General features: G+C 70.7%; 60 protein-coding genes and 2 tRNA genes (1 of these 62 running past the window's edge). 43 read left to right on the forward strand and 19 right to left on the reverse strand.

Features of this window, described 5'->3' with window-relative positions; translation table 11 throughout:
* On the reverse strand, positions 1 to 1,202 hold a 1,202-nt coding region (locus tag ISG29_RS00005), incomplete at its 3' end, for an IS1380 family transposase (RefSeq protein ID WP_194501333.1).
* Positions 1,203 to 1,721: 519 nt separating this feature from the next.
* Positions 1,722 to 1,970 carry an integrase core domain-containing protein gene (locus ISG29_RS00010; protein ID WP_194501334.1) on the reverse strand — a complete coding sequence of 83 codons (249 nt, stop codon included), beginning with the start codon at positions 1,968 to 1,970 and terminating at the stop codon, positions 1,722 to 1,724.
* An 876-nt stretch (positions 1,971 to 2,846) separates the two neighbouring features.
* Here ISG29_RS00010 and ISG29_RS00015 point away from each other — a divergent pair.
* The 5 genes from ISG29_RS00015 to ISG29_RS00035 all read left to right on the forward strand — a co-directional run bounded on the left by ISG29_RS00015 (position 2,847) and on the right by ISG29_RS00035 (position 7,658).
* Positions 2,847 to 3,485 carry a hypothetical protein gene (locus ISG29_RS00015; RefSeq protein WP_194501335.1) on the forward strand — a complete coding sequence of 213 codons (639 nt, stop codon included), beginning with the start codon at positions 2,847 to 2,849 and terminating at the stop codon, positions 3,483 to 3,485.
* 26 nt (positions 3,486 to 3,511) lie between these two features.
* Positions 3,512 to 4,138: a hypothetical protein gene (locus tag ISG29_RS00020; RefSeq protein WP_194501336.1), complete on the forward strand. Its 627-nt coding sequence runs from the start codon at positions 3,512 to 3,514 to the stop codon at positions 4,136 to 4,138.
* A gap of 67 nt (positions 4,139 to 4,205) precedes the next feature.
* Positions 4,206 to 5,762 carry a sulfatase-like hydrolase/transferase gene (locus ISG29_RS00025; protein WP_194501337.1) on the forward strand — a complete coding sequence of 519 codons (1,557 nt, stop codon included), beginning with the start codon at positions 4,206 to 4,208 and terminating at the stop codon, positions 5,760 to 5,762.
* A 19-nt stretch (positions 5,763 to 5,781) separates the two neighbouring features.
* Positions 5,782 to 7,224 carry a M15 family metallopeptidase gene (locus ISG29_RS00030; protein ID WP_194501338.1) on the forward strand — a complete coding sequence of 481 codons (1,443 nt, stop codon included), beginning with the start codon at positions 5,782 to 5,784 and terminating at the stop codon, positions 7,222 to 7,224.
* Positions 7,224 to 7,658: an HIT family protein gene (locus ISG29_RS00035; protein WP_194501339.1), complete on the forward strand. Its 435-nt coding sequence runs from the start codon at positions 7,224 to 7,226 to the stop codon at positions 7,656 to 7,658. Before ISG29_RS00030 ends, ISG29_RS00035 begins: the two co-directional genes overlap by 1 nt.
* 69 nt (positions 7,659 to 7,727) lie before the next feature.
* Here ISG29_RS00035 and ISG29_RS00040 read toward each other — a convergent pair whose 3' ends face one another.
* Positions 7,728 to 9,221: an MFS transporter gene (locus ISG29_RS00040; protein WP_194501340.1), complete on the reverse strand. Its 1,494-nt coding sequence runs from the start codon at positions 9,219 to 9,221 to the stop codon at positions 7,728 to 7,730.
* A 63-nt stretch (positions 9,222 to 9,284) separates the two neighbouring features.
* Here ISG29_RS00040 and ISG29_RS00045 point away from each other — a divergent pair, with 63 nt between their 5' ends.
* From ISG29_RS00045 to ISG29_RS00060, 4 genes are read left to right on the forward strand one after another with little or no spacing between them, the layout of a single operon-like run.
* Positions 9,285 to 10,292 (forward strand): helix-turn-helix transcriptional regulator, encoded by a 1,008-nt coding sequence (locus ISG29_RS00045; RefSeq protein WP_194501341.1) that lies wholly within the window; start codon positions 9,285 to 9,287, stop codon positions 10,290 to 10,292.
* Between the two features lie 51 nt (positions 10,293 to 10,343).
* Positions 10,344 to 11,108 (forward strand): SDR family NAD(P)-dependent oxidoreductase, encoded by a 765-nt coding sequence (locus tag ISG29_RS00050; RefSeq protein ID WP_194501342.1) that lies wholly within the window; start codon positions 10,344 to 10,346, stop codon positions 11,106 to 11,108.
* 46 nt (positions 11,109 to 11,154) lie between these two features.
* The gene (locus ISG29_RS00055) at positions 11,155 to 12,192 is read left to right on the forward strand and encodes a DUF3048 domain-containing protein (RefSeq protein WP_194501343.1); all 1,038 of its coding nucleotides are present in this window, start codon (positions 11,155 to 11,157) and stop codon (positions 12,190 to 12,192) included.
* A 55-nt stretch (positions 12,193 to 12,247) separates the two neighbouring features.
* Positions 12,248 to 14,269 carry a M64 family metallopeptidase gene (locus ISG29_RS00060; protein WP_194501344.1) on the forward strand — a complete coding sequence of 674 codons (2,022 nt, stop codon included), beginning with the start codon at positions 12,248 to 12,250 and terminating at the stop codon, positions 14,267 to 14,269.
* Positions 14,270 to 14,281: 12 nt separating this feature from the next.
* On the opposite strand, the gene ISG29_RS00065 is transcribed toward ISG29_RS00060, so the two are convergent.
* Positions 14,282 to 15,001: a TetR/AcrR family transcriptional regulator gene (locus tag ISG29_RS00065; protein WP_194501345.1), complete on the reverse strand. Its 720-nt coding sequence runs from the start codon at positions 14,999 to 15,001 to the stop codon at positions 14,282 to 14,284.
* Positions 15,002 to 15,166: 165 nt separating this feature from the next.
* On the opposite strand from ISG29_RS00065, the gene ISG29_RS00070 reads away from it, so the two are divergent.
* The 7 genes from ISG29_RS00070 (at position 15,167) to ISG29_RS00100 (ending at position 21,977) form a co-directional block, all read left to right on the forward strand.
* A complete protein-coding gene (locus tag ISG29_RS00070; protein ID WP_194501346.1) occupies positions 15,167 to 15,691 on the forward strand; it encodes a hypothetical protein in 525 nt (174 codons plus the stop codon).
* A gap of 124 nt (positions 15,692 to 15,815) precedes the next feature.
* Entirely contained in the window at positions 15,816 to 16,379 is a 564-nt protein-coding gene (locus ISG29_RS00075; protein ID WP_194501347.1) for a YqgE/AlgH family protein, read from the forward strand.
* Between the two features lie 47 nt (positions 16,380 to 16,426).
* Positions 16,427 to 16,708 (forward strand): DUF3039 domain-containing protein, encoded by a 282-nt coding sequence (locus tag ISG29_RS00080; RefSeq protein ID WP_328827281.1) that lies wholly within the window; start codon positions 16,427 to 16,429, stop codon positions 16,706 to 16,708.
* A complete protein-coding gene (locus ISG29_RS00085) occupies positions 16,705 to 18,513 on the forward strand; it encodes a DEAD/DEAH box helicase (RefSeq protein WP_194501349.1) in 1,809 nt (602 codons plus the stop codon). Before ISG29_RS00080 ends, ISG29_RS00085 begins: the two co-directional genes overlap by 4 nt.
* A gap of 131 nt (positions 18,514 to 18,644) precedes the next feature.
* A complete protein-coding gene (locus tag ISG29_RS00090) occupies positions 18,645 to 20,483 on the forward strand; it encodes a CocE/NonD family hydrolase (RefSeq protein WP_194501350.1) in 1,839 nt (612 codons plus the stop codon).
* Positions 20,484 to 20,500: 17 nt separating this feature from the next.
* A complete protein-coding gene (locus ISG29_RS00095) occupies positions 20,501 to 21,067 on the forward strand; it encodes a hypothetical protein (protein ID WP_194501351.1) in 567 nt (188 codons plus the stop codon).
* A 256-nt stretch (positions 21,068 to 21,323) separates the two neighbouring features.
* Positions 21,324 to 21,977 (forward strand): RDD family protein, encoded by a 654-nt coding sequence (locus tag ISG29_RS00100; protein WP_194501352.1) that lies wholly within the window; start codon positions 21,324 to 21,326, stop codon positions 21,975 to 21,977.
* 18 nt (positions 21,978 to 21,995) lie between these two features.
* Here the strand turns inward: ISG29_RS00100 and ISG29_RS21200 are convergent, their stop codons facing one another.
* Genes ISG29_RS21200 through ISG29_RS00110 form a run of 3 tightly spaced genes read right to left on the reverse strand, consistent with a single transcriptional unit; the run spans position 21,996 to position 23,876 of the window.
* Positions 21,996 to 22,124 carry a hypothetical protein gene (locus tag ISG29_RS21200; protein WP_268927523.1) on the reverse strand — a complete coding sequence of 43 codons (129 nt, stop codon included), beginning with the start codon at positions 22,122 to 22,124 and terminating at the stop codon, positions 21,996 to 21,998.
* A 31-nt stretch (positions 22,125 to 22,155) separates the two neighbouring features.
* Positions 22,156 to 23,424 carry an MFS transporter gene (locus ISG29_RS00105; protein WP_194501353.1) on the reverse strand — a complete coding sequence of 423 codons (1,269 nt, stop codon included), beginning with the start codon at positions 23,422 to 23,424 and terminating at the stop codon, positions 22,156 to 22,158.
* Complete coding sequence (locus tag ISG29_RS00110; RefSeq protein ID WP_194501354.1) at positions 23,421 to 23,876, reverse strand: MarR family winged helix-turn-helix transcriptional regulator; 456 nt, start codon at positions 23,874 to 23,876, stop codon at positions 23,421 to 23,423. Before ISG29_RS00110 ends, ISG29_RS00105 begins: the two co-directional genes overlap by 4 nt.
* A 70-nt stretch (positions 23,877 to 23,946) precedes the next feature.
* Here ISG29_RS00110 and ISG29_RS00115 point away from each other — a divergent pair, with 70 nt between their 5' ends.
* From ISG29_RS00115 to ISG29_RS00125, 3 genes are all read left to right on the forward strand, one after another.
* Positions 23,947 to 24,486: a DUF1697 domain-containing protein gene (locus ISG29_RS00115; RefSeq protein WP_194501355.1), complete on the forward strand. Its 540-nt coding sequence runs from the start codon at positions 23,947 to 23,949 to the stop codon at positions 24,484 to 24,486.
* A gap of 119 nt (positions 24,487 to 24,605) precedes the next feature.
* Positions 24,606 to 26,489, forward strand: a complete 1,884-nt coding sequence (locus ISG29_RS00120; protein WP_194501356.1) for a bifunctional metallophosphatase/5'-nucleotidase — start codon at positions 24,606 to 24,608, stop codon at positions 26,487 to 26,489.
* A gap of 201 nt (positions 26,490 to 26,690) precedes the next feature.
* The gene (locus tag ISG29_RS00125; protein WP_194501357.1) at positions 26,691 to 27,713 is read left to right on the forward strand and encodes a type IV toxin-antitoxin system AbiEi family antitoxin domain-containing protein; all 1,023 of its coding nucleotides are present in this window, start codon (positions 26,691 to 26,693) and stop codon (positions 27,711 to 27,713) included.
* 183 nt (positions 27,714 to 27,896) lie between these two features.
* Here the strand turns inward: ISG29_RS00125 and ISG29_RS00130 are convergent, their stop codons facing one another.
* Genes ISG29_RS00130 through ISG29_RS00140 form a run of 3 tightly spaced genes read right to left on the reverse strand, consistent with a single transcriptional unit; the run spans position 27,897 to position 30,578 of the window.
* Entirely contained in the window at positions 27,897 to 28,706 is an 810-nt protein-coding gene (locus tag ISG29_RS00130; RefSeq protein ID WP_194501358.1) for an enoyl-CoA hydratase-related protein, read from the reverse strand.
* Entirely contained in the window at positions 28,699 to 29,259 is a 561-nt protein-coding gene (locus ISG29_RS00135) for an isochorismatase family protein (protein WP_194501359.1), read from the reverse strand. Before ISG29_RS00135 ends, ISG29_RS00130 begins: the two co-directional genes overlap by 8 nt.
* Before the next feature lie 20 nt (positions 29,260 to 29,279).
* Positions 29,280 to 30,578, reverse strand: a complete 1,299-nt coding sequence (locus ISG29_RS00140) for a nicotinate phosphoribosyltransferase (RefSeq protein ID WP_407940122.1) — start codon at positions 30,576 to 30,578, stop codon at positions 29,280 to 29,282.
* 61 nt (positions 30,579 to 30,639) lie between these two features.
* Here ISG29_RS00140 and clpS point away from each other — a divergent pair, with 61 nt between their 5' ends.
* From clpS to ISG29_RS21440, 8 genes are all read left to right on the forward strand, one after another.
* Positions 30,640 to 30,918, forward strand: a complete 279-nt coding sequence (clpS, locus tag ISG29_RS00145) for an ATP-dependent Clp protease adapter ClpS (RefSeq protein WP_194502178.1) — start codon at positions 30,640 to 30,642, stop codon at positions 30,916 to 30,918.
* A 9-nt stretch (positions 30,919 to 30,927) separates the two neighbouring features.
* Positions 30,928 to 31,512: a DUF2017 domain-containing protein gene (locus ISG29_RS00150; RefSeq protein ID WP_194501360.1), complete on the forward strand. Its 585-nt coding sequence runs from the start codon at positions 30,928 to 30,930 to the stop codon at positions 31,510 to 31,512.
* Positions 31,509 to 31,838 (forward strand): hypothetical protein, encoded by a 330-nt coding sequence (locus ISG29_RS00155; protein ID WP_194501361.1) that lies wholly within the window; start codon positions 31,509 to 31,511, stop codon positions 31,836 to 31,838. Before ISG29_RS00150 ends, ISG29_RS00155 begins: the two co-directional genes overlap by 4 nt.
* Positions 31,839 to 31,985: 147 nt before the next feature.
* Positions 31,986 to 32,447, forward strand: coding sequence for a M67 family metallopeptidase (locus tag ISG29_RS00160; protein ID WP_328827296.1), 462 nt, complete (start codon positions 31,986 to 31,988; stop codon positions 32,445 to 32,447).
* Between the two features lie 47 nt (positions 32,448 to 32,494).
* Positions 32,495 to 32,785: a MoaD/ThiS family protein gene (locus tag ISG29_RS00165; RefSeq protein ID WP_194501363.1), complete on the forward strand. Its 291-nt coding sequence runs from the start codon at positions 32,495 to 32,497 to the stop codon at positions 32,783 to 32,785.
* Between the two features lie 4 nt (positions 32,786 to 32,789).
* Positions 32,790 to 33,344, forward strand: a complete 555-nt coding sequence (locus ISG29_RS00170; protein ID WP_194501364.1) for an NYN domain-containing protein — start codon at positions 32,790 to 32,792, stop codon at positions 33,342 to 33,344.
* A 10-nt stretch (positions 33,345 to 33,354) separates the two neighbouring features.
* Positions 33,355 to 34,302 carry a PLP-dependent cysteine synthase family protein gene (locus ISG29_RS00175; RefSeq protein WP_194501365.1) on the forward strand — a complete coding sequence of 316 codons (948 nt, stop codon included), beginning with the start codon at positions 33,355 to 33,357 and terminating at the stop codon, positions 34,300 to 34,302.
* A 14-nt stretch (positions 34,303 to 34,316) separates the two neighbouring features.
* Positions 34,317 to 35,483 (forward strand): DUF3152 domain-containing protein, encoded by a 1,167-nt coding sequence (locus tag ISG29_RS21440; protein WP_194501366.1) that lies wholly within the window; start codon positions 34,317 to 34,319, stop codon positions 35,481 to 35,483.
* Positions 35,484 to 35,530: 47 nt separating this feature from the next.
* Here ISG29_RS21440 and ISG29_RS00185 read toward each other — a convergent pair whose 3' ends face one another.
* On the reverse strand, positions 35,531 to 36,640 hold the full coding sequence (locus ISG29_RS00185; protein WP_194501367.1) for an alkaline phosphatase family protein: 1,110 nt from the start codon (positions 36,638 to 36,640) through the stop codon (positions 35,531 to 35,533).
* 48 nt (positions 36,641 to 36,688) lie between these two features.
* Between ISG29_RS00185 and murI the strand changes: the two genes are divergently transcribed.
* Together murI and ISG29_RS00195 are read left to right on the forward strand one after the other, a co-directional pair.
* Positions 36,689 to 37,516: a glutamate racemase gene (murI, locus tag ISG29_RS00190; RefSeq protein WP_194501368.1), complete on the forward strand. Its 828-nt coding sequence runs from the start codon at positions 36,689 to 36,691 to the stop codon at positions 37,514 to 37,516.
* 2 nt (positions 37,517 to 37,518) lie between these two features.
* Complete coding sequence (locus tag ISG29_RS00195; RefSeq protein ID WP_194501369.1) at positions 37,519 to 38,316, forward strand: MBL fold metallo-hydrolase; 798 nt, start codon at positions 37,519 to 37,521, stop codon at positions 38,314 to 38,316.
* A gap of 97 nt (positions 38,317 to 38,413) precedes the next feature.
* On the opposite strand, the gene ISG29_RS00200 is transcribed toward ISG29_RS00195, so the two are convergent.
* Entirely contained in the window at positions 38,414 to 39,073 is a 660-nt protein-coding gene (locus ISG29_RS00200; protein ID WP_194501370.1) for a response regulator, read from the reverse strand.
* Positions 39,070 to 40,227, reverse strand: a complete 1,158-nt coding sequence (locus tag ISG29_RS00205; RefSeq protein WP_328827301.1) for a sensor histidine kinase — start codon at positions 40,225 to 40,227, stop codon at positions 39,070 to 39,072. Before ISG29_RS00205 ends, ISG29_RS00200 begins: the two co-directional genes overlap by 4 nt.
* A 143-nt stretch (positions 40,228 to 40,370) precedes the next feature.
* On the opposite strand from ISG29_RS00205, the gene ISG29_RS00210 reads away from it, so the two are divergent.
* The 5 genes from ISG29_RS00210 (at position 40,371) to ISG29_RS00230 (ending at position 44,377) form a co-directional block, all read left to right on the forward strand.
* Complete coding sequence (locus ISG29_RS00210) at positions 40,371 to 41,306, forward strand: ABC transporter ATP-binding protein (protein ID WP_194501371.1); 936 nt, start codon at positions 40,371 to 40,373, stop codon at positions 41,304 to 41,306.
* Entirely contained in the window at positions 41,306 to 42,103 is a 798-nt protein-coding gene (locus ISG29_RS00215) for an ABC-2 transporter permease (protein ID WP_194501372.1), read from the forward strand. The genes ISG29_RS00210 and ISG29_RS00215 overlap by 1 nt, the downstream gene beginning before the upstream one ends.
* 88 nt (positions 42,104 to 42,191) lie before the next feature.
* On the forward strand, positions 42,192 to 43,022 hold the full coding sequence (locus ISG29_RS00220; RefSeq protein ID WP_194501373.1) for an SGNH/GDSL hydrolase family protein: 831 nt from the start codon (positions 42,192 to 42,194) through the stop codon (positions 43,020 to 43,022).
* The gene (gene rph / locus ISG29_RS00225; RefSeq protein ID WP_194501374.1) at positions 43,019 to 43,756 is read left to right on the forward strand and encodes a ribonuclease PH; all 738 of its coding nucleotides are present in this window, start codon (positions 43,019 to 43,021) and stop codon (positions 43,754 to 43,756) included. Before ISG29_RS00220 ends, rph begins: the two co-directional genes overlap by 4 nt.
* Positions 43,757 to 43,759: 3 nt before the next feature.
* On the forward strand, positions 43,760 to 44,377 hold the full coding sequence (locus tag ISG29_RS00230) for a non-canonical purine NTP pyrophosphatase (RefSeq protein WP_328827307.1): 618 nt from the start codon (positions 43,760 to 43,762) through the stop codon (positions 44,375 to 44,377).
* Between the two features lie 32 nt (positions 44,378 to 44,409).
* Here the strand turns inward: ISG29_RS00230 and ISG29_RS00235 are convergent.
* Positions 44,410 to 44,491: transfer RNA gene (locus ISG29_RS00235), tRNA-Leu, on the reverse strand.
* A gap of 127 nt (positions 44,492 to 44,618) precedes the next feature.
* On the opposite strand from ISG29_RS00235, the gene ISG29_RS00240 reads away from it, so the two are divergent.
* Positions 44,619 to 45,158, forward strand: coding sequence for a GNAT family N-acetyltransferase (locus ISG29_RS00240; protein WP_194501375.1), 540 nt, complete (start codon positions 44,619 to 44,621; stop codon positions 45,156 to 45,158).
* Positions 45,159 to 45,257: 99 nt separating this feature from the next.
* Here the strand turns inward: ISG29_RS00240 and bcp are convergent, their stop codons facing one another.
* On the reverse strand, positions 45,258 to 45,734 hold the full coding sequence (gene bcp, locus ISG29_RS00245; RefSeq protein WP_194501376.1) for a thioredoxin-dependent thiol peroxidase: 477 nt from the start codon (positions 45,732 to 45,734) through the stop codon (positions 45,258 to 45,260).
* Positions 45,735 to 45,839: 105 nt separating this feature from the next.
* Between bcp and ISG29_RS00250 the strand changes: the two genes are divergently transcribed.
* Genes ISG29_RS00250 through ISG29_RS00275 form a run of 6 tightly spaced genes read left to right on the forward strand, consistent with a single transcriptional unit; the run spans position 45,840 to position 49,042 of the window.
* Positions 45,840 to 46,541: an energy-coupling factor ABC transporter permease gene (locus ISG29_RS00250; RefSeq protein ID WP_194501377.1), complete on the forward strand. Its 702-nt coding sequence runs from the start codon at positions 45,840 to 45,842 to the stop codon at positions 46,539 to 46,541.
* A complete protein-coding gene (locus ISG29_RS00255; protein WP_328827312.1) occupies positions 46,538 to 46,903 on the forward strand; it encodes a PDGLE domain-containing protein in 366 nt (121 codons plus the stop codon). The genes ISG29_RS00250 and ISG29_RS00255 overlap by 4 nt, the downstream gene beginning before the upstream one ends.
* 2 nt (positions 46,904 to 46,905) lie before the next feature.
* Entirely contained in the window at positions 46,906 to 47,628 is a 723-nt protein-coding gene (cbiQ, locus tag ISG29_RS00260; RefSeq protein ID WP_194501378.1) for a cobalt ECF transporter T component CbiQ, read from the forward strand.
* The gene (locus ISG29_RS00265; RefSeq protein WP_194501379.1) at positions 47,625 to 48,422 is read left to right on the forward strand and encodes an energy-coupling factor ABC transporter ATP-binding protein; all 798 of its coding nucleotides are present in this window, start codon (positions 47,625 to 47,627) and stop codon (positions 48,420 to 48,422) included. The genes cbiQ and ISG29_RS00265 overlap by 4 nt, the downstream gene beginning before the upstream one ends.
* Positions 48,423 to 48,434: 12 nt before the next feature.
* Positions 48,435 to 48,683 carry a DUF3618 domain-containing protein gene (locus ISG29_RS00270; RefSeq protein WP_194501380.1) on the forward strand — a complete coding sequence of 83 codons (249 nt, stop codon included), beginning with the start codon at positions 48,435 to 48,437 and terminating at the stop codon, positions 48,681 to 48,683.
* A gap of 35 nt (positions 48,684 to 48,718) precedes the next feature.
* Entirely contained in the window at positions 48,719 to 49,042 is a 324-nt protein-coding gene (locus ISG29_RS00275; protein ID WP_456237952.1) for a GroES family chaperonin, read from the forward strand.
* A gap of 16 nt (positions 49,043 to 49,058) precedes the next feature.
* Here ISG29_RS00275 and ISG29_RS00280 read toward each other — a convergent pair whose 3' ends face one another.
* Positions 49,059 to 50,030, reverse strand: a complete 972-nt coding sequence (locus tag ISG29_RS00280; protein ID WP_194501381.1) for a hypothetical protein — start codon at positions 50,028 to 50,030, stop codon at positions 49,059 to 49,061.
* 193 nt (positions 50,031 to 50,223) lie between these two features.
* Between ISG29_RS00280 and ISG29_RS00285 the strand changes: the two genes are divergently transcribed.
* Positions 50,224 to 50,958, forward strand: coding sequence for a septum formation family protein (locus ISG29_RS00285; protein ID WP_194501382.1), 735 nt, complete (start codon positions 50,224 to 50,226; stop codon positions 50,956 to 50,958).
* A 30-nt stretch (positions 50,959 to 50,988) separates the two neighbouring features.
* On the opposite strand, the gene ISG29_RS00290 is transcribed toward ISG29_RS00285, so the two are convergent.
* The 3 genes from ISG29_RS00290 to ISG29_RS00300 form a co-directional block, all read right to left on the reverse strand.
* Positions 50,989 to 52,155: a permease gene (locus ISG29_RS00290; RefSeq protein ID WP_194501383.1), complete on the reverse strand. Its 1,167-nt coding sequence runs from the start codon at positions 52,153 to 52,155 to the stop codon at positions 50,989 to 50,991.
* Positions 52,156 to 52,233: 78 nt separating this feature from the next.
* Complete coding sequence (locus tag ISG29_RS00295) at positions 52,234 to 52,605, reverse strand: group I truncated hemoglobin (RefSeq protein WP_194501384.1); 372 nt, start codon at positions 52,603 to 52,605, stop codon at positions 52,234 to 52,236.
* 237 nt (positions 52,606 to 52,842) lie between these two features.
* Positions 52,843 to 52,915: transfer RNA gene (locus ISG29_RS00300), tRNA-Lys, on the reverse strand.
* Between the two features lie 131 nt (positions 52,916 to 53,046).
* Here ISG29_RS00300 and ISG29_RS00305 point away from each other — a divergent pair.
* Positions 53,047 to 55,097, forward strand: the 5' portion of a protein-coding gene (locus ISG29_RS00305) for a sensor histidine kinase (protein ID WP_194501385.1). It continues 70 nt past the right edge of the window; only the first 2,051 of its 2,121 coding nucleotides appear in the window; the start codon lies at positions 53,047 to 53,049; its stop codon lies beyond the right edge, outside the window.

A 55,097-nucleotide genomic window follows, 5' to 3' on the forward strand; every position in this document is an offset into this window, starting at 1 on the left:
CGCGTCCACGCGGTCAGGTCGGCAGCGATCATGGTCAGCGCGAGCCAGGTCTGGTTGATGTCGAACTCCCGGGAGGGGAACCGGCCCAGGCCGGATTCTTTGGCGTGCCGGATGCGGTCCTCGACGCGGGCGTGGGCCCGGTGCCGGGCTTTAAGGAAGGCCAGCTGGCCGACGGTGGTGTTGGTGACGAAGGCCTGATAGCGCCAGCCGTCGCGCTCCTCGAACAGCGACAGCTGCGCGCCGGGGTGCGGCCGCTCGCGGCGGACGATGACGCGCATCCCGTCCGGCCACTGCGCGAGCACCGCCGGGTTGATGAGGCCGGTCAGCTCGGCCACGTCGCCGCCTTCTCGGATGCCGCCGTCGGCGTCGATCGCGGGTGTCCAGATCTTCTTGGGGACCAGGTCGATGGCGTCGCGGAGCTTCTCGGTGAGGGGGAAGCCCACGGAGTAGTCGACGCTGCGGCCGCGGACCTTGCCTTGTTCGGTGAGCCAGTCGAGCAGCCCGTGGAACGCGCCAGCGCCATCGCTACGGATCAACAGCTTCTTGCGGTGAGCCGCGGGGATTTGGACGATCGCCTCGGTGAGGACGTCGATGTGGTCGGCGGTGGTGTTCGATCCGGCGTTCCCGGCACGGAGCTTGCCGGCGAGGAACTCGCCGGTGTTGTCACACCACGCGCCCAGCGGGTGGTAGCCGAAGGTCCGCTTGAACGTTGCCGCAGCGTTCTCCTTCTCGCTGTGGGTGACCACGATCGTGGCGTCGATGTCGATCGTGATCGTGTCTTCGAGGTCGGTGCCGGCGACCCGACTGGTCGGAACCCCGTCGGGCAGCAGGGACTCGACGTGGCGACGGGTTCGTGCCCGCGCGCGGGCGATCTGCTTCAACCGGGCCGGAGACACCTGCTTCAGGGTCCGCCACACCGTCGGTGCCGAGGCGACCGGACCGAGCACGCCAGCCTGGTGGCGCAGCACGTCAATGTCGGCGATCGCCTCACCACCGTCGGCGAGCATCACCGCGACGTCTCCCAGCACACGGCCGCGGTCGTGGCCCGGGTTGAAGTTGCGGCGAGCCATCGCCGCCGAAAGGTTTCCGGTGGGGCCCGTCCGGTCGGCCAGGAGCCTCGTCGCGACGCTGCCCGCGTGGGCCACCACGCCGACACCATCACCGGTCACGGACAGACCCGCCGACCACGAAGTACGCTTCACCTACCGAGTGCCTCTCTGCTGGGACTACTTGAACCGTCGCAAGTCCAAGTTTCCCCTGCAGTGCAGGCACTTCGGTGCTTCTACGCGCCGATCACGCTGCGGAGTCGTGAACGATCCGGGTTAAGGAGAAGTTTGAGTGACTGCACAAATTAAGTTTGATAGGCCCCCTTACCATTTTGGTGGCGCAGATTTTTTCCGGCGCTACGATTGTTACGTGGACGGTTTTAATGTAGGGAAACTGGCAAAGGATTCGAGCTTGACGTGTCAAGTCGAGCCAGGAAATCATGTCGTTGAAGCTAGGATAGACTGGCAAGGAAGTGACCAGCAAAGCATCTTCTTAGAAGCCAACGAGGTTGCCGTAGTGACGGTAATCACCGAGGCGAAGCTAGCGACGTTTGCTTCGAAGATGGTGAAACGCCGCGGCTGGCTTTCGCTTCGAGTTAAGTTGGAGTAAGATTTTCATGAGAAGCTGTTGCAAGGATCGCTGTGAAGTGAACCGTCACGGGTTCTCTGCCGCTCCTATACGGGGTGCGGCCCTCGGTTGAGGGCAGCGTAATAGTCGTGCTCGTGTTCGGCTGGCGGGATCTGGCCGGTACTGGAGTGCAGGCGGCGGTGGTTCCACCAGTCGACCCAGCCGGCGGCGGCGTACTCGCCGTCGACGAGGGTCTTGAACGGACCTGTATGGAAGACGTCGGTGGTGATGGCCTCGGTCTTATACAGACCGATGATCGATTGGGCCCTACCCCCGTGTCCAAGATCCGGGTTCAAGGCCCGACGCCGAGCGTTGACTTACCAAGCTGGAGACGATGAGCGACATTGTTCAATCAGCGCGGTCTCGGGCCCCAAGAGTTCTTGGAATCCGGGTCCGAGTCCGGTTCGGTACCGGCGAATTGGTCGAGTCGGCCCGCCTGGCAAGGAGAGTCCCGGGGAGGGGTGGGGTTTGAGGGCTGGCGGCGCGGCGTGAGGTAGAGGGCCATCGGCGGGATCTTCGGTGTGTACGGCCAAGCACTCACTGAAGAAAGAGGTCCACCGATGGCCATGCCCCAGTCTGCCCTGCTTCACCTACCGAGTGCCTTCCGCTGGGCGACCTGGAACCTCAGACAAGTCCAAGTCTTCCCTGCTCAGATGGCACTTCCGTGTTTCTACGCGTCGATCACGCCGCCGTGTCGTGAACGATCCGGGCTAACGCTGACCGGCGAGTCCTACCGCACCCGGACCCGCCGCCACCTACTCGCCAACACACCTCCGGCCAGCAACCGCTGACCGGACCAACCGAAGAGGGGTCAAAATTCAGACGACGCCAGGGGGTCAGTTTTCGCGCGGAGTTGACAAACGCTCGCGGTGATCGCGTAAAGAGGCAATAAACCGCCCCCTCGGCCCTGTCCACCGGCGTTGATTTGTGATCGGTGGTTTCGCTGAATCGCGGTGACCTCCCGTAGTGGGGGGCGGGGCGCGCTGGAGGGCCGGCCGGGTCGGCCGTCCTCCAGGCAGCCCCTGCCGATGTGGTCGGACCACTGTTCACGGATCACGGTCGCCACACAGGGTCAGAACCTGCCGTAGCCCGTCCGCCCCAGGGGCGGGGCGAGATCGTCAGTGTAGGTCCAGAGTCACAACCTTTCTGCCCGTCGGCGCATCCCACCGAACATGAACACGACGACAGCGGCTTCGATCCGGCGCCGCTGGTGGCGCGGCCTCGCCGTCACCGGCGTCCTCGCCCTAGCGCTCGGCACCGCGGCTGGGTGCGGCACGGAGGACTCCGACGTGGCCGCCGACCCGTCGGCCAGCCCGATGGCCACCTCGACCCAAAACCCGAGCCCGAGCCAGAGCCCGAGCCAGGCGCCCAGCGAGTTCGCGCCCGAGGAGGCGTCGGTGAGCGCGAGCGCCTCGGCCAAGCCCACCTACATCCGCTACGCCGGCGGTGAGTACGCAGGCCCGTTCGTCGCCGACAGCAGCCAGATCGACAAGCTCGAGGGAGCGCCGGAGTCCTTCAAGACCTTCATCGGCACGGTGGCCGACGAGCTCGAGGCGACGAACGACTGCAAGCCGAAGAGCGGGGTGAACGTGTTCGACGTGCGCTCCGACGGCTACGCCTCGGGCGGCGTCCACCAGTGCGGCGGCTACGTCGCACTGTGGGCGGAGGTCGACGGCACGTGGAAGGAGATCGGCGGCACCCAGGCGGCCTGGAGGTGCAGCCTACTGAAGCGCTACGGCGTGCCGCACGTGGTAGTCAACAAGTGCGCCGTGCCCGGGCAGGACGAGCTCGTCGTCAACCACCAGAAGTGACCACCCTTGCCACCAAGGAGATGACCATGAGCAGCACCCGACCGGCCCCACGCACTCTGTGGCACGGCGCCGCGGCAGCCGGCGTCCTCACCGTCACGCTCGGTGCCCTCGCCGGCTGTGGCGATCCAGGCCCCGAGATCATCTCCGGGAGCCCGCAGGGAGCATCCGCGAGCGAGTCGCTCGCCCCGTCCGGCGACTCCCCGGCGTCGTCACCCGCGTCGTCACCCGCGACGTCAACGTCACCCTCGGAGACCGCGAAGCCGGAGTACATCCGCTACGCGGGCGGGGAGGATCCCGGGCCGTTCATCGCGAACAGCACCCAGGTCGCCAAGCTCAAGGGCGCGCCCGACGACTTCAAGAACTTCATCGGCCGGGTCGCCGACGACCTCCAGGAGCAGAGCAGTTGTCAGGCCGATGTCGGGGTGACCGTGTTCGACGTGCGCAGCGACGGCTTCGCCTCCGGCGCCATCAGCGACTGCGGCGGCTACCAGGCGCTGTGGGCCAAGGTCGGTCAGGAGTGGAAGGAGATCGCCGGCACCCAAGACATCTGGACCTGCTCCCTGCTCAAGGAGTACGCGGTGCCCAGCGACGTCGCCGGCAACCAGTGCTACGTGCCCGGCCAGAGTGATCTCCAGAAGTACCGACAGAAGTGACCGCACCCGTCGCTGCCGGACAGTAGAGTCCGCCGGACCGTCATCGACCCAACGCTTGGGGACGCGCATGACTCTCACCCACACCGGACGACGCGGCGTGGCCGCCCTGACCGTCTCGGCGATGGCCGTGCTCGGCGCCGTCGGCTCGGCTGGACCCTCCTCCGAGGCGGCCCCGGTCGGCTCGGCGGGCACGGACTCACCCGCACCATTGGTGATGCCGGGGAACGCAGTGCAGGAGAGCTACACGCCGCCGTCCAAGCGGCCGAACATCCTGCTCATCACCACCGACGACATGGCGCCCGGTGATCTCGCCTTCATGCCCCACGTGCGCCGGTTGATCGGGAAGGCCGGCACCACCTTCACCAACGCAGTGGCGCCGACGCCGATCTGCGTACCCGCCCGCGCCAGCCTGCTGACCGGTCAATACGCCCACAACCACGGTGCGGTGACCATCGGCGGCCAGGGCGGGGGCTTCGACGCCTTCGGCGACAAGGCCACGCTGCCGGTGTGGCTGAAGAAGGCCGGCTACGACACCCTTTTCGTCGGCAAGTACCTCAACTCCTACGGCCAGGGTCGGCGCTCGAAGACCTACGTGCCGCCGGGGTGGAGCGACTGGCGCGGCAGCCTCGACCCCACCACCTACGACTTCTCCCACGCCCGGCTCAACATCAACCGCCACGTGCGCGATATCAAGACATACAACACCACCGTCTTCGCCGACCAGACGGCCGCCATGCTCAACGCGCCACGGCGCCGGCAACACCCCTGGTACCTCTGGGTCAACTACGTCGCACCGCACTTCGGCGGCCCGCGCGAGGCCGACGACCCGCTGCGCACCCACCCGCACTACACGCCCGTGGTGAAGACGACCTCGCCCGCGCCGAAGTACCGCAACGCCTTCGCCGGCACACCGCTGCCGAACACGCCCGACATGTTCGAGAGCCACACGAAGGACAAGGCGAAGGGCTCACCGGCGCGCAACCGGTGGGACAAGACCGGCAGGCTGCTGCTGCGGGAGGCCCACCAGCAGCGCCTCGAGGCGCTCCAGTCGGTCGACGACGCGGTGGCTCGCCACCTGCGCATCCTGCGCCGCACCACGATGCTCGAGAACACCATCGTGGCGTTCGGGTCCGACAACGGCTACGCCGTCGGTCAGCACAACGTCGACGGCAAGCTGTGGCACTACGGCACCATCGCCCACGTGCCGCTGGTGATGCGCGGCCCGGGCATCCCGCGCGACGCGCGGCGCAACGTGCTGGTCGGCCTGCCCGATCTGCCGGTCTCGTTCGCCGCGGCGGCTCGCGCCAAGCCGATGCGCCGCGTCGACGGGATCAACGTTCTTGCCCACCTGGGCAAGAACCCCGGGCGCCGCGTGCTGCCGGTCGAGGCCTGGCCCGTCGAGGGCCACGGGCACCGCCTCTACCGCGGTGTGCGCGTCGGTCCGTGGAGCTACGCGCGGCTGCGTGGTGGCGGCGAGGAGCTCTACAACCTCGCCGACGACCCGTTCGAGCTCAGCAGCCGGCTCGGCACCCGCTACGAGGACCAGCTGACCGAGCTGCGGAAGCTGACTCGCGACCTGACCGACTGCGCCGGCTCGGAGTGCCTGCCGCAGTTCTACAAGTAGGAGACGGACACTTCATCCCATGCTCTCTCGGATCCCCCTGGCCCGGCTGACCTCCCTCCTTGCCCACGCGCTCGTGCTGGTGGTGCTCGCCGCCCTGCTGGGAGCGGCCCCGACCGAAGCCGCCGACGCCGAGTCGGGGGCGTCCCTCACGCTCGACGTGCCGCCCGGGTACGCCGACACCGACGCCCCGCTCACCCTCACCCTCCTCGACGCGGACGGCGCACCCCTGGCCGGCGAGCAGGTGCAGGTCGAGCGGCGCAAGGCGGGGAAGTGGCGCCAGGTCGCCACGCTGACCACAGACGACCAGGGCGCGGCCAGCACCACGCTGACCCGCTCGAAGCAGCCGAAGGACAACCGGGTGCGGGCCACCTGGGCGGGGGATCCGAACGCCACCCCGCCCGTCGACGGCGCCTCCGCCGGACCGCTCACGATGCAGCTGCGGCCTCGGTCCTCACGTCCGCGGCTGCTTGGCCCCAGCAGCGTCGTCGACGAGCAGAGCATCGACTTGACCATCCGGTGGCGCACCGGCAACGGCGACCCCGTCTCGGGGCGCGTGAAGCTCCAGCGGCGCGACCCGGGGCAGCAGTGGCGCACCGTGCGGCGTCCGCGCACCGGCGACGACGGCACCCACACGTTCACCACGACCCCGCGGGTCGACACGAGGTGGCGGGTGCTCACGCAGCGGCGCCCGTGGATCCAGCGCGGGGTCAGCCCGGTGAAGGCCGTCGACAACGTCCCGCCCGGCGACCCCGTCGTGCTGCCGAAGGCGGCACCCGCGCCCCGGCGGTCGCTGCCGCGGGCGCCCCGCGCGGTGGGGGCCGGCGCGAACGCCGTCGTCACCGGCATCCCGAGCGGTGTGTGGCGCTCGATGGTGGGTCGCTCCTGGCACCGCGGCTGTCCGGTGGGTCGCTCCCAGCTGCGGCTGTTGCGGGTCAACTACTGGGGCTACGACGGCTACCGCTACCGCGGTGAGCTGGTGGCGCGGGCCGACGTGATGGGCCAGATGCGCGGCGTGTTCGAGACGTTGTACGCCCGCGATCTCCCGGTGCGATCGATGGTGCGCGTCGACCGGTTCGGCTGGTCACCCAAGCTCCAGGGGGCCAACGACTACGCCTCGATGGCCGCCGGCAACACCTCGGCGTTCAACTGTCGCCAGGTGGTCGGTCGCCCCGGCGTGAACTCGCCGCACACCTACGGTCGCGCGCTCGACCTCAACACCTGGGAGAACCCCTACTACTCCGCCGGCCGCTGGTGGCCCGACACCTGGTGGGTCAACCGGTCGCACCCGCGCGTCGCCTGGCGATCGACCTCGCACGCCGTGGTGAGGATCCTCAAGGCACACGGGTTCCGCTGGACCTACGGCACCCAGGACTCACAGCACTTCGACGCCGTGCCCCGCAACGCCCGCGTGGCACCACGCATGCTGCTGCCGAAGGGCTGCCGCACCCAGGTCTGCGACTGATGGCCGATCCGGTCTCGACCTCACCCGCGGCGTGCGTGTTCTGCCGCATCGTCGCGGGTGAGGACGAAGCAGCCGTCGTGCTCGAGACCGACGACCTGATCGCATTCCTCGACCAACGGCCGGTGTTCCGCGGGCACGTGCTGCTGGTGCCGCGCGAGCACGTCGTCACACTGCCCGACCTCCCGGCGGCCCTGCGCGACCCGTTCCTCGCCGCGGCCCAGCGCATCGCGACCGCGGTGGTCGAGGGGCTGGGTGCCCAGGGCAGCTTCGTGGCGATGAACAACACCGTCAGCCAGTCGGTGCCCCACCTGCACCTGCACGTCGTGCCGCGCACCAAGGGCGACGGACTGCGCGGCTTCTTCTGGCCCCGGCAGAAGTACGGCGACGGCGAGCGAGCCGAGTACGCCGCCCGGCTGCACGCCGCCCTGGCCTGACCACCGGGCGGTCGTCCTCGTCGGGAGCCGCAGCTCCCTGACGAACCTGCCCGGGTCCGACGAGTGGGCTCAGTGGGCGGCAGTGGGGTTGGCGTGGCGGGGGAGCCGCCACGCGAGACCCCATGCCAGGGCGAGCAGTGCGACCACGAGCAGCAGGGTGTGCTCGGTGGCCTCGAGATGCCGACCGGAGCCGATCGCGGCGGCCGGGCCACCGTCGTCCAGGGCCAGGACGTGGAAGAACATCGTGGCGAGCGCGGCCACGCCGAGCGAGGCGCCGAGTTGCTCGACCGAGGTGAGCAGCCCGGTGGCCGACCCGACCTCGTGATCCTCGACATCGCCGAGCGCGATGCTGAACAGCGGCACGAACACCATGCCCATGCCGACTCCGAACACGGCCAGACCCGGCGCCAGGTCGAGTGCGCCGACATCGTCGCCTGCCGAGAGGTTGCGCAACAGCAGCCAGATGACGCCGCAGCCGGCCGCCATGACCGCCACCCCGAGGTGCAGCACCCGGCGTCCCATCCGCACGCCCACGGCCGAGCCGAAGCCGGCGCCGACGAAGCTGCCCACCGCGAGCGAGGCGAGGTAGAGGCTGGCGGTCATCGCGGTCTTGCCCAAACCCACCTGGAGGAAGACGCCCATCACGAGCTGCATGCCGACCACGCAACCGAAGAACACCATGAAGAACAGCACGCCCGCGACGAACGAGGACTTGCGCAGCACGCTGGCCTCGAACAGCGGGGTGAGCCCGCGGCCGGCGCGGCGGCGCTGGTGCGCCCCGAGCAGCACGACCACGGGCGCGGCTGCGACGAGCATCGCGAAGATCCACAGCGGCCAGCCCTGCTCGCGGCCCTCGACGAGCGGGAAGACGAGCAGCAGGCCGAGCGTCGCGAACAGGGCCGTACCGACGAGGTCGAGCCGGTGCCCGGCGTGCGAGGGGGTCGTGCGGGGGAGCACGCGCAACCCGGAGACGAGCAGCAGCAGGCCGATCGGCAGGTTGATGAGGAAGGCCGAGCGCCAGCCGAGCCCCGCCGGGTCGAGCTTGATCAGCGCGCCGGCCAGCACCGGGCCGAGCACGGTCGAGAGGCCGATGGCCGGGCCCATGATGCCCATCGCCTTGCCGACGCCCTCGGGGCCGAAGATCTCGCGCAGCAGCCCGATGCCCTGGGGCACCATCGCCGCGGCGAGCAGCCCCTGCGCGGCGCGCGCTCCGATGAGGACGCCGCCACTCGGTGCGAGCGCGCACACCACCGAGGCCGCGACGAAGCCGGTGAGCCCGATGAGCAGCATCCGCCGGCGTCCGACCACGTCGCCGAGCCGCGCGCCGGCCATCAGGCCGGCCGCCAGAGCCAGGGTGTAGGCCGCGGAGATCCACTCCAGGGCGGCGGTGGACATCGCGAGATCGGCGCGCACGACGGGCGCGGCGACCGTCACGATCGTGGTGTCGAGGATGTTGAGCACCACGGCACCGAGCACGACCAGGAAGGCCGGCCACGGCGAGTGGGTGGGCGCGGGAGCCGGCGCTTCGGCGTGGGCGTGGGCGGGGTTCTCTGTCAGAGTCATGAGCGGCACGCTAGGAGCGCATCAGGCACGTTCCGTTCCTGATCAAGCACTAATCTGCATGGCATGTCCGAGACCTCCACCGGCCCCTCCGGGCGGCTGCTCCAGCTGCTCTCCCTGCTTCAGACACCTCGCGAGTGGCCCGGCCCGGTGCTCGCGCGGCGCCTGGAGGTCAGCGAGCGCACCGTGCGCAACGACGTCGAGCGGCTGCGCCGGCTCGGCTACCCGGTCGAGGCCACGCGCGGGTCGACCGGCGGCTACCGCCTCGCCGCCGGCGCCGCGATGCCGCCACTGCTGCTCGACGACGACGAGGCGGTGGCCATCACCCTCGCGCTGCGCACCGCTATCGGCGGCTCGGTCTCCGGGTTGGAGCAGAGCTCGCTCCAGGCGCTCACCAAGCTCCAGCAGGTGCTGCCCCGACACCTCAGGGGCCAGGTCGACGCGCTGACGGCGGCGCACCAGCGGGTCGGCCGGCCCCATCGCGGCAGTGACGAGGGTGGGGGCGTCGAGGCCGGCGTCCTGACCCTGCTCGCGGAGGCGGTGCGCGACCGGGTGATCGTGCGGTTCGGCTACGCCGACCACTCCGGCGCCCAGAGCGAGCGGCGGGTCGAGCCGTACCGCCTGGTGAGTATGGGTCGCCGCTGGTACCTCGTGGCGTGGGACGTGCATCGCGACGGCTGGCGCACCTTCCGGGTCGATCGGTTGCGCGAGACCCGCTCGGTCGGTCACGGATACCGCCCGCGGCCGCTGCCCGCCGACGATGTGGCGGCCTGGGTCGCCGAGCGCACCCGCGCCGTGCGGCACCGGCTCGTCGGCACGGTACGGGTGCACCTGCCGGCCGAGACCGTGCAGCAGTGGCTCGGCTGGTGGGTCGTCGTCTCGATCGAGGTCGAGACCGACGACTGCTGCCTCGTGCGCATCGGTGGCCAGAGCTGGGAAGGCGGTGCGCGCTGGCTCGCGACGCTCGACGGCACGTTCGAGGTGCTCGACCCGCCCGAGCTCCTCGAGGCCGTCCGCGAGGTCGCCGACCGGCTCGCCCGGAGCCTGCCGAGCGGTGCCAGGAGCACCGTCTAGTCTGTCCGATGGCCCTCGGGCCTACTGAGAACTTCGAGACGGGAGTAGCAGATGGGTCGCTTCGACGGACGGGTCGTCGTCATCACCGGAGCCGCGCGCGGCATCGGGTACGGGACCGCCAGCCGGTTCGCCGAGGAGGGTGCCTCCGTGGCGATCCTCGACCTCGACGAGTCCGCAGCGTCGGAGGCGGCCGGCCGACTGCCCCTGGTCGACGGCGCGAAGGCCATCGGTGTCGCCTGCAACGTCTCCGACTCCGCCTCGGTCGACGCCGCCGTCGGGCGTGTGGTCGACGAGCTCGGCGGCCTCCACGTGCTGGTCAACAACGCCGGCATCACCCGCGACAACCTGCTGTTCAAGATGACCGAGGAGGATTGGGATCTCGTCATGGCGGTGCACCTCAAGGGCGCCTTCCTCATGAGCAAGGCCGCCCAGAAGGTCTTCACCGAGCAGAAGTACGGCAAGATCGTGAACACCTCCAGCGTCTCGGCGCTGGGCAACCGGGGCCAGGCCAACTACGCCGCCGCCAAGATGGGCATCCAGGCCTTCACGCGCACGCTGGCCATCGAGCTCGGCCCCTACGGCGTCAACGTCAACGCCGTCGCGCCCGGGTTCATCGTGACCGAGATGACCGACGCCACCGCCGTGCGGCTGAAGATGGAGCCCGAGCAGCTGCGGCAGATGAACGCCGAGGCCAACCCGGTGCGCCGCGTCGGCGAGCCCGCCGACATCGCGGCCGCCGTCACCTTCCTCGCCAGCGACGAGGCGGGCTACGTCACCGGCCAGACGCTCTACGTCGACGGCGGCTCCACGCTCTGACCCCCGCGGGCCCTCGCGCCCGTCGTCCGCTCGAAGGGAATCCTCCGTGCCCTTGCCGCACCGTGCCCGCGCAGCCGGCGCCCTCGTCCTCGTGGGCGCGCTGACCCTCGCCGGATGCTCCCGCGGCGACGAGTCGCCCGCCGCCTCAGGGGCGGCGTCCCCGGCGCCGTCCCAGTCGGTCACCTCGGCGCCGAAGGTCAAGCAGCAGACCTGGCCGCTGACCGGCCTGCGTGTCGCCAAGCAGCAGAGCGCGGCGCAGCACCACCCGGTGATGGTGCTCAAGATGGACAACACCTCCAGCAGTGCACCGCAGAAGGGTCTCGGCTCGGCCGACATGGTCGTCGAGGAGCTCGTGGAGGGCGGGCTCACGCGGCTCGCGGCGTTCTACTACTCGAAGATCCCGGGTGTGGTCGGCCCGGTGCGCTCGATGCGGGCCAGCGACATCGGCATCGTCTCGCCCGTGCACGGCGCGATGGTCACCAGCGGGGCGGCGCCGGTCACGATCCGTCGCATCAGCGGCGCCGGGATCCGGTTCTTCAACGAGGGCTCGAAGGGCTTCTTCCGCGACACCAGCCGTTCGGCGCCGTACAACCTCTTCACCAACCTCTCGCAGACGGCGACGCTGGTGGCGACGAAGAAGGCCGTCCGGCCGCCGAACTACCTGCCGTGGGGCCGCGCCTCGAAGCTGCCGAAGGGAGCGCCCGCGCGGTCGATGCAGGCGACCTTCTCCTATGGGCACACCACGAGCTGGGCCTACGAGGACGGCCACTACCGCAACACCAACACCAATGCGGCTCAGGGCGACCAGTTCCTCGCCGACACCGTGTTGGTGCTGCGGGTGCAGGTGGGAGACGCCGGCTACCTCGACCCCGCCGGCAACCCGGTGCCCGAGACCCACCTCGTCGGCAAGGGCTCGGCCATGCTGCTACACCGTGGCCGGGTCGTGCAGGCGCAGTGGGCGAAGAAGAGCCTCGGCTCACGACTGACGCTGAGCGTGCGCGGCAAGCCGCTGCGGGTGCCGCCCGGTCACACCTGGCTCGAGCTGGTGCCAGCCGCCACGGGAACCGTCACGATCGGACGCTGACCCACGGCCGTCCGGCCCCTCGCGGCCGTCGGTGGGGAGCACTACGCTGCCGCGCATGACACGGTCGGCTCGGGTACTGCTGGTCCTCCCGCTCGCGTGCGCGCTGGCTGCGCTCGGCCTCGGCGGTCCGCGCGCCGAGGCGGGGCCGGTCGTCGCCGGCACCGAGTCGCCCGGTGCCTCCTCGCCCGGTACCGGCCGGCAGATGTTGACGCTCCAGCTCGCCGACGACGGACTCCACGTCCTCGCGTCGTCCCCCGCCGCACGTTACGCCACCACGCCGCGCGGGACGGCTCCGGGCGTGAGCACCGCCGCGGTGGTGGTGGCCGATGACGCCGGGCGCACGGTGCGGCGCACCGCCGCGGTGCCGCTCGTGGTGCGGGCCGAACTCCCGGTGCGCCCGGGCGGGCGGCTCACCGGGCGCACGATGCGGGCCGGTTCCCCGGTGTTCCGCGTGATCGTGCCCGCCGACCTCGAGCCGAGCCGGATCGTGGTCCGCAGTGACGGACGCCGATACGTTGCGGTCGGTGCCGACGCACGACCTTCGCGTCGGGTCGATGCCCGGCGCGGGGTGACCCGCGTCGACCTGCCCGGCTTCCCGCTCGGGCCGATGGCCAACCGGCTCAACGTGGTGATCCTGGGCGACGGCTACACCCAGGGCCAGCACGACGCCTTCGTGCGTGATGCCGCCGACGTGGCCGACTCCCTGTTCGCGACCAAGCCCTATTCCTCCTACCGCGACTCCGTCAACGTGCTGGCTGGATTCGCGGTGTCCGACGAAGCAGGCGCCGATCACCCCGCGTACTCCTCCGGCTGCTCGGACACCTCGCCTTCGCCGACCTGCTGTCCCGACTCCGCCGCGGGCTCGACCGCATCGTTCGTCTCGACCCGCTACGACTCGACCTACTGCTCGTACGGCATCGAGCGGCTGCTCGTGCCGACCGACTCCGAACGACTCGTGAACGACGCCGACCTCGTGCTGCCCGACTGGGACCAGATCCTGGTCGTGGTCAACGACCCCGAGTACGGCGGTTCGGGCGGCGCCTTCGCCACCACGTCTCGCCACGCCTCGGGCGTGGCGGTGATGAAGCACGAACTGGGGCACTCCCTGCTGGGCCTCGACGACGAGTACACGACGTACACGCCGGGCTACCCGCCGTGTTCCGATGAGGTGGGGAGCGCGCGGGAATCCTGTCTGCCCAACATCACCGACGTGACCGACCGGTCCTCCCTGAAGTGGCGGCGCTGGGTCGACGACGCCACGCCCGTCCCGACGTCCTCGCCGCGAGCGGCCTCGGTGGTCGGGCTCTTCCGGGGCGGGCACTACTCGCCCGACACCTGGTATCGCCCCTGCGACGATTGCCTGATGCGGTCGCTGGGGCGGCCGATGGGTGCCGTGGAGTCCGAGCAACTGCCGCTGCGGCTCTTCTCGAGCGAGTCCGAGGGCGGCTTCGGGCTGAGCCTGGTCGATCTCGGCAGCGCCTCGCCCCTCCCGAGCGCCACGGTGGGCAGCGAGGTGGGCAGCCCGACGTCGTTCGCAGCGAAGGTGGTCAGTGAGCAGCCCGGCCCGGCGACGCACCTGACCTGGTCGGTCGACGGGACGCCCGTGGTCGATCGGGTCGTCGACACCGGCACCAAGCGCTTCACCTGGAGCCCGGAGGCAACCGGCACCCACACGGTGAGCCTGACCGCGGTGGCGCAGCCCGGCACGCTGCATGCCGACGACGTCGAGGCAACCGAGAGCGGTCTGACGTGGACAGTCGACGTCTCTGCGGGCGCAGGCGGTACCGGCGAGGCCCTCGGACCGCCGAAGGGGCGAGGCAAGCGGTACGCACGACCCGCCGACGCGCGGGACTGCTCCCGGGGTTCGCTGGCCGTGCGGCTCGGGCGCCCGGCGGGTGCTGCTCGGGCGCGCACGATGATCATGAAGGTCGACGGCACCCGCACGAAGAAGATCACGCGACGCTTCGAGCGGACGGTGCGGTTGCCCCTCCCCGACGCCGCGACGCGCGTCGACGTCGTCGTCCGGCGAGTCTCGGCGAGCGCTTTGACCGTCTCGCGCCGCTACGACGTGTGCTGATTCCTAGCCGCTTCAGCCCCGATCGAGCCCTTGGGCGAGGCGAAGGTCGACGTCGGCGAGCCCGACGTCGGCGTCGGCAAGGGTCTGTAGCCCGGCGATGATGAAGCGCAGGGCGGTCTCGACGCGATCGGCGGCGGCCAGGGGGTCGTCGGCGCCGGCCACCGTGTCGCCCGCCGCGGAGAGGGCGCCGAAGAAGATGCGCGCGAAGGTCTGGAGCATGTCCTCCTCCAGTTCCCACGTGCCGGCGTCGAGGGTGCTGCGCACGATCTCCATGACCAGCGCGAAGGTGGAGCGCTCTTCCTGCTCGCGGTAGCGCTCGTAGCCCAGCACCGCGGGGCCGTCTTGAACCACGATGCGCCGGTAGCGGGGATCCTGCACGACGAGCAGGAAGGCCTGGAGGCCGGCGATGGCCTTCTCCCACGGCTCCTTGGTGGTGCGTAGGGCGGCCTTGATGGCCCGCGTGGCGTCGTCCTCGACGGTCTCGAAGACCGCCTCGAAGAGCGCCTGCTTGCCGGAGAAGTGGTGGTAGAGCGCGCCCTTGGTGACCTCAGCGCCCGCCACGATGCTGTCGAGCGAGGTGGCGGAGTAGCCCTGCTCGGTGAACAGTTGCTCGGCCACGGCGACGAGACCGCGCTTGGTCGAGGCGGAGAAGTCGGGACGGCGCGGCGAGGGCACGCCGGGTACCTTGGGAACCAGCTTCGACACGCTGGCGGACACGCTCGACTTCGCCATGTCACCAGTCTAGTGATCTGCGTCGTAGACCTAGATCACCCACCGTGTCAGGGATCACCGCAACGTTCACCCCGATGAAGTTGTACCGGTCATATCCATCTGCATACCGTAAGTACGTACCGATGGTATGTCCCACTTTCTGGTCCGCAGAAGGAGATCCCCCTCATGCCTGACACCCGCCGATTCGCCCGTGGAGAGATCCTCCGCCAGGCGATGATCGTGGCCGACATCCGCCTCGACGGACGTCTTCCCTGGGACCTCGATGGCGCACGCGAGTGCTTCGCCGACGACCTCGACTTCGTCGGCGCACTCTCGATGCGCTGGCACACGCGTCTGGCCGGTCGTATCGAGCGAGAGATCGGGGAGCACCCGATGCGCCTCGAGCACGGCGTGACCGTCGCCTGGACCGGCATCGCGGAGGAGATGCCCGGTACCCGCCTCGTGCTGGACCGCGCTTTCGCCGAGCCGGTCGACGAGCGCATGGCCACGGCCCTGGCCAAGGCGACGGCCAAGGAGCGGATGCTCCTGGCCGGCATGGCCGGGCAGTCGACCGCTGGCGACCTGCGCGGCGTGAACGTCGGAGCGCGCATCGAGCAGCAGGCCCGCGCTGCCTGGGTCGTCGCCGCCCCGACCAAGCAGCCGTCGTCTCGTTCGCTGTTCTCCCGGCTCCGGGCGGCCCTGGCCGCCTGACCGCGCCCGCGCCCGCGCCACAGTCCCACCGCGGCCCCGTACCCGACGCCTCTCCCTCCCTCCCTGACGTCGGGGCGGGGTCGTGGTGCGTGGAGCACTGTCGACCGGCGGGCAAGATGGGCGTATGAACGCCCTGGCCCCCGGCATGCTGCTGGTGGCGACGGCTGCCCTGACCGACCCGAACTTCGCCGACACCGTGGTGCTGCTGCTCGATGTCGGCGACGACGGCGCCGTGGGTGTCGTGCTGAACCGACCCACGGGGGTGGCGGTCGACGACGTGCTCGACGGCTGGGGGTCGGTGGTCGCCGAGCCCGTCGTGCTCTTCCACGGTGGCCCCGTCGGCCTCGAGGGCGCTCTGGCCGTCGCCCAGGTGCCCTTGACCGGCGACGCCGCGGCCGGCGCCGGGCTGCGGCCGATCTCGCCGGGGCTCGCGCTGGTCGACCTCGACCAGTCGTGCGAGGCGCTCGCCGGGCGCGTCACCGCCCTGCGCATCTTCGCCGGGTACGCCGGCTGGTCGGCCGGCCAACTCGAGGACGAGGTCGAGCAGGGCGCCTGGTACGTCGTCTCGTCGCGGGCGGGCGACCTGGCGCGTGAGGACACCAGCGGTCTGGCGCGTGACGTGCTGCGTCGTCAGCCCGGCGAGCTCGCCTGGGTCGCGACGCGTCCGGTGGACCCGGGGCTGAACTGACTCGGCCGACCCCGGTCCGGCCGGCTCCGGCGACTACAGTGGGAACGGTGAGCGGCTTCGGATTCAGCACGGGCACGGCCCTCGACGAACGCGTCGAGGAAGATCGCCGCGTCGACGAGCTAGAGGAGGGCGACCACGAGCGCTTCTCCCACTACGTCGATAAGGACAAGCTCACCGAGGCCATGGTCATGGGCACCCCCGTCGTCGCCCTGTGCGGCAAGGTGTGGGTGCCCAGCCGGGCTCCTGAGAAGTACCCGGTCTGCCCGGAGTGCAAGGAGGTCTGGGAGCAGATGAACCCCGGCTCCTCCGACTCGGGTTCCGACGAGTGACGGGCGCCTCGCAGCCCGAGGCCAACCCCACGCTGGCGACCGGGCTGACGCCTGCTTGGCCCGACCGGGCCGCGTGGGGTACCGCACCGTCCCTGCGTGCCTGGCAGCAGGCCGCGATGGAGCGGTACTTCTCCGACCTGCCGCGCGACTTCCTCGCCGTGGCCACTCCGGGCGCCGGCAAGACGACGTTCGCGCTCTCGGTGGCCGCCGAGCTGCTCGGACGCCGCCTGGTCGACCGCATCATCGTGGTCGCACCCACCGAGCACCTCAAGCTCCAGTGGGCCGAGGCGGCGGCCCGCGCCGGCATCCCGATCGACCCCACGTTCTCGGCCGGTAAGGGCAAGACCAGCCAGGACTTCGTCGGCGTCGCGGTCACCTACGCCGGCGTGGCAGTGAACCCGCTGGCGATGCGCATCCGCACCGAGCGGTTCAAGACGCTGGTGATCCTCGACGAGGTGCACCACGCCGGCGACGCGCTGTCGTGGGGCGAGGGCGTGCGTGAGGCGTTCGACCCCGCCGCCCGGCGACTGTGCCTGACCGGCACCCCGTTCCGCTCCGATGTGAACCCGATCCCGTTCGTCACCTACGAGCCCGGCCCCGACGGCGTCCCGCGTTCGGCCGCCGACTACACCTACGGCTACGCGCACGCGCTCGCCGACCACGTGGTGCGTCCCGTGCTGTTCCTCGCCTACTCCGGCGACATGACCTGGCGCACGCGCGCCGGTGACGAGGTGGTCGCGCGGCTCGGCGAGCCGCTGACCAAGGACATCACCAACCAGGCCCTGCGTACCGCCCTCGACCCAAACGGCGCGTGGATCCCCTCGGTGCTCGCGGCCGCCGACAAGCGACTCTCCGAGGTGCGCCGGCACGTGCCGGACGCCGGGGCGATGGTCATCGCCACCGATCAGGACGACGCCCGCGCCTACGCGAAGATCCTGCGCCAGATCACCGGCGAGGCGGCATGCGTCGTGCTGTCCGACGACAAGGGCGCCTCGAAGAAGATCACGGCGTTCACCGAGTCGGACTCTCGCTGGATGGTCGCCGTGCGCATGGTCTCCGAGGGCGTCGACGTGCCCAGACTGGCCGTCGGCGTATGGGCCACCACCACCTCGACGCCGCTGTTCTTCGCCCAGGCGGTGGGCCGGTTCGTGCGTGCCCGCACCCGTGGCGAGGTCGCCTCGGTGTTCGTGCCCTCGGTGCCCACCCTGCTCGGCTTCGCCTCGGAGATGGAGGTCGAACGCGACCACGTGCTGGGGCGCAAGGTGTCTGATGAGGACGACATCTTCGCCGCGGAGAACGAGCTGATGGCCCAGGCGAACGCCGACGGATCCGCCTCCGACGAGCTCGAAGGGAGCTTCGAGGCGCTCGGCTCCGAGGCCCGCTTCGACCACGTGCTCTACGACGGCTCCCAGTTCGGCCACGAGGGCGAGGTGCACGTCGGCTCCGAGGAGGAGATGGACTTCCTCGGCATCCCCGGACTGCTCGAGCCCGAGCAGATGCGCGACCTGCTGCGCCAGCGCCAACACGATCGCGCCCGCAAGCGGGGCGCGACGCCGCGGGCGGCGTCCGAGCCGGAGGCGCCGAGCGTGCGCGAGGTGGCCACCCATGAGCAGCTCGCCGTGCTGCGCCGCGAGCTCAACGGACTCGTCGGCGCCTGGTATCACCGCACCGGTCAACCCCACGGCGTCACCCATGCGGCTCTGCGCAAGGAGTGCGGTGGCCCCGCCGCAGCCATCGCCAACGCCGAGCAACTGCGCGCCCGCATCGACGCCGTGCGCGGCTGGGCCGCCCGCAAGTCCGGCTGACCCGCCACGAGTTTTCACGTGACCTGCCACCAGTTTTCGGGTGACCCGTCGCTAGTTTTCACGTGACCTGCCACGAGTTTTCCATGGTGATTGAGGTCACACGGGTGCCCCAGGAGATCTAGCCTGCGACGGTGAGGTCTCTTCGTCGTGTGCTTGCTTCTGCGCTGTTCCTGCCCGCTGCCCTCGCGCCGATGGCGTCGGGCCCGGCCCAGGCCACGGGCTCCGACCACGTGCGCGTCGCACACGGCACCCAGAAGTGGCGCACGATCGAGGCGATGGTGCCGGTGAAGACCGGCCCCGACCGTGACGTCGCGATCGACCTCGACACCACGCTGTACAAGCCGCGTGGCGCGACGGCGAAGCACCCGCAGCCGGCCATCCTCATGACGCACGGGTTCGGGCTCGACAAGGATGCGAACGAGGTCGTGAGCACGGCGCGGTTCCTGGCCGCGCACGGGTACGTCGTGCTCACCTACACGGCGTCCGGCTTCGGCGCCAGCGGCGGGTGCGTCACGCTCCAGTCGCTCGACTACGACGTGCGCAGTGCCCAACAGCTCATGACCCAGGTGCTCCAGACCAAGGCGTATGTGAAGCAGGACCGGCGCGGCGCGGTCGTCGGCACCATCGGCGGCTCGTACGGCGGCGGCATCCAGCTGCCGCTCGCCTCGGTCGACCGGCGGGTGCGCGCGGCAGTGGTCGGCCGCACGTGGAACGACCTGCGCTACTCCCTCGACCCCAACAACCTCTGGACGCCGGGCGACCGTCTCGCAGGCTTCGATCACTCTCGCCCCGACCAGGGCGTCTTCAAGGCGGAGTGGACCTCGCTGTTCTACGCCCTCGGCAACGCCCAGCCGGCGATGGGCAACGGCGGCTGCGCGCAGGCGAAGACCGCGTCCGGCGACCCGACCGAGATCGCCGGCGAGGCCAGCTGCCCCAACTTCTACCTCGCGCTGTGCTCGGTCTACGAGCAGCTCACCGCCACTGGCGACGCGGACGACGCCGCCAAGGCGCTCATCGCGCGCTCGTCGTCCGCGGCGGTGCTCGGGCGCGTGCACGCGGCGACCCTGCTGGTGCAGGGCCAAAGCGACACGCTGTTCAACCTCAACGACGCGACGTCGACGTACCTCGCGCTGCGCACGCTGCACAAGCCGGTCGGCATGATCTGGAACTCCGGGGGTCACGGCGGGTACTCCTCCCAACCGGGGGAGTGCGAGGCCTACGACGGCATCGCGCGGTCGGTGCGCCGGATGGACCACTGCTACCTGCCGTTGCGCGCGCTCGGGTGGTTCGACCACTACCTGCGCCATCGCCCCGGTGGCCGCGGGCCGTCGTTCGCCTACTACCGCGACTGGGTGCGCTACTCCGGGCACGGTCCGGACGACGAGCAGTACGGCACGGCCCGACGGGTGCGGCTCGGCGGGCTCACGCTGACGCTCGGCGGCCAGGGCCGGCTGGCGACACGCCCCGCACGTGCCCAGGTGGCCGACCTGACGATGACGAACCCGCCGGGCGGCTCGCCCGCGGCGTACTCGGAGACCAGCGAGTTCTCCGGACCGGACTCCTCGCCCAACCTGGCCGGTCCGCCCACCGAGGTCGAGGGCCAGCACCTCGACTTCACCAGCAAGAAGATGAAGCGTCCGCTCGTGGTGGCCGGCGTGCCATGGGCGCGGCTGCCGCTGGTCAACACCAACGGCCAAGACATGGTGTTCTTCGCCAAGGTCTACGACGTGGCGCCCGACGGCAGCACCACGCTGGTGCACCGGCTGATCTCGCCGGTGCGGGTGCCGGCGTCCGAGGTCGGTGCACCGGTGCGCATGCGGCTGGCCGGATTCGTGCACCGCTTCGACCGCGGCCACCGGCTGCGGCTGGTGCTCGCCACCACCGACCAGACGTCGTACAACGCCAAGGTGGCCGACGTGCTCACGCTCACCACGGGGCCGGGAGCCACGCTCACGCTGCCGGTGCGCTGAACGCGCATGATGCTGCGATGAGCCGCTACGTCGACCAGATGCCCGCAGAGGAGCCGGTGGGTCGGTGCGTGGTGCTGCCCGGCACCGGCTACGTGCCCGACGCGCCGCTGCTGTTCCTGGTCGGGCAGCTAGCGCTGGCGCACGGATGGGCGGTACGGCAGGTGTGGTGGACTCCGCCCGACATCGAGGACGGCGCCGAGGCGGCGTGGGTGGCCGGCGAGCTCGACGCCGCGCTGGCGGAGCCGTTCGACGGCGTTGGCGATCGCACGCTGGTGGTGGGCAAGTCGCTGGGCACGGCGGGCGCGGCGCGCGCTGCGGAGTTGAAGCTGCCCGCGATCTGGCTGACGCCGTTGCTCACCTACTCCGATCTCGCAGCTCCGTTGCTGAGGTACCCGACCGCCCAGCTCGTCGTCATCGGGGAGGGCGACCGGTACCTCGACCGCGACGTGCTCGGCGTCCTGCCCGGACGACACGCGCTGGTGCCCGGCGATCACGCCATGCTGGTGCCAGGGGAGCCGTTCGCCACGTGGCAGGCGCATCGCGAGGTCATGGCGGCTGTGGACGGGTGGCTGGCGCAGTTGTGAAAACTCGTGGCAGGTCAGCTGAAAACTGGCGACGGATCAGCTGAAAACTCGTGGCAGGTCAGCTGAAAACTGGCGACGGGTCACGTGGGGGTGGGCCGCGGAAGCTGATACCGACCTGGTGACCGACCTGGTGCGATCGCCACACGGCCGCGCCGACGAACACCACCGCCCACAGCCGGATGACGCTGGGCCAGGTCGGCGCGGCGTCGTCCGCCGAGGCGCGGCGTGAGGACGCCGGGCTGGCAGACTGCCGCAGGTGAGCAATACTCCTGCCGGCTGGTACCCCGACCCCACTCCGCCCGCTGGGCACGCACCGGCGCTGCGCTGGTGGGACGGCGAGCGCTGGACAGCGCACACCGCGCCGTCGGCGCCCCCCTCGGCGGGCGCCGCCGCATCGGTGCCGAGCACTCCGGACGGCGTCGCGGTCGCTGGTTGGGGCCGGCGCGTGGGGGCGTATCTGATCGACATGGTGATCCAGCAGGTGCTGGCCGTCGCGATCGGCTTCCCGTTCGTGCGGGCGATGACGTCGGCGTACGTCGACTACATCGATGAGGCGTTCCGCGTCGCTGACACCGGCAGGCAGCCCGACACGCTCGGCTTCTACCGCGACATCCTGCCGTCCATCCTGGGGTTCTATGCCGTGGTGCTGGTCGTGAGCTTCGCCTACACCGTGGCCTTCCTGGCCTGGAAGCAGGCGACGCCCGGCAAGCTCGCCGTCGGTCTGCGGGTGCGGCAGCGTGACGCGGACGGCGGCCTTCCCCTGGGCTGCATCCTCAAGCGCTGGCTCGTCACGGTGGCGTGTCAGATCGCCGGCCCTCTCTTCTACCTCGATGTGCTCTGGCCGCTGTGGGACGACAAGCGGCAGGCGCTGCACGAGAAGTGGGCCGGCACCAACGTCGTGCGTCGTTGACCTCCGGCTGACCGGCGCCTATCGCCGCCTCAACACCTCCACGCCGTCGATCGACGCGACCTGGTCGTAGGGCTGGGCCAGCACCACGTTCGCCGCGGAGCCGACCGCCAACACGACGGCCACCGCGAGTCCAGGGTTCTGCCTCACGGCCTCCCGGGTGCCAGGCTCGGAGTCCTGGTCAGGCCTGGTCGCCCGCCAGCACCGCCTCGGCCTCGAGCTCGGAGCCGGCGGCCGAGTGCGGCGTCCGGCCCTCGATCGTGCCCCGAGCAGCGATCAGCACGCCCGTACCGATCGCGGCCATGATCGCACCGAACCAGAACGGGGCGTGGGCGCCGCTGTGCTCGCCCAGCTTGAGCGCGACGAACGGGCCGACGGCGCCGCCGGTGAACCGCAGGAACGAGTAGGCGGACGACGCGATCGGGCGCTCCACGGGAGCCGCACCCATGACCGCCTCGGTCACGAGGGTGTTGTTGATGCCGATGAACGCACCCGAGAGCACGATACCGACGATCACGACCAACGCGTGCTGGGTCCAGATGGCCATCACCGCGTGGTCGAGTGCGAACAGCGCCAGCATCGTGATGACGGCCGGCACGGTGCCCATCGCCCGCTGGAGCAGCGGGGCCACGAACACCGAGGTGACCGCCACGAGCAGCCCCCAGCCGAAGAAGATCCAGCCGATGGCGCGGATGCCGTAGGTCGGCAGCGCGAACGGGCCGGCCGCCAGGATGGTGAAGAACGCGACGTTGTAGAAGATCGCGGTGATGCCGATGAGCAGCAGCGAGCGGTGCCTGAGCGCCTTGATCGGGTCGGCCAGCGACGTGTGCTGCCCGCTCGGGGGAGTGCTGGGCAGGAGGAACGTGGTGGCGATCAGCGCGATGAGCATGAGCACCGAGACGCCGAAGAAGGGTGCGCGCCAGGAGTGCTCACCGAGCAGTCCGCCGAGCAGGGGGCCGCTGGCGATGCCGATGCCCAGTGCGGCCTCGAAGAGGATGATCGCCTGCGCGGTCGAGCCCTTGGCCGACATCACGATCGTCGACAGTGCGGTGGCCACGAACAGCGCGTTGCCCAGACCCCAGCCGCCGCGGAAGGCGACCACCTCGGCGACGTTGCCCGAGGCGCCGGCCAGCCCGGCGAAGACGATGATCAGCGCCAGGCCCAGCAGCAGGGTGCGCTTGGCGCCGATGCGGCTGGAGATCATGCCGGTCACGAGCATCGCGACGCCCATCACGGCCATGTAGCCGGAGAACATCAGCGACACCTGGCTCGGGCTGGCCTGGAGCTTGGCGGCGATGTCCTTGAGGATCGGGTCGACCAGGCCGATGCCCATGAACGCGATGACGCAGGCGAACGCGACCGCCCACACGGCGCGGGGCTGGCGGAGGAAGGATCCCGACGCCTGGTCGGCTTCGGTGGGTGCGGTGGAGGCTGCGGGTGCGGTGGTCAACTCATCACCTTCTGGTCGGTCGGGGCATCGTGCGTGGAGGAGGTCAGGCTGGTGAGCACCTGGACGGCGACCTCGAGGTCGGCGAGGGAGTGCGGTGAGTTCTCGAGCGTCTCGGCGATCTCGGTGCCGTAGCGCCGGCGTACCTCGCGCAGGGTGGCCCGCCCGAGATCGGTGAGGCTGACCAGGGCGCTGCGGGCGTCGTCCGGGTGGGTCGTCTTGGTGGCCCAGCCACGCTCGACCAGCCCGGCGACGGCGGTCGACATGGTCGGCTGCGTGCAGCCGTCGAGGAGGGCCAGAGCGCTGACGCCCATCGAGCCGTGCTGCTCGAGGGCGGCCATGACCCGGTGCCCCGGGGGCAGGTCGCCGCGGGCGCGCACGCTGCGCACCAGTCGGCCGGCACGCACCACGAGCTCGGTCGCCAGCTCCTCATGTCGCGCGGTGTGGTTGCTCACGACATCTATATTAGATAGGGAGGCTATGTATCGCAACCTGGGGCGGTTGTGATCTGCGACGCTGTCGCCCATGGGGATCTACGTCGCGTTCCTGCGGGCGATCAACCTCGGCGCCACGCGCAAGTTCCCGCAGGCCGACATCGTGACCGCCACCGAGGTCGCCGGCTTCGTCGACGTCGACACGCACATCAACACCGGCAACGTGCGGCTGGCGACCCGCATGCGGTCGGTCGGGCGCATCGAGGCGGCGCTCGAGCGGGCCTACCTCGCCGACCGCGGCTTCGAGGTGCCGACGCTCGTCTACTCCCTGCCCGCGCTCACCGAGGTGATCGAGTCCGTCGACGCGATCGACCACGACGGCCGCCACTACGTGGCGCTGCTACGCGACGCGCCGACCGCCGCCGGGCTCGCCGCACTGCGCGAGCGGCTCTCGGACGGCGAGAGCATCGAGGTCTGCGGGCGCGCCGTCAGTTGGCTCGTCGGCGCCGACGGCGTGCACGGAACCAAGCTCACCAACAACCTCATCGAGAAGTGCCTGGGCACGGTCGCCACCACCCGCAGTCCGACCGTGCTGCGCGCCGTCCGCGACAAGTGGGGCACGGGGGCGTGACGAACAGGTGACGAGACGCGTGTTCGCCTCGACGGCTGTCGGTGCAGCGAGGTAGACAAGGGCTGCCGACCTCGGCTCTCCTCTGTTCCTCCTCGTCCGTCTCTCTCGGAAAGTCCTTCATGCACACCTCTGTGTCCACGCCTGCCACCTCACGCCGCGCCGTCCTCGGCGGAGCCGCCGCCCTCGCCGCGGCCGGTTACGTCGCCACCCCCGCTTCGGCGTCCGCGCGCGGGGGCGCGCACCATCCGCGGGGCCGCATCACCGTGCTCGGCACGACCGACCTGCACGGGCACGTCTACAACTGGGACTACTTCAAGGACGCCGAGTACGACGACCGCAACAGCAACGACGTCGGGCTCGCCAAGGTCAAGACGCTCATCGACGCCGTGCGCGCCGAGCGCACCGGGGCCCGCCAGGCCATGCTGACCCTCGATGCCGGCGACACCATCCAGGGCACACCGCTGGCCTACTACTACGCGCGCATCGACCCCATCGACGACGACACCGAGCACCCCATGGCCACCGCCATGAACCTCGTCGGCTACGACGCCGCGGCGCTGGGCAACCACGAGTTCAACTACGGCATCCCGCTGCTGCGCACCTTCGAGGGGCAGCTGAACTTCCCGCTGCTCGGGGCCAATGCGGTCGACCCCGCCACCAAGAGGCCGGTCTTCAAGCCCTACGTCATCAAGAAGCTGGCGATCGGCAAGAACCGCCACGTCAAGGTGGGCATCCTCGGCCTCACCAACCCCGGCATCGCGATCTGGGACAAGGCCAACGTCGAGGGCAAGGTGGAGTTCCCGGGCCTGGTCGAGCAGGCCAAGATCTTCGTGCCGGAGCTGAAGAAGAAGGGCTGCGACATCGTCATCGTCGCGGCGCACTCCGGCGCCGACACCTCGTCGTCGTACGGCGACGCGCTGCCCTACCCCGAGAACGCCTCGACGCTGCTGGCCGAGCAGGTGCCACACATCGACGCGATCCTCGTGGGGCACGCGCACGTCGAGATCGCCGACCGCAAGGTCACCAACAAGAAGACGGGCCGCGAGGTGCTGCTGTGCGAGCCGCTGTACTGGGGCATGCGGCTGGCCGTGATGGACCTCGAGATCGAGCACGTGCCCACGCACCGGGGTCGCAACGGGCACAAGGTGAAGGCGCACTGGAAGGTCACCGGCGCCACCTCCCAGGTGCTGAACTCCAACACCGTCGACCCCGACCCCGAGATCGCCTCGGCCGTGCAGTCGGCCCACGACACGGTCATCGACTACGTGAACTCGGTGATCGGCACCTCCACCGAGGAGCTCTCGGCCGCGCGGGCCGTCGTCGAGGACGTGCCGATCATCGACTTCGTGAACTTCGTGCAGGCCGACGCGGTGAAGTCCGCGATCGCGGAGACCGGTTCGGCTGCCGACGCCGCGCTGCCGGTGCTCTCGATCGCGGCGCCGTTCAACCGGGAGGCCACCTTCCCGGCCGGCGACGTCACCGTGCGCGACGTCGCGGGGCTCTACATCTACGACAACACCCTGCTCGCGGTGAAGGTCACCGGCGCCGACGTCAAGGCGTACCTGGAGTACTCGGCTCGGTACTTCCAGCAGGTCAGCGGCACGGGACCGTTCACCATGGACGAGGTCACCAATGCCAAGACCGACACCGCCCCGAACGGCACACCGGACTACAACTTCGACTCCGTGGCCGGGCTCGACGCCCCGCTCACGTACGACATCGACCTCGCCCAGCCCGCCGGCTCACGCATCACCGGGTTGGCCTACGGCGGGGTCGAGGTGCTCGATGACATGGAGTTCGCGATGGCGGTCAACAACTACCGCCAGTCCGGCGGTGGCGGCTTCCCGGCCGTCTCCACCGCCGAGGTCGTCTACAACGCCCAGGTCGAGATCCGCCAGCTGATCATCGACTGGGTCACCGACCACGGCACCATCGACCCGGCCGACTTCGCCTCCGTCGACTGGCGCCTGGTCTCCGACGGGGAGCCGATCACCGTCTCCTGAGCCGCCCCTCGCCGCAGCAGCCGCATGTAACGCGGTGTTACCGGGACTGGCCACGCTCTCTACGGGGTGACCAGTCCGCAGGACACCGCGTTACATGCGGCGCCCGCGCCTCACCTCCACAGGTGGGGCACGGGTGCGAGTTGTCCACAGGTCAGCCCGGTCGAGCGCTCGTACCCGCTCCGGACCACGAGCCTGCGAAGCATGGACGACATCTCCGCAGGGCTCTTCGGGCGGCACGGCGGCCTGCTGACGCGCCGACAAGCACTCGACCACGGTCTCCCACCCGAGCACATCGGGCGCATGCTGCGTTCCGGCGCCTGGACGACGGTGTGGCGGGGCGTCTACGCGCTGACAGCCCACTGGGAGTCACTCGACGCCTGGCGGGAGCGACCTCGGCTCGTCTCCCGCGCCGCGAGCCGCCACATGCGGCGAGCCCATGTGGTCTCCCACGACTCAGCCGCGCACGAGCTCGGTCTCGACATCCTGCGCGTCGACCGGCCCCTGGTGCACGTGACCCGGCCTGGGGCGCTGGGCGGCCGGACCGAGCACGGCGTGAAGCACCACAAGGCTCGCTTCGCACGCGCCGACGTCGTCGAGATCGACGGTCGCCGCGTCCTCGGCCCGGCGCGCACCGCCGTCGACATTGCCCGTGAACACGGCTATCTCGCGGGTCTCGTGGCCTGTGACTCCGCGCGGAGGTCGGGGGTGCGCGTCGATCAGCTCGAGCAGGTGGCCGGCCAGATGTGGAGCTGGCCCAACGTCACGATCGTGCGTCGTGCCATCCATGACTCGGACGCCGGCGCCGACTCGGTGCTCGAGACCCTCGGGCGGCAGCTCGTCGAGGATCTCGGGCTGGGTCGCCCCGAGACGCAGTTCGGGCTGCGGCGCGATGGGCGCACCGTCTTCTGCGACCTGCGCATCGGTCGGCACGTCATCGAGATGGACGGCCGTCTCAAGTATCTCCCGTCCGTCGACGGCGGCGTGGCCGTGCGGCCGGTCGAGGATGTGCTGTGGGCGGAGAAGCAGCGCCAGGACTTCGTATCCAGCTTCCGCCTCGGCATCTCTCGGCTCGTCTGGGCCGACTGCTGGGGAGAGCGCCGGGCCGCCACCATCGCGCGCCTGCACCGCGAGGTGGCCCAGACCCGATCGCTGTGGGGCGACGACATCAGCGACCTCGCGCCGTTCCGCGCCGTCCGCGAGCCCCGGCGTCCCTGGGCGGCCTGACCATCCTGACCCCCGATGCGCTCGGCTCGTCCGTCTTGGCGCCTGCACATGTAACGCGGTGTTGCACATGTAACGCGGTGTTACGCGCGCTGGACACGGCTCATAGCGCGTGGCCGGTCGCTGTAACACCGCGTTACATGCGGCGGCGGTGGGCGAGCGGGTCGAGGTCGGTCGGGCCCGCGGTCACTCCCCGCGGAACACCGGACGACGCCGCTCGCCGAAGGCGGCCATGCCCTCGGCGACGTCGGCGGTGCGCATCAGCACCGACTGGCCGGTGAGCTCGCGCTCCAGGGCCTCGTCGAGGTGGGGGAGCGTGGCGGCGGTGATGGCCTTCTTGGTGGCGGCGAACGCCAGGGGTGGTCCGCCGGCCAGGCGACGGGCCAGTCGCGCGGTCTCATCCGCCAGGTCGGCGTCGGGCACGAGGTGCGAGACGAGCCCGGCCGTGAACGCCTCGGAGGCCGGTAGCGGCTCGGCGAGCAGCGCCATCCGCATCGCCCGGGCACGCCCGATCGACGCCGCGACGGTGGCCGAGGTGCCGCCGTCGGGCATGAAGCCGATGCGGGTGAAGGCGAGCAGGAACGAGGCCGACTCCGCGGCGAGCACGAGGTCGCAGGCCAGGGCGATGGAGCAGCCGACTCCGGCCGCGATGCCGTTGACGGCCGCCACGACGGGTCGGTCGCACCGGGTGATGGCGCCGATGAAACGGCTGGTCATCTCCATGGCGCGCACGTCGAACCGCTCGTGCGCGTTCTCGCCGGAGATGTCGGCGCCGGTGCTGAACGCCGCTCCCGTGCCGGTGAGGACCACGACCCGCACGTCGCCGCGCGTCTGCGCGGCCTCGAGGGTCTCGGCCAAGGCGATGCCGACGGTGTCGTCGATCGCGTTGTACACCTCCGGGCGGTCGAACCGCGCGGTCAGTACGCCCTCGGCGAGGGTCACGGCCAGGCCGGGCACGTCGGGTAGCGGGGCGAGATCGGCAGCGAGATCAGGCACCGTGGACCCCCGCGGCGCGCATCTCCTCGAGCGCGGCGGCCGACGACTCCGGCGCCACACCCGCGCACAGGTCGGTGAGCAGCGTCGTCGAGAACCCGGCCGCGACCGCGTCGAGGGCGGTCGCGCGCACGCAGTAGTCGGTGGCGATGCCGCACACGTCGACCTCGGTGACCCCGCGCTCGCGCAGCCAGTCGGCCAGCGCGGTCGCGGGCTGGCCCGCCGCGGCGCCCTCGAACCCGGAGTAGGCCGCCTCGTGCTCGCCCTTGAGGAACACCTCGTCGAACGCGCTGGCGTCGAGGGCGGGGTGGAAGTGCTCGCCTGACGTGCCGACCTTGCAGTGCACGGGCCAGGAGTCCTTGAAGTCCGGTTCGCTCGACCAGTGCGCCCCGGGGTCGATGTGGTGGTCGCGGGTGGCCACCACGTGCGACCAGCCGTGCTCGGCGCGCAGCCGATCGGCGACGGCGGCGGCGACCTGCGCGCCGCCCTCCACGCCGAGGGATCCGCCCTCGCAGAAGTCGTTCTGGACGTCGACCACGATGAGTGCGCGTGTCATGCGCCGACCCTACGGCGGCTTCACTCGGCGCGCACCGTCGCGACCACGGGCTCGCCGCGCGAGAGCGACTGCGCCGCAACCGGCAGCTCGGCGCGTCCTCGCAGGTGCCGCTCCCGTGCGGCCTCGAGCGGCTCGGCGCCCACGACCTCGCCGCCGACGACCAGCGGCACCAGCGGGTCGCGCTCCTTCTCGCCGACCGCCGGCGCGGGACCGGTGCCGATCACCTCGGCCTCGACTCGGCCGTCGGGTCCGAAGCGGCGCCGCACCCACTTGCGCCCGCCCCACGAGACCTTGTCCTTGCTCTTCTTCGCCACGGCCTCCATCTCGCCGGCGGCGTCCTCGCGCGCCACGAGCTTGTAGACCAGCGCGCACGTCGGGTGCCCGCTGCCGGTGACGAGCTGGGTGCCCACGCCGTAGCCGTCGACCGGTGCCGCGGTCAGCGCCGCGATGGCGTACTCGTCGAGGTCGGAGGTCACGAGGATCCGGGTGTCGTGCGCGCCCAGGGAGTCCAACTGGGCGCGCACCTCGTGGGCGAGCACGCCGAGGTCGCCGGAGTCCAGACGCACCGCACCGAGGTCGGGTCCGGTCACCTCCACGGCCAGCGCGACGGCCTCCGCGACGTCGTAGGTGTCGACGAGCAGCGTCGTCCCTCGGCCCAGCGACTCGACCTGGGCGGTGAACGCCTGCCTCTCGGAGTCGTGCAGCAGCGTGAACGCATGTGCCGACGTGCCCGCCGTGGGCACCCCGTAGCGGTGTCGCGCGGCGAGGTTCGACGACGTCGCGAAACCGGCGACGTAGGCGGCGCGCGCGGCTGCGACGGCGGCCTCCTCGTGCGTCCGGCGCGACCCCATCTCGATGCACGGGCGCTCGCCGGCGGCCATGGTCATGCGCGAGGCGGCGGAGGCGATGGCGCTGTCGTGGTTGTAGATCGAGAGCAGCACGGTCTCGAGCAGTACCCCCTGCGCGAACGGCGCCTCGACGACGAGCAGCGGCGAGCCCGGCACATACGTGTCGCCCTCGGCGTAGCCGTGCACGTCGCCGGTGAACGACCAGCCGGCCAGGAACTCCAGCGTCGGTGCGTCGACGACGTCCTCGAGCGCCGCGAGCACCTCGGGGTCGAAGCGGAACGCGCTGATCGCCTCGAGCGCCCTGCCCACGCCGGCGACGACGCCGTAGCGGCGTCCCTCGGGCAGTCGGCGTCCGAACAGCTCGAACACCGAGCGGCGGTGCGCGGTGCCGGAGTGCAGGGCAGCCTGAAGCATCGTGAGCTCGTAGTGGTCGGTCATCAGGGCCGTGGAGGCGGCCTGCGGGGCGGTCACCCGGTCGAGCCTAGGACGGCCTGGCCGGTGTGGAAGCATGGAGGCCGTGTCCACCGCACCGATGGAGGTCGAGCCGGACCTCTCCGCAGACGAGCTCGTCGCCCCCGCGACCCCGTGGGTGACGATCGTGTGGAACGACCCGGTGAACCTCATGTCGTACGTCACCTTCGTGTTCCGCCAGTACTTCGGCTACCCGAAGAAGAAGGCGGAGAAGCTGATGATGGAGGTGCACGAGGACGGCCGCTCCGTGGTGTCGACCGGTACCCGCGAGGAGATGGAGCGCGACGTGCAGGCGATGCACGAGTACGGCCTCTGGGCCACCATGGCCAAGGACGACTGAGGTGTCTCGATGAGTGCCTTCACCCTGCACCGGCGCAGCGGTCGCGCGATCGCGACGTTCTCCGGGTTCGAGGCCGACCTGTTGCGCTCCCTGGCCGGCCAGCTCGTCGAGCTGCTGCGTCACGAGGCCGCCGTGCCCGATGCCGACCGCGACCCGCTCGAGGCGCTGCTCGACTTCAGTGGTCCCACGACGCCGCCAGAGGATCCCGTGCTCCAGCGGCTGCTGCCCGACGCCTACAGCGACGACGACGAGGCCGCCGGCGAGTTCCGCCGGTTCACGGAGGGCTCGCTGCGCGAGGGCAAGGCCGCCGGCGCCGCGTGCATCATCGACACCCTCGAGGAGGCCGGGCTGCCGGCCGAGCTCACCGACGAGAGCCTCGTCATCGACGTCGAGCTCGACCAGCAGGCGGGCCTGATCTGGATGCGCTCCCTCACCGACCTGCGACTCGCGCTCGCGACCCGGCTGGGCATCGAGGACGACGACGAGGACCGGTGGCTCGCGCTGCCCGACGACGACCCGCAGGCTCAGGCCTTCGACATCTATCAGTGGCTCGGCTACCTCCAGGAGACCCTCGTGGGGGCGATGAGCCGATGACCCTGCGCGTCTCGACGTCTCGGCTCGCGACCCTGCTCGCGCTCGCGGCGGTGAGCGGCGGCGTCCTCACCGGCTGCGGCGGGCGGCCCGAGATCATCGAACGAGCGTGCGCCGAGGTCGAGCACATGACCGACCTCGCCCCCGACAGCCGCGAGTACCTCGACCGCCAACGCGAGGGCCTGGCCATGCTCGATCAGTATCTCGTCGACGACGGCACCGACCAGGTCGACACCGCCGACCGGGTGCTGGGCCAGCAGTTGCGCGACGCCCTGGTGGCCGGCGGATCCGATCTCGATCGCGTCGAGCAGAGCTGCGAGGCGGGGTAGTCCGGTTCGGTATCCAGGTGTGACCCACCCTCGAACCCCTCTACGGAACCCGACTACCCCAGCCGCGGCGACCACACCCGAGCCGACGGGTGTCCGGCACGCGGGCAGATGAGGGGCCGGATGGCGGGTGCCCCTACGCTGGCGTGCGTGCTGACCATCGACCAGGCGACCTACGACGCCATCGTCGCGCACGCCAAGCGGGATCACCCCGACGAGTGCTGCGGCATCGTGGCGGGCCCCGAGGGCTCCGACCGCCCCGAGCGGCTGGTCGAGATGGTCAACGCCGCCGGCAGCCCCACGTTCTACGAGTTCGACTCCGCCGAGCTGCTCGACCTCTACAAGCAGATGTGGGCCAACGACGAGGAGCCGGTGGTCGTCTACCACTCCCACACCGCCACCGAGGCCTACCCCAGCCGCACCGACATCGGCCTGGCCAGCGAGCCGAACGCCCACTACGTGCTGGTGAGCACCCGGCACTGGGCCGAGGCCCGCGACGAGACGGGCGACGGGAATAACGACGCTCCGATCGAGTTCCGGTCCTACAGCATCGTCGACGGTGAGGTCACCGAGGAGGAGATCTCCGTCGTCCCGGCCCGCCCGGCCCCCTGAGCACCGCACGTCCAAGACGCCCGATCAGAACAGATCAAAGGAGCACCATGTCCATCGAGGTCCGGATCCCGACCATCCTGCGCACCTACACCGGTGGCGAGAAGGCCGTCACCGCAGAGGGCGCCAGCCTCGCCGCGCTCATCGACGACCTCGAGGCCAACCACCCGGGCATCAAGGAGCGCCTCATCGAGGACAAGAACGGCGCCGACACGCTGCGCCGGTTCGTGAACGTCTACATCAACGACGAGGACGTCCGCTTCATGGGCAGCCTCGAGGCCGAGCTCTCCGACGGCGACCAGGTCGTGGTCCTGCCCGCCGTTGCGGGCGGCTCGAACTGACCCGATGACCCAGCGCCGCACGTTCGTCCTCCTCGACGGCGAGAACCTCGACGCCACCCTGGGCTCCTCGGTGCTCGGGCGTCGCCCGCACCCCGAGGAGCGGCCGCGCTGGGAGCGTGTGAGCGCGTTCATCGAACAGCAGTGGGAGCAGCCCGTCACCGGGCTGTTCTTCCTCAACGCCTCGCACGGGGCGATGCCGACGTCGTTCGTGCAGGCCCTGCTCGCCCTCGACTACCGGCCGATCCCGCTGTCGGGCAGTGCCGAGGAGAAGGTCGTCGACATCGGCATCCAGCGCACGCTCGACGCGCTGCGCGACCGCCCGGACGCCGACGTCGTGCTCGGCAGCCACGACGCCGACTTCGCCGAGCACATCGCCGCGCTGCTCGACGGACGTCGCGTCGCCCAGCTCGGCTTCAGGGAGTTCACCAGCACCCAGCTGGTGATGGACGGTGTCGAGCAGTTCGACCTCGAGTACGACGTGCGCGCCTTCAACGCCGAGCTGCCGCGGGTGCGCATCATCCCGCTCGCCGACTTCGACCCCGACTACTTCCTGCGCTGACCCGGCACCCATGCGCTACGACTCCCTGCTCTCCTCGGTCGGCAACACGCCCCTCGTGGGCCTGCCCGGCCTCTCCCCGAGTACCGACGTGCGGCTGTGGGCGAAACTCGAGGACCGCAACCCCACGGGCTCGATCAAGGACCGCCCCGCGCTGAAGATGATCGAGGAGGCCGAGAAGGACGGCACCCTGCGGCCGGGCTGCACGATCCTGGAGCCGACGTCGGGCAACACGGGCATCTCCCTGGCGATGGCGGCCAAGCTCAAGGGCTACCGGATCGTGTGCGTCATGCCGGAGAACACCTCCGAGGAGCGCCGCCAGCTGCTTCGGATGTGGGGTGCCGAGATCATCTCCTCGCCTGCCGCGGGCGGCTCGAACGAGGCCGTGCGCGTCGCGAAGCGCGTCTTCGATGAGCACCCCGACTGGGTGATGCTCTACCAGTACGGCAACGCGGCCAACGCGCTCGCGCACGAGGAGGGCACCGGCCCGGAGCTGCTGGCCGACCTGCCCTCGATCACGCACTTCGTGGCCGGCCTCGGCACCACCGGCACGCTCATGGGCGTGAGCCGCTACTTCCGCGCCGCCAAGCCGGAGGTGAAGATCGTGGCCGCCGAGCCGCGTTACGGCGAGCTCGTCTACGGCCTGCGCAACATGGACGAAGGCTTCGTGCCCGAGCTCTACGACCCCGAACTCATCGACTCCCGGTTCTCCGTGGGCCCGCGCGACGCGGTGCGCAGAGTGCGCGAGCTGTTGGATCGCGAGGGCATCTTCGCGGGCATCTCGACCGGCGCGATCCTGCACGCGGCCCTCGGCCAGGCCGCCAAAGCGATCAAGGCCGGTGAGCCGGCTGACATAGCCTTCGTCGTATGCGACGGCGGCTGGAAGTACCTCTCCACGGGTGCCTACGAGGGCACCGTCGACGAGGCCGAGGACAGGCTCGAGGGTCAGCTCTGGGCCTGAGCGCCCTGCTGCTCGTGCTCGCGACGGCCTCCCCGGTGCTCGCCGACGAGCCCACCGCGACACCCAGTCCCACCGCGACGGCCAGCCCGACCGCGACGGCCACGCCCACGGCGGATCCGGACCCCATCGCCAACACCGTCGCCCCGAGTCTCGCGGGCGGTCCGGCGCGCTTCGACGAGCTCCTGCGCGCCAAGCGCGGAGCCTGGACCACCGACGACGGCACCAGCGACGAGCTCACCTTCGCCTACCGCTGGCTGCGCGACGGTGAGCCGATCCGGGGCGCCGGTACTCGCGACGAGACCTATCGGCTGCGTCTCGACGACCTGCGCCACCGGATCTCGGTGCGCGTGATCGCGGCGGACGCCGACGGGCACCACCTGGCCGTCGAGTCGGCGCCGACGAGCGCCGTCCGGCGCTCGCCCATGACCGTGCGCACCGCGCCGCACGTGCGCGGCGACCTCAGGTTCACCCACGCCGTCGACGTCACGCGCGGCCGCTGGGCGACGCCACCGACCCAGGTGACGTTCCGGTGGCTGCGTGACGGCGCGAGGATCCGCGGTCAGCGCGCGCAGCGGCACCCGATCATGGTGCCGGACGTCGGCCACCGGCTGAGCGTGCGGGTCGTCGCCACCGCGCCGGGCTACACCCGGGGCGTGGCGACCACCGAGACGACCGAGCCCGTCAGGCATCGGTACGACGTGAACCGGCACCTCACCTACCGGGTCGAGACGCGCGGCGCCGTCAGCGGGGTGAAGGAGTTCGCGCGGCTCGCGCAGCAGACCATGGACGACCCGCGCGGCTGGCGCGGGGCCGGGGTCGCGACGTCGCGCGTCGCGCAGGGCGGCGACTTCCTTCTGGTGCTGGCCACGCCGGGTCAGGTGGCGGCCTTCTCCTCCGGCTGCTCCGCACAGTGGTCGTGCCGCGTGGGGCGCTACGTGATCATCAACACCGAGCGCTGGAACCACGCCTCCCCGGCCTGGAACGCAGCCGGCCGTTCCCTGCGCGACTACCGCCACATGGTCGTCAACCACGAGCTGGGCCATCGGCTCGGACTCGGTCATGCGGGCTGCTCGGGGCCCGGCCGGCTGGCGCCGGTGATGATGCAGCAGTCGAAGGGTCGCGACGGGTGCCGGTTCAATCCCTGGCCGCTGCGCACCGAGCAGGACCGGGTGCACGGCTAGGCACCCGGCGGCTGCGACGCCGGCCACCTGCCCAGCGGACTCAGGGGCTACTCCAGCACCAGATCCTGGCCGGCGTCGATGCCCGAGCCGTTGATCGAGGAGAGTCCGAGCAGGCCGAGGGAGAGGTTCGCGACGACGCCGTTGCGGATCGGCTGCTTGGTCTTCGCGTAGCCGGGGCGCTGGGTGCCGGGGTCTGCGTAGGCGTCGTTGAGGTCGTAGAGGTCACCGGTGCCCACGCCGTGCCCCCAGACGAAGAACGGGATCTTGTAGTCGGCCAGCTTCGTGGCGTCGGCGTGGCCGTCGCCCGCGCCGCCGTGATCGGCAGTGAGCACGAGCGTGAGGTGCTTGCGCAGCTTCGGCTTGTTCGCGATGGTCTGCTCGATCGCGGTCAGCCAGCCGTCGACCCGCTGCACCGCGTCGAGGTACTCCTGCGAGCCCCAGCCGTGGGCGTGCCCCGCGACGTCGGGCGCGGAGAGGTGCAAGAACGTGAAGCTGCGTGAGGCCTGACGCAGGTCGGCGCGAGCCTTGCGCACGAGCTTGCCGTTGTTCTCCTCGACCGTGTAGCGGTCGATTCCCTTCGGCCAGGAGCGGGAGAACAGCGAGAACTTGGGCTTGGAGGTGAACAGTGCCGTCGTGCCGTCGGCCGCGTGCACGTCGCTGAACACCGACCCCACCGGGTGGCCGGCGGCCTTCTGCACGGTCATCTTCGGCTTGTCGATGTCCCACGTGACGCCGTGACCGCCGTGGTCGGCGTCCACCCGACGGCTCGTGAGCATGCTGGTGTGGTCGGGGAGGGTCAGCGTCTTCTCGTACTCCGTGCGGGCGTTGAGCGTCGACGCGCCGTCCTTGCGTAGGGCGCGGAACCCCGGAAGATCCTTCCACCCGATCTCGCGGAACACCGACGAACGCAACCCGTCGACCGAGATCGCGAGCACCAGCCGCTGGCTGTCGAGCTGGCTGTCGAGCTGGCTGTCGAGCTGGCTGTCGAGTGGGGGGGCCTGCCGACCCGCGTGCCGGGCCGACTGCTGGCCGGCGGACGTCGAAGGTGGCTCGTCCGATCCGGCGCAGGCGGCGCCCGTGCCCAGGACCAGGCCCAGGGCGAGCGCGCCCGCGGCCACGAGGCGGGGGAGCCGGGGACGTAGGGGGAGTCGGGTCACCTCGGCACGGTAACCCGCTCGGGGTCCGGCTGTGGGTAGCCTGAACCCGTGCCCGACGTCTCGACCGCGACCACCTCGGACGTCGACGCGCCGATCGGCATCTTCGACTCCGGCTTCGGCGGACTCACCGTGACGCGGTCGGTCATCGACCAGCTGCCGCACGAGTCGATCCTCTACCTGGGCGACACCGCGCGGCAGCCGTACGGGCCGCGCCCGATCGGCGAGGTGCGCGACTTCGCGCTGGAGTGCCTCGACCACCTCGTCGAGCAGGGCGTCAAGGCGCTGGTCATCGCCTGCAACTCCGCGAGCGCGGCGATGCTGCGCGACGCCCGCGAGCGCTACGACGTGCCGGTGGTCGAGGTGATCTTCCCGGCCACCCGGCGTGCGGTCGCGGCGAGCGCGACGGGCCGCATCGGGGTCATCTGCACCCGCTCCACCGCCGAGTCGATGGCCTACGACGACGCCTTCGCCGCCGCACCGCAGGTCGAGCTCGTCACCAGCGTGTGCCCGCGGTTCGTCGAGTTCGTCGAGGCGGGCGTCACCGGGGGCGACGAACTCCTCGAGGCGGCGCACGCCTACCTCGCCCCGCTGGTCGAGGCGGGTGTCGACACCCTGATCCTCGGCTGCACGCACTACCCGCTGCTCACCGGCGTCATCTCCTACGTCATGGGCGATGCCGTCACGCTGGTCTCCTCGGCCGAGGAGTGCGCGAAGGACGTCTACAAGATGCTGGTGCGCACCGCTCTCATGCGGGCCGACGGCACCCCCACCTACACCTTCCTCACCACCGGTGCACCTGAGGAGTTCACGGCGATCGGGCGACGCTTCCTCGGCCCCGAGATGGTCGCCGCGACCGGACTCATGGCGGTGCGCTGATCATGGGCGCCCCCGGCCTACGGCTGGTCGTCGTCGGCTGCTCCGGCTCCTACCCCGGTCCGGATTCGCCGGCGTCGTGCTACCTGCTCGAGGCCGAGCACGACGACGGCAGCGGATCGCGCACCTGGCGGGTGCTGCTCGACCTGGGGTCCGGGGCACTCGGGGCGCTGCACCACCACGCCGACCCGCGCACGCTCGACGGCATCCTGCTCAGCCACCTGCACGCCGACCACTGCCTCGACCTCTGCGGCCTCTACGTGCTGTTGAAGTACCACCCCGACGGCCCGGCCCCGCGGATCCCGGTGTGGGGCCCGGCCGGCACCGATGACCGGCTGGCCCGGGCCTACGGGCTCGACCCGGCGTCGGGCATGCACGAGGAGATGGCGTTCCGCACCTGGCCGGACCGCCCCGCCTCGCAGCCGGTGCGCATCGGCCCGTTCGAGATCGACGCGATCCCGGTCGACCACCCCGTCGAGGCGTACGGCATCCGGGTCACGGTGGGCGCTCGCACCGTCGCGTACAGCGGTGACACCGGTCCGTGCGAGGGGCTCGACCGGCTCGCCGTCGGCGCCGACGTGCTGCTGTGCGAGGCCTCGTTCCGCGAGGGCGTCGACAACCCGCCCTCGCTGCACTGCACGGGTGCCGACGCCGCCCGCTCGGCGCAGCGCTCGGGCGCGGCCCGGCTGGTGCTCACCCACGTGCCGCCCTGGTACGACCCCGCGGACGCCGTCCGCGAGGCCGAGCCGCACTTCACCGGCGAGATCCTCCGCGCCGTCCCCGGCCTGACCCTCACCCTCTGACGCCGACCTGCCGCCAGTTTTCAACTGACCTGCCGCCAGTTTTCAACTGACCTGCCGCCAGTTTTCAACTGACCTGCCACGTGTGTGCCAGGCAGGCTCAGGTCAGCCCGGCGTCGTGCACGCAGATGGCGATCTGCACGCGGTTGGTGACGCCGAGCTTCTCGAAGACCCGGCTCACGTGCGCCTTGACCGTGGGCACGGAAAGGAACAGCTCACGGGCGATCTCGGCGTTGGAGAGCCCGCGCCCGACAGCGAGCGCGACGTCGCGCTCGCGCTCGGTGAGCCCGGCCAGACGTTCCTCGGCCTGCGCCTGCCGGTCGTCAACGCCGGTCCCGCGCAACCGGTCGAGGACGGCGCGCGTGGCGCTCGCTGAGAGCATCGGGTCGCCGGCGGCCACGGCCCGCACGGCCTCCACGATCTGCTCGGGCGGCGTGTCCTTGAGCAGGAAGCCGTCGGCGCCGGCCGCGATGGCGTCGAGCACGTTGTCGTCGGCGTCGAAGGTGGTGAGCACGATGACCCGCGGCGGGGAAGCCTGCTCGTGGAGCAGGCGGGTCGCCTCGAGTCCGTTGAGCACGGGCATGCGGATGTCCATCAAGACGACGTCGGGGCGCAGGTCGCCGACGCAGCGCAGCGCGGCGTGGCCGTCAGGAGCCTCGCCGACGATCTCCAGGTCGGTCGCGCCACCGAGCATGAGACCCAACGCCGACCGCACCAGCGGGTCGTCGTCGACGACCAGCACCCGCGTCGGGGGGCTCACGCCGCCCACGGAAGCCACCCGCTCAGCACGAACTCGTCGCCGCGCACGCCGTGCTCGAGACGGCCGCCGCGCTGCTCGGCCCGCTCGGTGAGCCCGATCAGCCCCAGTCGGGCTCCAGGGGTCCGGGTGCGCGCGAACCCGAGCGGATTGCGCACCCGCAGCGTCACGCCCCGGTCCACGTCGCCGTCGAGCTCGACGACGACGGTCGCGCCCGGCGCATGCTTGGCGGCGTTGGTGAGTGCCTCCTGCACGACGCGGTAGAGGGCGCGGCCCACGGTGTCGGGTGGTGGGTCGGCATCGACCAGACCGTCGACGAACTCGACGCGGAGACCCGACTCCCTCGCCTGCGCCACCAGGTCGGGCAAATCGGTATACGTCGGCAGAGGTGCGTCGAGCACCGCGCCGTCGGCGTCTCGCAGCACCCCGAGCACGGCTCGCAACTCGGTCAACGCCTCATGGGCTTGGTCCTTGATGACGGCGGTGCCGGCGCGCATCTGCTCCATGTCGAGGTCGTCGCGATAGCCGAGGGCGCCAGCCTGCATGGCGATGCGGCTGATGCGGTGCGCCAGCACGTCGTGCATCTCGCGTGCGATGCGGGCCCGTTCGTTACTGCGCGACTGGGCCGCGCGGAGTTCCTGTTCGGCCTCGGCGCGCTCGGCTCGCTGCCGCAGTGCCCAGACGAGTTCGCGGCGCGAACCGAGGTACATGCCCCAACCGACGGTTGCGCCGGTGGCGAGGGTGTTGAGTCCGAGCAACCCCCACAGCGGAGCGGTCTGCGTCGGCAGGGTCAGCGTCGTCCAAGCGCTCGTCGCGATGACGGTGACGACGCTCAGCTGCGCGATCTCGCGCCACCGCCGGCGGGTCGACATCGACACAGCAGCGAGCACAGCCGGGCCGGCTGCCGTGCCGGAGACGCCCGCCACTGCCGCGGTCAGCAACGCCACCGGAACCGGCCAGCGCCGCCGGTAGTGCACGAGGACGAAACTGGCCACGCCCAGCGCGATGTCGCTGACGGTCCACCACGGATCCTTGGCGAGCTGCCACCGGGCCAGCGAGCCCCAGACGGTCGCGCTGAGTGCGAGCATCACCAGTAGCCGCCACGCGTGACCCCAGCGGGTCAGCGGCGGCGGCTCGACCGGCGGCGTCGTCTGCACGAGTCGCAGCGTACGGCGACGCGAGGATGCGGGGGGAGCGACGCGGGGCTCTGTGGCGCCGTCCGGCCCCCTACCAAGGTCGGGGGTGTCTCGAGCGGTAAGTCCGGTGACCTGTGTGGGTGCTGTGCGGCACAGTGGTGCCCATGATCAGTGTGGAGGGCTTCACGAAGACCTACGGTGGGTTCACCGCCGTCGACGACGTCACGTTCACGGCCCGACCCGGCCAGGTGACCGGTTTCCTCGGTCCCAACGGGGCGGGCAAGACCACGACCATGCGCGCCATGGTCGGGCTCACGCCGGCGAGCCGGGGGCGCATCACCATCGGCGGTCACGACTACCGGGCGATCCCGAACCCCGGCCGACACGTGGGCGTGCTCCTCGACGCCTCGGCCCAGCACGCCGGCCGCACGGGCCGCGAGATCCTGACGCTCGGGGCCAAGACGATGGGTCTGCCGATGTCGCGGGTCGAGGAGATGCTGGCGCTCGTGTCGCTGAGCGAGAGTGAGGCGAAGCGCCGCCTGGGCAAGTACTCGCTCGGCATGAAGCAGCGCCTCGGCATCGCCCACGCACTGCTGGGCGACCCGTCGGTGCTCATCCTCGACGAGCCCGCGAACGGCCTCGACCCCGCCGGCATCCGGTGGATGCGCTCGCTGCTCAAGAGCTATGCCGACCGCGGGGGAACGGTGCTGCTCTCCAGCCACCTGCTCAACGAGGTGGAGCTGATCGCCGACGAGATGATCCTCATCGGTCAGGGGCGCATCGTCGCCCAGGGTGACAAGAAGTCCCTGCTGGCGGGTCAGGCCGCGAGCTCGCTGGTGACCTCGCTCGACAACGACGCCCTGGCCCGGGCCCTCCAGGCCGCCGGCTTCGCCCCGGAACCGGCCGGAGAGGGGATCCGGGTCAACTGCGACACCGCCGCCGTGGGGCGCGCCGCCCTCGACGCCCGTGTCGTGCTCACCGATCTGCGCGAGGGGACGGCGGGCCTCGAGGATCTCTTCCTCGAGCTGACCGCCGACACCCAGCGCGAACAGCCCCGACCGCCTGCTCCGCAGGCCCAGCTCACGAACGGAGCGCAGTGATGACCAGCGCCGCCCCCACGATCGAACTCGCCGGCACCGCGCCCGTGCCGTTCGGCCGGCTCGTCGCCGTCGAGCTGCGCAAGACCTACGACACGCGAGCCGGTTTCTGGCTGCTCGCCACCATCGCGATCCTGGTCACCGTCGCCGAGGTGATCACGCTGCTGGTCGGTGTGTTCAACGACGACGCCGGCCTGAACTTCGGCGCCTTCGTCGGTGTCGCCGCCTTCGTCACCTCGATCCTGCTCCCGGTGCTCGGGATCATGCTCGTCACCGGGGAATGGGGTCAGCGCACGGCGATGGTCACGTTCGCGCTCGAGCCGCGGCGTCCGCTGGTGATCGCAGCCAAAGCGGTGGTCGGCCTCGTGCTGACCCTCGTCACCGCCGGCGTCGCGATCGTCATCGGCGCCGTCTGCAACCTGCTGCTCGGTCTGCTCAACGGGCCCGCCGACTGGGACTTCGGCTGGAACTACTTCTTCGGGTTCATCGTGGTGCAGACCCTGGCGATGCTCAGCGGCTTCGCCTTGGCCACGTTGTTCCTCAGCACGCCCATCTCCATCGTGGTCTTCTTCGTCTACATGTGGGGGATCCCGATCGTGTTCGGCATCGCGTCGTACTACCTCGGCTGGTTCGACTCCGCCAGCCAGTGGATCGACTTCCAGCGGGCCCAGACCCCTCTGCAGGACATGTCGATCCACACGGGGGAGGAATGGGCCCACCTCCTGGTCTCCGGGGTGCTCTGGTTGGTGGTTCCGCTCGCGTTCGGCATCCGCAGGATCCTCCGCGCCGAGGTGAAGTAGCCGCTCCCCGCCCGAGCGTTCATCCACCGCTCACCGACGCGTCAGCCGCACACGACCCCAGCGTTCCCGCAGCAGGGAACCTGGGGTCGTGTCCCGCTACCTGCGTTTCGCGGCCCTCGGCGACTCCACCACCTACGGCATCGGCGACCCCGTGCCGCCATCCCTCTCGCCCACCGGCTGGCGCGGCTGGGCCCGGCTGCTCTCGGATGCATTGGGCAGCACCCACGACGTGTCGTTCTGCAACCTGGCCGTGAGCGGTGCGACGGCCCGGTGCGTCGTCGCCCACCAGCTCGCTGACGGTGTCGCACACCGCCCCGACCTCGCCTCGCTCATCGTGGGCGTCAACGACACGATGCGTTCGACCTGGAGCGCGCAGCGGTTGCGTGACGATCTGATGCTCGCCGCCGAGACGCTCACCGACGCCGGCGCGCTGCTGATGACCGCGCGCTTCCACGACCACGGCCGGGTGCTGGGGCTGCCCGGCGTGCTGCGTCGTCCGCTGCGCGCCCGCCTCGATGCGGTCAACGCCGTCTACGACGAGGTGCACGCGACGTTCGGAGGCCTGCGGGTCGACCTCGCGACCTGGCCGCAGGTCCACGACCGCGCGTTCTGGTCCGTCGACCGGTTGCACCCGGCCGAGACCGGGCACCGGCTCTTCGCGCGCGCCTTCGCCGACCAGCTGCGCGCCGAGGGGCTCGACGTCGAGCCGCCGTCGACCGAGGTGGCCGGCGGGCTACCCACCTCGTGGCGCACCGACCTGCACTGGGTGGTCACCGAAGGCGCGCCGTGGATGGGGCGGCGCGCCCGTGACCTGGGGCCGTGGGCGGTGCGCATGGCCTGGACCGACGTCCGCCCGCGCACCGCGCAGCGGGTGGCCGGTCGGGTCGGGCAGCCGCCCCGCGTAGGGTCGCGCGCATGACTTCTGCACCTGGCACCCCCCGTGAGGACGGCCGCGCCGACGACGAGCTGCGCCCCATCACGATCACCCGCAACTGGCTCGACCACGCCGCCGGCTCGGTGCTGGTGGAGTTCGGCAAGACCAAGGTGCTGTGCGCCGCGTCGGCCTCCGAAGGCGTTCCGCGCTGGCGCAAGGGCTCGGGGCTGGGCTGGGTGACGGCCGAGTACGCCATGCTCCCGGCCTCGACGAACACCCGCTCGGACCGCGAGTCGGTCAAGGGCCGCATCGGCGGCCGCACGCACGAGATCAGCCGGCTCATCGGCCGCTCCCTGCGCGCCGTCATCGACTACAAGGCGCTCGGCGAGAACACCATCCAGCTCGACTGCGACGTGCTGCAGGCCGACGGCGGCACTCGCACCGCCGCCATCACCGGCGCCTACGTGGCGCTGGCCGACGCGGTGGCGCACCTGCGCTCGACGGGCGCGATCAAGGGTGAGCCGCTGACCGGTTCGGTGGCCGCGGTGTCGGTGGGCATCATCGACGGCGTCCCGCGCCTGGACCTGCCCTACGTCGAGGACGTGCGCGCCGAGACCGACATGAACGTCGTGATGACCGGTGACGGCACGTTCGTGGAGGTGCAGGGCACCGCCGAGGGCGCCGCGTTCGACCGCACCGAGCTGAACGCCCTGCTCGACCTCGCGGTCAAGGGCTGCGCCGACCTCACCCGCATGCAGAACGACGCGCTGGGTTCGTGATCCGTGGCTGACCCACGGCTGTTCCTCGCCTCGCGCAACCCCGGCAAGATCGCCGAGATGCAGCGCATCCTCGCCGCGTCCGTGCCGGGCGTGACCGTGCTCGGGCTCGATGACGTGGAGCCCTACGACGAGCCGGTCGAGGACGCGCCCACCTTCGAGGGCAACGCGTTGCTCAAGGCGCGGGCCGGCTTCGCCGAGACGGGCCTGCCGTCGGTCTCGGACGACTCCGGGCTGTGCGTCGACGCCCTCAACGGCATGCCGGGAGTGCTGTCGGCGCGGTGGTCGGGGCGCCCCAAGAGCGACGAGCGCAACAACCAGCTGCTGCTCGACCAGTTGCACGACGTGCCCGACGATCGGCGCGGTGGGTGCTTCGTGTGTGCGGTGGCCGTGGTGACGGGGCCGACGGCCGGCGACGAGTTCGTCGTCCGCGGCGAGATGCCGGGCCGGGTGATCCGCGAGGTGCGCGGCGACGGCGGCTTCGGCTACGACGTGCTCTTCGAGGCCACCGATGCTCCCGGACTCACCACTGCCGAGCTGACTCGTGAGCAGAAGGACGCCATCAGCCACCGCGGCCGCGCCCTGCGGGAGCTCGCCCCGCTGCTGGCCGAACGGCTCGGCTGAGCCGCTCGGGCCTCGTCCGACCGGAGGGGGAGTGCCGAAGGCGGGACTTGAACCCGCACGCCCTGGGGCACAGGTACCTAAAACCTGCGTGTCTGCCTATTCCACCACTTCGGCTCCGGGCGCAGTCTAGGAAGAGCGGGCTGCCACGGGCGAGCCGGCCGGGCGGTGAGTCAGCAGCCGCCCGCCGGTGCGGTTCGGTTGACAGCTCACCGCTCGGTGTCGCCGCCCCTAGGCTCGCCCCATGCCCCTCGTGACCGAGCCCGTGCGCGTCGAGGCGGGGGAGTTCGTGCTGCGCCCCTACCGTGACGACGACGTCGACGACCTGCTGCGCACGTGCCGTGACCCCGAGATCGCTCGGTGGAACCCGCAGGCCAGTGAGCAGGACGCGGTCGAGCGACTGGTCGCCCAACGCAACGACTGGTCGGGCGGCGTCAACCTCTCGTGGGTCGTCGCCGATGCCGCTTCCGACGCCCTGCTGGGTTGGGTGTCGCTGTTCGACATCGACCACCATCACGGCACCGGCATGCTCGGCTACGGGACGGCGCCCTGGGCGCGCCGCCGCGGCGTCGCGGTCGCAGGCGTGCTGGCGGCGTCCCGATTCGGCTGGGAGCAGGTGGGGCTGCACCGAGTGCAGCTCTTCCATGCCGTCGAGAACGAGGCCTCGTGCGCGGTGGCCCGCAAGGCCGGGTTCGTGCTGGAGGGCACGACCCGACAGTCGTGGAAGTACCCCGACGGTTGCCACCACGACGAGCACCTGCACGGCCGGCTCGTCACGGATTGACCCCTCGCGGGACGATTCGCGGCCCCTCGCGGGACGATTCGCGGCCCCTCGCGGGACGATTCGCGGCCCCTCGCGGGACGATTCCCGGCCCCTCGCGGTTTACTCCAGGCCGAGGTCGCGGCGGAGCTTGGCGACGTGGCCGGTGGCCTTCACGTTGTACTGGGCGAGCGTGAGGGTGCCGTCCTCACCCACCACGAAGGTGGAGCGGATGACGCCTTGGACGACCTTGCCATACATCTTCTTCTCGCCGAACGCGCCGTAGGCACCCATGACCGCCTTGTCGGGGTCGGAGAGCAGGGTGATGCCCAGCGTCTCCTTCTCGCGGAACCGCGCGAGCTTCTCCGGCTTGTCCGGCGAGATGCCGAGCACCGTGTAGCCCTCCGCCTCGAACGAGGCGAGGGTCTCGGTGAAGTCGCAGGCCTGCTTGGTGCAGCCCGGGGTCATCGCGGCCGGGTAGAAGTACACGATCACCTTGCCGCCGCGAAGTCCTGCGAGCGACACCTCGGCACCGGCGTCGTCGGTGAGGGTGAAGTCGGGTGCGGTGTCGCCGGGGGAGAGGCGGGCCTGGTCGGTCACGGGTGCTCCTTCTCGAGGGTCTGGGGCTGTCGGTCGGTCGGGGAGGGGTGCCCCCCCCGAACGGGTAGTTGTTGCAATCGACTTGCAACAACGTACGGTGGGCGGATGCACGTACCCAACGGCTTCCTCGACGCTCCCACCTCGGTCGCGACCGGTGTCGTGGCCGCCGGTGCCATCGGGCTCGCACTGCGTGGGGCGCGGCGCGAACTCGACGACCGTACCGCCCCCATGGCCGGACTCGTCGCGGCGTTCGTCTTCGCGACCCAGATGCTGAACTTCCCGGTCGGGGCAGGGACCAGCGGACACCTGCTCGGAGGCGCGATCGCCGCCGTGCTCGTCGGACCGTGGACGGCGATCCTGTGCACCAGCGTGGTGTTCGTCGTCCAGGCACTGCTGTTCGCCGACGGCGGCATCACCGCGCTCGGCACCAACATCGACCTCATGGGGCTCTCCACGGTGCTCGTCGGCTGGTGCGTCTTCCGCGGGCTCCAGGCCGTCATGCCGAAGCGGACCTCACTCGTGCCGGTGCAGGCGGGCCTCGGCGCGTTCGTGTCGGTGCCGGTGGCCGCGCTGCTGTTCACCGCCCTCTACGCGGTCGGCGGCACCGCCGACATCCCGCTCGACAAGCTGGCAGCCGCCATGGTCGGCGTGCACCTGCTCATCGGAATCGGCGAGGGCATCATCACCGCGCTGGCGGTCGGCAGCATCATCGCGGTGCGACCCGACCTCGTCTACGGCGCCCGTCGTATCCTGCGGGCCCGCGAGCTCGAGATCCGACCCGCGGCCACGAGCGGAGCGTCCTCGTGAGCGCCGGACGACGCAGCGGGCTCAGCAACCGGGGCGTCTGGATCGCCATCTTGCTGGTGAGCCTGGTGCTCGCCGGGGTCGTGAGCTTCTATGCCGCCAGCACTCCCGACGGGCTCACCAAGGTCTCCGAGGACCAGGGCTTCGCCCGGACCGAGACCACGCACGAGAGCGACGGCAGCCCACTGGCCGGCTACCAGACCGACGGCGTCGCCAACGGCCGGCTCTCGGGCGGGCTCGCCGGCGTGGCCGGCGTGCTCGTGGTGCTCGCGCTGGGCTCGGGCGTGATGCTGCTGGTGCGCCGACGTCCGCACGGCGGCGAGGCAGACGCCGAGGCCGACGCGCCGGACTCCGAGCGGGTCTGAGCGTGGGCGCCGACCACGGGCACCGGCTGCACTTCCACGCCCACTCGCCGTTGCACTCGGCACCCTCGCACGCCAAGATCCTGGCGCTCGTGGCCTGGGTGCTGCTCGTCGTGGCGACCCCGGCGCACTGGTTCTGGGCCTTCGGCGTGCACGCCGTGGTGCTCGCCCTGGCGATCGGCGTCTCCCGCGTGCCCGTGACCTACCTGCTCAAGCGGGCCGTCGTCGAGACCCCGTTCGTGGTGTTCGCGGTGCTGCTCCCCTTCATCGCGACGGGTGAGCGCATCGACGTGCTCGGTGTGGCCGTCAGCGGCCCCGGACTCCTCGCGGCGTGGGGCCTCCTGGTCAAGGGCACGCTCGGTGTGCTGGCCAGCCTGCTGCTCGCTGCGACCACCGAGCCGCAGGATCTGCTGCTCGGGCTCCAGCGGCTCCGGGTGCCGCAGCAGCTCGTGCAGATCATGGCCTTCATGATCCGCTACCTCGACGTCGTCACCGACGAGCTCCAGCGCATGAGGGTGGCGCGTGAGTCACGCGGTTTCACCGCCCGTGACCCGCGGCAGTGGCCGGTGCTGGCCCGCACCTTCGGCGCACTGTTCATCCGCTCCTACGAGCGCGGCGAGCGGGTGCACCTGGCCATGCTCGCGCGCGGGTACACCGGGTCGATCCCGACCGAGGCCACGCGTCGTCCGGTGACGGCGCACGCGCACATCCACGGGAGTCGCCGATGAGCACACCCGTCCTCGAGGTGTCCGGGCTGGCCTTCGCCTACCCCGACGGCCACCAAGCGCTGTTCGGCGTCGACCTGCACGTGCATCCCGGCGAGAGGGTTGCGCTGCTGGGCCCCAACGGCGCCGGCAAGACCACCCTGGTGCTGCATCTCAACGGCATCCTCGGTCTGGACGACGCCAACGCTGCCGGCTCGGTGCGCGTCAGCGGTCTGCCGGTCGAGAGGGCGAACCTGGCCGAGGTGCGCCGGCGGGTCGGGGTGGTGTTCCAGGATCCCGACGACCAGCTGTTCATGGGCACGGTGCGTGCCGACGTCGCGTTCGGTCCCGCCAACCTCGGCGTCAAGGGCGCCGCTCTCGACCGGCGCGTCGAGCACGCGCTGGAGCAGGTCGGCATGGCCGAGTTCGCCGATCGTCCGCCCCACCACCTCTCGTTCGGGCAGCGCCGCCGCGTGGCGGTGGCCACCGTGCTGGCGATGGAGCCGGAGATCCTGGTGCTCGACGAGCCGTCGTCGAATCTCGACCCGGCCTCGCGGCGCGAACTGGCCGACGTGCTGCGCAGCCTCGACGTGACGGTGCTGATGGTCACCCACGACCTGCCGTACGCCCTGGAGCTGTGCCCTCGCGCGGTGGTGCTGAGTCAGGGGCAGGTGGTGGCCGACGACGCCACGATCGAGATCCTCACCGACGACTCCCTCATGGCCGCGCACCGGCTCGAACTGCCCTGGGGCTTCGACCCGCGGACCGCCGCGGCCCTCGGGGCGGGCACTCGCCCCCTCGGCGGGGCGCGGGGTTGATAGGTTGACCGTGTGAGCACCGACCCGAAGGCGATCGAGCGCGAGATCGAGCAGGCGCGCGAGCGTCTCGCCGCGACCATCGACCAGCTCGCCCACCGGGCGAGCCCGAAGACCATCGCGAACCGGGAGGCGTGGGCGATCAAGGCGCACTACGTCGACCCGGAGACCGGTGAGCCGCGCACCGAGGCCATCCTCAAGACGGTCGGCATCGTCGTCGGCACCGTGGCCGCGCTGGTGATCCTGCGCAAGTTCAGCCGCTGACGCCCGCGCCAGTCGTCATCGAGCCGAGGTCGATCGTGTCAGACAAGACACCCATCAAGATGCTGCACGACCGCGTCATGGTCGAGGTCGACGCCGACGCCGGCGAGCGCCGGTCCTCCGGCGGCATCGTCATCCCTGCCACGGCCGCGATGGGGGCCCGCCGCCTGGCGTGGGCCCGCGTGGTCGCCGTCGGCCCGCACGCTCGGTCGGTGGAGTCCGGTGACCGGGTGCTCTTCGAGCCCGACGACAAGTCGGAGGTCGAGGTACACGGGGAGGTCTACATCGTCATGCGTGAGCGCGACGTGCACGCCGTCGCGGCCGACCGCGTCGGCGGCGACGACACCGGCCTCTATCTCTGAGCGGCGAGAGTCGGCCTCAGTACCAGGTGGCGTAGCGCTCGATCTCGGAGGGGCGCAGGTGGTAGCCGAGGGCGTCGGCGGCCTCGACGAGGCGCTTGGACGCGGCGCTGCGCACCTGCGGCGCGACCGACATGGTGATCATCTCGCGAACGGATCCCTGGCGGAACCGGTAGCCGCCGTAGTCGGCGCGGCGCAGCAGACCGATCTCGGCGCAGGCGCGCATCTGGTCGACGCCGGCCGCGACCTCGAGCAGGTTCGCCGGGACCGTCTCGCCGCCGAGGGCGACGATGGCCAGCGCGATCTGTTGCTCGCCGTCGAGTCGGGCGACCTGGTGCTGTACACGCTCGGGCAGCACGCGAGCGGCCGCCTGCACGATCATGCCGGGGTCGGGCACGCGCATGCCCGACACGGCCTCGCGGACGTCGGGATCGTCGAGGTGGGCCCGCAGGGCCGAGGGGCGGCCGTTCGTGGCCCGGTGGAAGGCGGCGACCAGCGGGTCGCTCGGACCCATCTCGCGTCCGAACGCCTCTGAGACCAGCAGCGCGACGGCGGCGCGGTCGAGGCCGGCCAGCCCGACGTGCTCGTTCTCGGCCCGCTCGAAGAGGCTGCCGGCCTGGCCGTGCGTGCCGACCAGCAACGTGGCACCGAGGTCGGTGAGAGCCATACCCAGCGCGTCGACGGTGGGTGGCTGGAGCCGGTGCACGTCGTCGACGACGACCAGGTCGCTGCCGTCGACCAGGAGCAGCAGCGGCTCGAGCTGGGAGATGTTGGAGCGCGCCCACGCGCTGGCCGCGATCGTCACCACACGGCGTCCAGCCGCGCGGGCGTGGCTCGCGGCCGCACCGAGCGTGGTGGTGACGCCGACTCCGGCGCCGCCACTGACCATGGTCGTGGTTCCCTGGGAGACCGCTCGCTCGATCTGCTCGAGCTCGTAAGCCCGGTTCAGCAGGCGCGCGTCGGCGTCCACGGGCATCTGGACGACGTTCACGATGGATCTCCCCAGGGGTGTCGAGCGAGGTGGTCCCTCTCCTCAGCGGCCGGTTCGCGTGCTACCTGAGCAGATTGTGCTCGTTGGTTCTCCCATTGTCATCGCGGAGCGGGTCCGACATCGAGACAGTTGCCAAAGGATCCCGAGTAAAGATAGAACTCAGCGTCCGCGTCTCTTGCGAAAGTGGTTTCTCGTGCGCATCCTCCTCGGCCTCTGGGTCGCTCTCCTCGGCCTCACCGGCTCCCTGTTCGCCTCGACCCCGGCCTTCGCCGCCGACGACCCGCTGTACGGCGCCCCGGAGGTCGGCCAGTGCTACGACTCGACGGGTGCGACCGCCGGCAAGCCGGCCAACCCCGACGACACGGTCAGCTGCGCCCAGGACCACACCTTGTGGATCCTCGCCGTGCACAAGCTGCCCGCCGACGTGTCGCTCGACCCTGAGGACGGTGAGCTCACGAAGTACTTCTACTCCGTGTGCCATCCCGCGACGAAGGACGCCGTAGGCCACTACGGCGACCCGGCGTACGCCAAGTCCGCCTACCGTGCCTACTTCTTCGTGCCGACCCAGGCGCAGCAGGACCAGGGGGCCCGTTGGATCAGCTGCGAGCTCGGGATCGCTCGGGGCGGCCGCAAGCTCACCACCACCGACAAGCGGCGCCCCGCCAAGGTGAAGGCCTCGATGCCCGACTCCCTCACTCTCTGCGCCAACAGCAAGTACACCGCCACCGCGTGCAGCAACAAGCACGCCTACCGCGTCACCTACGCCCGCGTCCTCACAAAGCGCTACACGGTGTCGCGGGCCCGGAACAAGGCCCAGAAGATCTGCCCGAGCAAGGTGTCCACGCCGAACAACTGGATGTGGTACGTCCACAGCGGAGTCAAGCGCAGCCAGTTCGTGCTGTCCTGCCTCACGCACACCGCGAAGTAGTCCGCGCCAATGGCGAGGGCGGGCGCCCGGTCAGGAGTGAACGTGCTCCTCGTCGGGTGACCCGCCCATCATGTGCATCATGTCCATCCCGCCGGTGCGCCAGAAACGTACGCCGAGCAGGGCGACGCCGACGAGGGCCACGATGTTCAACCAGGTGGTGTAGTTCCACGACAACCCCTGGGCGACGACCTTCGCGTGTCCGGCCTCCGGCACCAGACCGAGGCCACCGAAGATCAGCTCGACGGCGTACCCGCCGATCACCATGGTGGCGTAGAACGCCGCCAGCAGCACCAGCATCATCCGGGTGCCGTAGTAGCGCCGGTAGATGAGCAGGATGGGCAGGATGATCAGGTCGGCGAAGAGGAAGGCGATGACGCCGCCGAAGCTGATGCCACCGTTGTAGAGCACGCCGGCCAGCGGCACGTTGCCGATCGAGCAGACGAAGCTGGCCATCGCGATGAACGGACCGATGATCGGACCCCACAGGGCCGAGAGCACCTGGTGGTCGGTGAGGAAGAGGTGTCGCCAGAACGTGTCGGGCACCCAGGCCGCGACGGCGCCGGCGATGAACAACCCGATGAGGATGTCGCGGAGCACGGCGGCCCACTCCATGAAGAAGATGTGCGACACCGACGTCGCGCCGGCGCCGGAGAACAGCCGACGCACGAGGGGAGCGTCGGAGTCGATGCTCATGTCCATGGCGGCGTGCCCCTCCATCGAGCCGGCCAGCCCCTTCTCGGCCTGCGCGCGGGCGTCGTCGATGAGTCGCCGGCGGACGAACAGCCGGAACACCACGGCCATGAGGACGATGATGATGGGCCCGCCGACGAACTCGGCCAGGGTGAACTGCCAGCCCAGCAGCAGCGCCAGGATGATGCCGAGCTCGAGCACGAGGTTGGTGCTGGCGATCTCGAAGACGATGGCCGAGGTGAAGCTCGCGCCCTTGCGGAACAGCGATCGCGCGAGGGCGACTGCAGCGTAGGAGCACGAAGAGCTGGCCGCGCCGAGGCCCGCGGCCGTGGCCAGTGTGCGTGGTCGGTCGTCGCCGAGCAGCCGGACGACCGCCTCGCGTCGCACGACCGCCTGCACGACGGCCGAGAGCGTGAACCCGAGCACGAGCGACCACAGGATCTGCCAGGCCATCGAGCCGGTCGTGGCGAGGGCGTCGAGCACAGCAAGGAGCAGGGACGACAGCATGAGTGCGTGTCTACGGCAACCGATCCGGATCGACCAGATGCGACCGGGTGAGCGGCCGGTCACCCCGCTGCGGCGGGTTCAGACCAGCGCGTTGCCGTGCACGATCGCCGCACGCAGCGGTGCGATCGTGATGAGCACTCGCTCGACCAGCGCCTCCGGCACGGAGAGTTGCGCGAGCACCGCCTCGAGGTGCGCGGCCGTGCGGTCGAACATCCGGTCGGTGATGTGCAGCCCGGCGTGGGCGTCGCCCATGTCACGACCGGCGTACACGAGATCGGAACCCAGCGCGGCCGCCAGGAACGAGATCATGTGGTTGCGCAGCCGCGGCATGTCGATGCCCTCGAAGACCGGACCGGTCTCGGGGTCGGTGAGCAGCCTCCCGTAGAGGCCGTCGACGGCGGCGCCGATGGCCTCGCGTCCGCCGAGTGCGTCGTACAGCGTCGGATCCATAAAAGTTCCCTCCCCAGGGCTCCTCGGGTTGCATCGAAACACACCCGCGACCCCTACAGAACGGTGGCGAGCAGAGTTCGTCCGAAACGCGTACCGGCCTAGTCCGACATGACTAGGCCCGGCTAGCGGCACTGGGTGGTGGGGGCTGCGGCCGGAACCGGCCGGCAGACGATGGATCTGCCCCAGGATGCGAACACCCCCTGAGCTGCTTTCGTGCAGGTCAGGGGGTGTTTCCGGTACGCCATGTAGGACTTGAACCTACAACCCGCTGATTAAGAGTCAGCTGCTCTGCCAATTGAGCTAATGGCGCTTGCCTCCCAGGGCGTCGCAGACACTACCAGCGCCTCTCGAGGAGTATGAAATCCGAAAGCGAGAGCGGTCACCGGTCGGTGATGAGAAGGTGGGCCCGGGGCACCGAACCGACATGGATGGAGCGAGCTGATGATCCCGGGCCTCCTGGAGCGAGCCCGGCTGGGTTCGGGAACGGTCGGCTCCTTGGCCATGCTCGCCCTGAGCTGGTTTCTCGCGACGGTGACGCTGCCGACCAGCGCCGGTGTGGGTTGGCCCGAAGGGTTCTGGCCGCTCGGGTTGGCTCTCGGCGCCCTCCGCATACAGCCGACTGCCACGGCACGCCTCTTGACGCCTCTGGTCACGCTCATGGTCGGCGTCACGGCCCTGGCGCAGGGCGCCGACTGGGACGTCGCCGTCGTCCTTGCGCTGACGGCGACGGCCGCTGTTGCCGTCACCGAAGCGGCCCTGCGCCACGACGATCCCTCGACGTTCACGCTCAAGGGGACGCACGGCCTGCTGCGCTACGGCCTGGGGTCGCTGGCCGGCGGGGCGGTGTTGCTGCCCGGGGGCCTGCTGGCGGCGACGATGGACGGCGACGTCGATGTTCTCCTCGCCGCCGGGGGATGGACAGTACTGGGCATGTCGTCCTTCGCGGCGTACCTACCGCTCTTCGCTTCGATGCACGATCACCGGCCCGTCGCCCCCGTGGTCGAGCTGTGGTTGCAGCGTGCGCTGCTCTTGGTCTTCCTCGCGATGTTCGCGATCCCCGCCGACTCGCCTCCCCTGATCCTGCTCATCGTCCCGATCCTCGTCTGGGCCGCAGACCGGGCCCGCGCGGGCGAGGCGCTGGCGCAGCTGTATCTGGTGATCGGAGTCGTGGGGCTCTTGACCAGTGCCGGGCGAGGCACGCTGTCGGGTATGGCCAAGGCCTACGGGGTCGACGAGCACTGGGCGGTGATCGTCCAGTCGGTGTTCATCATGGTGTTGGCCGTGGTGACCGTGACGGTGATGGTGCGGATCGGCGAGCAGTCGTTCCTGGTCGACTTCGCGCGCGCCGAGCGCGACCGCCTCGACGCCGTCGTCCAGGCGGCGACCGGCACGGCGATCATCGTGACGGACGAGGACGTGCTCATCTCCGCCTGGAACCCGGGGGCGGAGCGTCTGCTCGGCTACTCCGCGGACGAGGTGATCGGATGCTCGCCGGCGATGCTGCACTCGGCCGAGGCGATCCACGAGAAGGGTGTGGAGCTGGGGCTCGACGACCCCGACGACTTCAACCTGATCTGCGCGACCCTCCTGCGACCGGAGCACCGCGGCACGCTGTACCGCTTTCGCCGCAAGGACGGCGTCGAGCGCTGGCACAGCTTCACCCTCAACGTCGTAGCCGGTGACACCGGTGCGGCCGCCTTCGTGGCGACGTCCGAGGACGTCACCGAGCGCATCGAGAACGAGCACGCCCTGGCGCGCACACTGGAAAGGCTGAAGGAGGTCGACCGGCTCAAGGACACCTTCGTCTCCAGCATCAGCCACGAGCTGCGAACCCCCATGGCCAGCATCGGCGGCTACCTCGAGCTGTTGCTCGAGGGCCACCTCGGCGTGCTGTCCGGCGAGCAGCGTCAGGCACTGGGCCGGGTCCAGGCCAACAACAACCGGCTCGGGTCCTTGGTGGAGGATCTGCTGACCCTCTCGCGCGCGCAGGCGATGCCGACGTGGGGCACGGTCGATGAGCATCAGATGGATCTGCGGGAGGTCGTCGTCGACGGGTTCGAGATGGCGGTGCCGGCCCTGGAGCGCCCCGATCTGAAGCTGGAGCTGCGGATGCCCGAGGAGCGTGTCGACTTCGCCGGCTCGCGTCAGCTGCTCGAGTCGCTCGTGTCGAACCTGGTCGGCAACGCGGTCAAGTTCACGCCGGACGACGGCTCCGTGCTCGCGGAGCTGACCAGCGACGACGCCGAGGTCCAGATCGTGGTGCAGGACTCCGGCATCGGGATCCCGGTCGACGAGCAGGAGCGCCTCTTCGACAACTTCTTCCGCTCCTCGATCAGCGTTCAGCGGGCCATTCCGGGCACGGGGCTCGGGCTGTCGATCGTGCGCGCGGTCGTGCGCGCCTACCAGGGCAGCATCGCGATCGACTCCGCCGAGGGTCGGGGGACGACGGTCCGCGTGCGGCTGCCCTTGGCCCGCGCGGAGAACCCCGGCCC

The organism is Nocardioides acrostichi (genome assembly GCF_015319165.1).
GTDB classification, from domain to species: Bacteria; Actinomycetota; Actinomycetes; order Propionibacteriales; family Nocardioidaceae; genus Nocardioides; species Nocardioides acrostichi.

Excerpts from the sequence above, each read along its gene's own strand:
- ISG29_RS00070 (WP_194501346.1), top strand. The coding sequence starts at position 15,167 with ATGCCTGACACCCGCCGATTCGCCCGTGGAGAGATCCTCCGCCAGGCG.
- ISG29_RS00170 (WP_194501364.1), top strand. The coding sequence starts at position 32,790 with ATGACCCAGCGCCGCACGTTCGTCCTCCTCGACGGCGAGAACCTCGAC.
- ISG29_RS00135 (WP_194501359.1), bottom strand. The coding sequence starts at position 29,259 with ATGACACGCGCACTCATCGTGGTCGACGTCCAGAACGACTTCTGCGAG.
- ISG29_RS00115 (WP_194501355.1), top strand. The coding sequence starts at position 23,947 with ATGGGGATCTACGTCGCGTTCCTGCGGGCGATCAACCTCGGCGCCACG.
- ISG29_RS00195 (WP_194501369.1), top strand. The coding sequence starts at position 37,519 with ATGGGCGCCCCCGGCCTACGGCTGGTCGTCGTCGGCTGCTCCGGCTCC.
- ISG29_RS00125 (WP_194501357.1), top strand. The coding sequence starts at position 26,691 with ATGGACGACATCTCCGCAGGGCTCTTCGGGCGGCACGGCGGCCTGCTG.
- ISG29_RS00045 (WP_194501341.1), top strand. The coding sequence starts at position 9,285 with ATGTCCGAGACCTCCACCGGCCCCTCCGGGCGGCTGCTCCAGCTGCTC.
- ISG29_RS00265 (WP_194501379.1), top strand. The coding sequence starts at position 47,625 with ATGAGCACACCCGTCCTCGAGGTGTCCGGGCTGGCCTTCGCCTACCCC.
- ISG29_RS00150 (WP_194501360.1), top strand. The coding sequence starts at position 30,928 with ATGAGTGCCTTCACCCTGCACCGGCGCAGCGGTCGCGCGATCGCGACG.
- ISG29_RS00020 (WP_194501336.1), top strand. The coding sequence starts at position 3,512 with ATGAGCAGCACCCGACCGGCCCCACGCACTCTGTGGCACGGCGCCGCG.
- clpS (WP_194502178.1), top strand. The coding sequence starts at position 30,640 with ATGGAGGTCGAGCCGGACCTCTCCGCAGACGAGCTCGTCGCCCCCGCG.
- ISG29_RS00215 (WP_194501372.1), top strand. The coding sequence starts at position 41,306 with ATGACCAGCGCCGCCCCCACGATCGAACTCGCCGGCACCGCGCCCGTG.
- ISG29_RS00075 (WP_194501347.1), top strand. The coding sequence starts at position 15,816 with ATGAACGCCCTGGCCCCCGGCATGCTGCTGGTGGCGACGGCTGCCCTG.
- ISG29_RS00250 (WP_194501377.1), top strand. The coding sequence starts at position 45,840 with ATGCACGTACCCAACGGCTTCCTCGACGCTCCCACCTCGGTCGCGACC.
- ISG29_RS00065 (WP_194501345.1), bottom strand. The coding sequence starts at position 15,001 with ATGGCGAAGTCGAGCGTGTCCGCCAGCGTGTCGAAGCTGGTTCCCAAG.
- ISG29_RS00060 (WP_194501344.1), top strand. The coding sequence starts at position 12,248 with ATGACACGGTCGGCTCGGGTACTGCTGGTCCTCCCGCTCGCGTGCGCG.
- ISG29_RS00240 (WP_194501375.1), top strand. The coding sequence starts at position 44,619 with ATGCCCCTCGTGACCGAGCCCGTGCGCGTCGAGGCGGGGGAGTTCGTG.
- ISG29_RS00025 (WP_194501337.1), top strand. The coding sequence starts at position 4,206 with ATGACTCTCACCCACACCGGACGACGCGGCGTGGCCGCCCTGACCGTC.
- ISG29_RS00040 (WP_194501340.1), bottom strand. The coding sequence starts at position 9,221 with ATGACTCTGACAGAGAACCCCGCCCACGCCCACGCCGAAGCGCCGGCT.
- ISG29_RS00035 (WP_194501339.1), top strand. The coding sequence starts at position 7,224 with ATGGCCGATCCGGTCTCGACCTCACCCGCGGCGTGCGTGTTCTGCCGC.
- ISG29_RS00120 (WP_194501356.1), top strand. The coding sequence starts at position 24,606 with ATGCACACCTCTGTGTCCACGCCTGCCACCTCACGCCGCGCCGTCCTC.
- rph (WP_194501374.1), top strand. The coding sequence starts at position 43,019 with ATGACTTCTGCACCTGGCACCCCCCGTGAGGACGGCCGCGCCGACGAC.
- ISG29_RS00030 (WP_194501338.1), top strand. The coding sequence starts at position 5,782 with ATGCTCTCTCGGATCCCCCTGGCCCGGCTGACCTCCCTCCTTGCCCAC.
- ISG29_RS00165 (WP_194501363.1), top strand. The coding sequence starts at position 32,495 with ATGTCCATCGAGGTCCGGATCCCGACCATCCTGCGCACCTACACCGGT.
- ISG29_RS00050 (WP_194501342.1), top strand. The coding sequence starts at position 10,344 with ATGGGTCGCTTCGACGGACGGGTCGTCGTCATCACCGGAGCCGCGCGC.
- ISG29_RS00155 (WP_194501361.1), top strand. The coding sequence starts at position 31,509 with ATGACCCTGCGCGTCTCGACGTCTCGGCTCGCGACCCTGCTCGCGCTC.
- ISG29_RS00295 (WP_194501384.1), bottom strand. The coding sequence starts at position 52,605 with ATGGATCCGACGCTGTACGACGCACTCGGCGGACGCGAGGCCATCGGC.
- ISG29_RS00290 (WP_194501383.1), bottom strand. The coding sequence starts at position 52,155 with ATGCTGTCGTCCCTGCTCCTTGCTGTGCTCGACGCCCTCGCCACGACC.
- ISG29_RS00015 (WP_194501335.1), top strand. The coding sequence starts at position 2,847 with ATGAACACGACGACAGCGGCTTCGATCCGGCGCCGCTGGTGGCGCGGC.
- ISG29_RS00175 (WP_194501365.1), top strand. The coding sequence starts at position 33,355 with ATGCGCTACGACTCCCTGCTCTCCTCGGTCGGCAACACGCCCCTCGTG.
- ISG29_RS00095 (WP_194501351.1), top strand. The coding sequence starts at position 20,501 with ATGAGCCGCTACGTCGACCAGATGCCCGCAGAGGAGCCGGTGGGTCGG.
- ISG29_RS00210 (WP_194501371.1), top strand. The coding sequence starts at position 40,371 with ATGATCAGTGTGGAGGGCTTCACGAAGACCTACGGTGGGTTCACCGCC.